The following is a 53,652-nucleotide window of genomic DNA, read 5'->3' as shown; positions in this document are numbered from 1 at the left end:
GTCGTCAAGCAAATCATCCGCAGGCTTGGCTTTCGCAGCCGCTTTCAACTCAGCAGAACTTTTAAATCGTCCACTTGCGATAATAGACTCAAGCGTGTCGGAAGATGGTACTCGTATTAACAAGTCAGACTCATCAACAATCCGCTGAATATTTTTTTCTGCCCGATCAACCAACTTCTCTCCTAATTCAGATACCATTTGGGCGCGGGTTTGAGATATTGCCTGATCCTGGACTGGACGAATATCTGTAAACTCCCCCGAAATTTCGGCTCCCTCAACTGGCAGTTTCCGGCGATTCTTTTGCTTTGCCGCCGCGATCGCCTGATCAATCCTGTCCAACTCAGCCCTCAACAGAGCCGCCACACTTCCAGGCATTCGGGCAATCATCCCCTCTAAAATTGTCCGTCTGTCGCCCCTCCCAGGAATCCGATCAAAGCCCTTATCAGGTCCAATGAGTGCCTGCCGTGTGTTGCCGCGCTCATCGGTGTAATCCACCAAATCACCCGCTTTCAGGTCACTCACCGCTAGCCCCTGGCGTTGCAGTTGCCCCTGGGTGAGGGAAATGGTGCGGCACATGCAGTTATGGACGATCGCCAACTCTGTGCAATAGGACTCGTCCTCTGGGATGGTCAAGTCATAGACCGTTCCGGTATAGTTTATTTGTTCTACACTTGCAACCTTAACTAAGACACAATGCCCCATAGCAAGATTGAGAAAACTATCTGCCGAATCGAAGAAACCGAAGGGTGTTCTGTCGAGGAAGCCCTCAAGATCCTCTACCTCGATCAAGGATTGGGAGTTGTTGAGTTGTGCCAACGGTGGAACTGCGGGAACCGCACTGTAATGAAGCTCCTGAAAAGACTTGGGATTAGCCGGAGCCGAAGTGAGGCTGTTGCTATGCAGTGGGTTCGCAATCCGCAACGCAGAGAAATTAGTAGGCGTGTAATGCAAAATCTCACTTCTGGGCAAAAGGGCATTAATCACCCTCGTTATGGCAAAACGAAGCTTTGCGATGACGGCACTAAACGAACATCCGAAAAGCTCAAAACTTCTAGCAGCTTCTTCAATCCCGCTATTCGCAAAAAAGCCCAAGAGAGTCGATTGCAAACGCTTAGGTCTGACCCCAGCAAGCATCTCAACGCTAAAGCCAAGCCTACGGCAAATGAACAGAAGCTGATCGAAACGATTGGGTCGTGGGGCTACGAGTATATCTTTAACGCCTACTTTTGCCCGTATTGGGTTGATATATTTTTGCCGGAAATCGGAGTCGGGATTGAGGCTATGGGACAGCAGCGCAGTCTTGATTGGGAGCGGCACCTCAAAATCAGTAGGCAAGGGGTATGTCTCGTTTACTTCAGCAACTACTGGATCAAGACGAGGAAGTTTTCTGATTTGCAGCAATACATCTGTAGCTTTGAGGTTGGCAGCTTTAACCCAGCCACGGACAGTCAAAAAACGGTGATTTGGGGTTACAGAAAGCTGCCGCCCTTGCTGAATGGTGATCCGAATCAGTTTTCCGTTGTAAAAACGCTGGTGACAGAAGGAAGCCGATTGGACGTGACCAGAGCCACCAATAACTAGATCCCCTGGCTTGACTGTCTCAATCCGCTGCCAGCCTGAGTCAGCCGCAATTCTTGTCCCCTCTGGAAAACAGTTGTAGCCATTGGGCGGGAAAAATGGGATAGATTCAGCCCGGAACACTTTGCCATCTAACGCCACATGAGAGGGGCGTGGACGGGCGGAATCGGAGTGAATCCACTGGAGATAGGGCTGAAGCTTCAGCACCTCTGGATCAAGCTGATAGGTGGCTCTGCCAGCGGCATAGCTTTGAGTCAGATTGGTTTGGTAAATGATATTGGCGCGCCATGCCTTATCGCCCGTGTGCGCCCATCCCTCACTGATTCGTTCAAACTCCTTTTGGAACTCCTCCGGTCGTTGCCCATTGGCAATGCCGCGCTCTACCGCACCCCGCAGGTCGCTTAGCATCGTGCCCTTTGCGCCCGCAATCATAAAGGCTGCATCATGCTCTGCATCCAACACGTCATCCCATTTATCCGTATCCAGGCTAATCTTGCCTGACAGATAGTCTGAGGCTTCGGTAAAGGGTAAATTGCGGTAGCGATCGTCTAGGGGCATGGGTTACGCAAGCTGATTCACGCTGATCCACATTTGTCCATCGGCAGCGCGAACCCGCCGTAAGGTGGGGATAACGATTTCCTCCAAATCCCGGTTGTGGGATCGCACGCAGCCATAGGTTTCAGTGAGTTGCTGCATCTGTTGCAAGGGAGGGGTTCTATCTGGGTCGCCGCCATGCCAGCAAATTCCCGCCCTGCCTACCTTTGCCTCCTGATTTTCTTGCTCTTCCATGTCAATGCACCATTTGCCGTAGCTAGCCCAGGTGTTCCATGGCTCATTCCCCTGGGTTTGGTACAAAGCACCTGCCAAGTAAAGTCCAGGTGGCGTGTCGCCTCCCCACACATCAAATCGAGGTCCATTGATGCCCTTGCAAATCGCCGGAATAATCCACTGCATCACGCCTTTGGCGCTATAGCATTTCGCCTCACCCAAAAACATTTTCTCAAAATCGTTGATGATGACATGCACGTCATTCGGCTGCATATCGGGTTTTTTCGTTGCCATTCCTGTTGTCGTCATTCGTCGTTCCCCACTTGTTGAGCCAACCCACACGCACCCGCCAACCCAGTCCCCGCCAATAAAATGGCAATCTCCTTCTTAGCTGCACTTTCTAGGCTGGGAACGATCGAAATAATCACACAGCCAAATACAGAGGTCAGGGCGATCGCCAGCGGGGTCAACGCCTGAATTTTTTGCCTATCCATCATTCGCCCTCCTGAGCTTCAAAAATTCCAGCCAACTTACTCGCAAACATCGCCTCAGCCATAATCTGCGTCAGTGCATCCCCATCCAAATCGGGATACAGCCCATCCAACTTCTCCCGAAACTCCACCAAATCAGTACTCTCAGCCAGCGCTGAGCGTAGCCGAAGCGTCATCTTTTCAAACTCCGGCTGCGCCCGTTCCCGCAACTGAGCCACAAACCGATCCACCGTCGCTAAGCGCTGCGCCTCAGCAAAACCGAGCACCCCCCGCTCACTCAAATCCACCGTCATATCCCCCTCTCCCACAGGAGAGGGGTTAGGGGTGAGGGTCTGTCCCTGAGCGTTAGCCGAAGGGTCCTCCGCAATCAACAACTGCAACTGATCCTCCGGCAACTGCGGGAAAGCCAGCCGCAAAATCGCGCTCCGCTTCTCCGGGCTGTAGCCACTGCTCTGCGCCAAAATCTTTAGTAGCGATTCCATCTGGCTACCACTCAGCACCGCCGCTTGCTCCGCATCCTCCTCAGGCGGCACAAAACCATTGCCGTAGGTTTCCTGGATATACTGCGGATTGGGCGTAAAGCCAATCTTGGTAATAATTTCATCCCGTTGTGCCTGGGGTAGCAAATCCGGCTCATCCTCAATCCTGCGCCACACTTTCGGGTATGCCACACCGGGATAATTCCAATCGCAAAGCCAGCGTACAGGTCCGTTATTGAAGGAGCCGCAAATCAAATCAGCGTCGGTCTTAATCACCTCTTGCTTCACGCCCTCATGCACCTGTGCCTGAGAGCGGCTGCTACCGTTATCCGTCGTCATGGTCTGTGAGAGGATCACTTTGGCGATCGCCGCATCCATCTTGTCGTGCAGCGTCGCATAATCCGCCGTGCCGCTCCTAGATGCCTCAATAAGCTCAATTACAATCCCTTCCGGCGTGATGATGCCCGAATCTTCCCCAATCGCCTCTAGAGCCTGCAACAGCCGTTTCTTCTCCTCATCCGTGGCACCGGGTTGATACTTGCCATGCCGCGTCGGTTGAGCGAAATTTTGCAGGAATTTCAGCCAAGATTTGATCCCATTCCGCTTGAAAAACACCAGCCAATAGAGCCAATGCCCCAAGCCCAAGCCATACGGTTCATCATCGTTATCGGCTCCGGTGCAAAAATGCCAAAATTTTGCAGGTGGCAAATCCTCACCATCCGCCTTCTCTTTCGTAATCAGCTTCGGCAATTGATCCGCACTGCCAAACTTAAACCGCCGTGCCTTTCGCACCTTAATCGCTGCCAGGTCTACCCCCTTTTCCCCCGGTTGCCACAGGCATTCAGCCACGCCGTAGCCATAGAAAACGCCAAACAGCATCTTCTCAGTCACGCTATCCCAGTTAATTCGTTCCAGAGTTGCCCGGATGAAATCCGCCGCTTCCGCCGCCTGGGGTGTATCATCACCGGGCATCACTTCCCATTCCCGCGAGATTACCGCCGTCCGCCGTTGCTGAAAGCAGCTTTGCACCTGGTCATCCCTGAGAATATCTTCGTAAACTTCGTAGTTCAGATCCTTGGATTTGAGTACCTTATCCTGCGGCTCCAACAGCAGCCCAATCGACTCCCGCGTAATATCGCGCCCCTCCCCGATCGTGGCGATTTCGGGGAAGCTCGGCTTAGCAGGAGGCGTGGAAGAAGAGAGCATAAAAAATCCCAGGCTACAGCGCTAGTCTGCAATCTGGGATTGATTTCTGATAGCTGAATCGATTCAGCGGTGCCTATCGCAAGCCAGAGCGCACCCGGTTAATCAGCAACCGCTTATCCGCTTGTGCCAAATCGGGCGAATTGCGAATCCTCACCATCACCTCTTCCGCTTTCTCCACCTGCTTTAGCACTGAGTCTAGCGGCTGCCTCACGATTGGAGTCGTCGGCATGAAACGCAGAGGTTGCTCAATCTGGGGTTGATGCTTGCCCTCCATCCAGTCCTTGATCCATTCGTTGGTTGCAATCGCAAAGCCAACATCCAGCCATCGGGCAAGCTCTAATGCCGCTTGATAATGTCCATAGGTAGCTTGCTCAAAGTTCTTGGATTTGCCCTTCCGAGACTCAATGAGAGTGATACGGCTCGGAAGCGCTTCACTGTTGATTGTGGCTGAGAGAGCTTCTAAAAATGACTGTGTTGACTTCAGTCGCACCCAATCGTTTACTTTCTTCCCATAGGTTTTGCACATCGCCGTCAGGTTAAAGTATCCATCCGATTCCCGCTGGGGAATTGCCACCCCATTAAACTCGCGCACAATCATCTCACTCATGGGTTGTTCCTCCTGTTTTGTTCAAGTCAATTTGAAAATGCTCAATCCGATCTCGCACATTCGCCAAATACTCAGCCAACAGTGCCGCCATATCCTCATCACCCCATTTGCCTTTTGGGTCTTGCATCACATCCCACGGAACTGGACTCAGGCTTTTTGTATCCAATCATTGGATATAATGTCCTTAACGAGTTTTTCGTGTAGAGAAGCGCTTTAGTTGTTCAGACCGGGCGCTTTCTTTACGCCTTGATTGTATCCCTACACTTGACATTTCGTCTAGTAGCAAGAGACAATTTACCTGTAAGTGTTTACAGTGGTTCAATAAGGGGGTTGTTCATGTCTGCAAATGTGGAAATAGAGCGGGTTACTCGAATAACCGTCCCTGGCATTGGAAAGATGATCAAGGATGCGAGATTGCGAAACCCGCGATCGGTAAATGAGATTGCCAAAGCTGCGGGAATGACCCGTGCAAACTGGTACAGAATCGAAAATGAAGAAAATGATGTTTTGCCAGAAGCGACTCTACGAAGAATCGAAGAAGTCTTGAACATTGATTTGGGGGTGCAATTCGATTGACGAGGCTGTAACACGCAGTACATTTGACCTTGTGCCAATACAAACTCTTCATTTCCCTCGCTGTAGTTTATCCAGCCTTCATGAAGTTCCGATAGATTTACTACCGCTGTACTACTCAAAATCCACACCGAAGCTTCACACTTACCCCCTTGACCTGCAAAGCAATCCGTAGAACCCCTGATATTTTGAGGCATCCATAGACCCTTTTCTATCGCAGCCGCTCCAAAAGCCTCAAAAAACTGTCACGATTACGCTGTAGTACGCCATTTCAGCCCGAAAACCCCTTGTCAATCTTGTATCTTTGATGTATGGCACGAGATGCCTAAGCCTTGCAGGTTCGCGATACCGCCAGAAATCGCCCAAAGCGGAACCCCGCCGCATGTACGGGGAACGTTCACTCGCTTCAAGGATTTTAGACAATGCAAGACCTACTGACCGCCGCCGCAACTGGCGTTGAGATTTTCACTGCTCTATATGTCGTTTTCAATTTCGTGCCCTACGCCTGGAAGCGCTCCGGTGAGAAGGCAGAGAAGCAGCCCCCCGCTACCGCCCCAACTCCCGAATCGCCCATCCTGGATTGGGAAGCCAAACTGGAGGCAGAGTTGGCTCTAGAGCCGGAGTTGGAGCCTGAACCACTCGAAATTCGTCCCCGCCGTCGTCGCACCGCTGCCCTCGCCATCACCCCTAGCGCCCTCCGGGTAGAGGAGGTGCCTGCCCTACCGGGCACCATCCGAGAGCTACGCAAGCTCTGCACCCAGCGGGGCATCAAGGGCGCAGGGCGATTCAGCAAAGCGCAGTGCCTCGCCGCCCTGGAATAATCGCCCATTGAAAAGTGTCTCCCACGGGAGACACTTTTCGATTCAAATAAATCCCTTCATGCTACTGCTGCGATCGCCCCCAAACCCCACTAGGGAAGGGCGAGGTTGCCCCAAAGTTTCAAACTCGATCGGCACCGTTTCTAGGGTGCTGGCATACCAAAACAATAACCCCGCGATCGCCCCGTCTCCGTGGCGTTGCTTGCCATCCCTGCCCTTCGTTCGTCGTTCGGCAGGGATTTTTGGTGTGCCTTGAATGAGTTCAACCAGTCCGTGATCATCCAGCAAATCGCCATCCGCAGGCAGCATAAATTTGCCATCCTGCATTCCCGCCCGATACCGGGGAAAGTTTTCGAGATAGAAGCTATCCGTTGCCATCACCGCCTCTACCCGGCTGCCATAGCGCTGCATTGCCACTTCCGCTAGATATTGCCCATTCCCCCTGGCATCCATCGCCCCTGCGGTAAATCTGGGCAGGCGATCGCAGCAATAAAACAAAATCTGCTCTTGCTGACGAAACGGCACATTCCGCAGTTCCAAAGCGAAATTCACACAGCGAGTCAGGTTGGGCTGTTGTTGCCCAAAAAACCAGGCGGATAAATCCGCAGACCGGGCAAAGTCGGAGCCATAAAAGCTGCGTAAACCCGGATCAAACACTGCCAGCACAGGCGCTACATATTCCTCTAGCCACGCCTGGGTTTTCTGCCAGCGCTGATCCTCCGATTCCAGCGCAAACGCATCCGGGCACGAGTAGCGAATCACAGGTAAATCCACCTTCATGCAGCTTTCCACCAGCACCCGGCTAAAGTATTTGCCCCCACCTTTTTTGGGGATACAGAGCAACTCCTCATCCGCATCCTCCCCAAATTCTTCCAAAGTCTGTCGAAGGAATTCTTGTTGAGCTTGCTGGCTCCATTGCCGTCCTTCTATCAGGCAAATTCGCTTAAAAAAGCCTTGTTCTATGGCATCCAGAAACGTAGTAAAAGAGCGGCGATAGGGCAACTTGCCCGCAATCACCTGTTGCTCCAATTCGTAGTAATCATTATCCACACCGTTGTAGGTGGTGATCAGGCGAATCCGTCCACCCCAAATCCGTAAGGCTCTCGCTGCCTTCAGCATCCCCGGCAAATCATCATGAAATGCCGCCTCATCCAACACAACATCCCCCTGGCGGCTCCGCAAATTGCGCGGCTTACTGCTCAATGCCTCAATCTTTTTGCCACTGTTGAAATGCAGCCGAAAAACCTGAATCGCCTTATCCTCATCCCCTTCCCGCCAAACTTCCTCATCCTCTTCAATCTCAGAAGCTGCCAAATCATAAAGTTTTGCCCAGTCGCTCGCATCCTGGATATAGCCCCTGGTCATTTCCTTCTCATAGCCAATGTAGAAGGTGTTTCGCCCCCGCTCCTGAGAGCCAACCAACGCCGCACCGCTGGCATCCGCCCAACTCAAACCAATCCGCCTCGATTTGGTATGCAAATCAAAAAAGCTGACTGGCTCCGGCTCCACAATATTGCTCACCCACTGCTGCTGATAGGGCAATAGCAACACAGGCACCTCAGCAGGGCTATAACCCTCTAGCGAAATACCCTCAGTCATTACCTTCTATGAATGGTTCTTTCCATTCCTCCTTCAATCCCTCAGAAGTAATTGGCTGAAGAATCCACAGTAACGCTTGAAACCATTCCAATGGCGTTAGCTCATGCCCTTCCATTGCTTCTAGCAAATCTCTAGAAGCCTTGTTTAACAAGGCTCTTCTAGCTAATTCGTGATCTGAAACAGAAATGCGATCGTGATTCATCCCGCTATCCCCAAGAATTTTGCTCTAATTTGCGCCGCTGTTTCTTCGCTGATGCCCTGAGCTTTCAGGATTTCAGCCGTTTCGCTAGCAGCAGTTTCAGCCTTAGCCCTCACCCCTTCTTGATACTTCCGCTCACCAATATTCGCCCTGGTGATATCCGCAACGGCTCTACCGATCGCGCTCAATTCCCGGCTACCAATCTGATTCTCTCCGCACTCCAACAGCAGCGTGAATAGCCGATCCTGAACTAATCGGATGGTTGCCTGAGAAATCTTCTCTTGATCCTCCGGAAACGCCTCCATCACATACACAGCCGCCTCATGGCTCTGCTTCACGCTCTCAATAATCTCTTGAAGCTTTTGACCGTGACGATGCAGCGTAGAGCGCTTAAACTCCACCTCAAAGCCCTGCTCTGCCAAATATCCATTCACCTTATCCGTAAGCTCTGAGTAATTGGCAAATCGCCCCTCTCTGAGGATTTTATCAATCCCCGCCTGAGCCTCCGGCGGAAGCCTGCTATAGCTAGATTTCAGCATATTCTTTTTCTTCTCTTATCCCCTCTCCCAGTGGGAGAGGGCTAGGGTGAGGGTCTTGAGGGCCTACCAATACTTTTTCGCGGGTCGGGCAATGCTCGGAGGGCAGTCTGCATTAAATTCCACCAAATCAATCAGCTTAGCCGTCCGAATCGCCCACAGCTTGCCCGTCAAGGGCAGCGACTCTACTTTGCAGTAGCCAAGCTCCTGCAAATAAAGAATTAAATCCCGAACTTCCACCTCGGAAAATTGCCATTTCATTCCCTGAGCAATGCTGGTCAAGGCTGCTTCCGAAGCGCCCAACTCCTTCCAGTTGTAAAGCGCAAGGCAAAACACCCAGCGCGCCTCTTCCTTAATTAAATTATTCGCTTCAGTACTCATTTCCGTTCCATCAACAACGTCATCATCTGGTCCAAGCGGCGATGCACCGCATCCATTTTTGCCTCAGTCAGCGTTTGGTGCCTGATGTAGTCCTCACGGCTCACCAACTGCTGAGAGATGCTCAGCTTAAAATCTGAAAGCGCCTGTACAGCCCCATCTTGCCGCCCTTCCAAAATCCCAAGCTGCGTATATAAATCTGCAAATCGATTCGCCAGCCGCTTCGCTTCCCGGTCAATCAGCCACTTTCCCATAGCGATCGCGCTACTGACAATAATCGTCGTTGCCCCAAAAAAAACCATCTCAAACGTTACGGTTACTTGCCCCTGTTGAGGTGGGGGTGCAGCCAAAACAATAGGAGCGCTAGTCGAGTAATTCATGGGCAGATTTTAACCTTTGCCCCAATTCTCAACCAGCGCTCCCAAAACCCTAAAGCTGAATCGATTCAGGCGTTACAGCAACTCTAGCTGTTGAGAATCGCCTGAACGCTGGCGATCGCCCCGTGCCAAAATCCGCCAAACCATCCGCTCAGTCAGTTTAAATTCTTCGGCGATTTCCCGGATTTTCGCCTGTTGCCGCCGCGCCACAATCTTCTTATCTCGCTCTGCTCTACCCAGCTTATCGCCCTTAATCAGATAGAGCGTATCGCCGCCAAAGTGAAAGGCAAACTTCACCGCCAATTCCTCTCCGAGTACCTGATACAGCAAATGGTGAGGAGGAATAGACTTCGGCACATACAGCGCATAGCCACCGCACAACCCCACCAGTGCAAACGCCGCCTGCAACCCAATCACATCCGCCACTTCCCGAAAAGTCTGCGGCATTTTATTCAGTAGCGTCTCTCCCTCCATCGGCTTCCCCCCTGTCAATCTTGCTCAATTGCGCCGCCAATGCAATCACCATCTCAGCCGGTAGCCAGTGCAGCGTCGGGTATGGCGGTGGCATGGGTGGCTTTTGCCCTGTCTCCCGATACCGAGCCAAGTATGCCCGTCCTGCCCGATCCACCCAGGCTTGCACCCGATCGCTTTCATAAGTCAGCCCCAATCGCTCTAAGTGAATGTGAATTTGGGCTAGGGCATCACTCAAATCCTGTAAGGGGCTTTCAATCAAATTTCGATTTTCCATAATCAGCAAAATGCCTGAAAATTGGGGTGCGAGGGCACTGTGTCAGCAGCCCCTCGCATGTCGTCCTGTTGTTGGCAGTAGTAGCTTTAGTTTCTTTGGGAGCTTTAGTTCTTTTGGTGGTAGCAGGGCACTAAGTAGCAAAAATCGGGATTGGATTGATGACCGTTGACTATCCCGATTTTTGCCTCACACTCAGCGGCTCTTACAGATATGGGCGCAGGTTGGCATCATTGCCGCCCAGACTTAACTACCCATGGGGGAGAGGTGAACCCTGGCACATCAATCCCTCTGCCTCCGAGCCTTCCAATCGCGGTCTTTCCCGCTCCGTCAGCCTTCTTAGGGCATCCTCATAATCCACCTCCCATTCATAAATCCGATTAGAAAAGGGGGCACTACACGCTTCTATCCCGGTAGCAGCCTTCCCCCAAGCTCCACCCCTCCTGTCCCCTCTCCATTTGGGAGAGGGCTAGGGTGAGGGTCTTTCCTCGCAATCATCGCTTTCAAAGCCTCAATCACCTGGCTAGCCTGCTTCGGCTTCAGCCACTCCACCCGCTTCACCTTCGTTTGTGCCATCACAAATGCTTGAAGACCTTGCTCCCAGCGATTCTGCACCGCCCCACATTGGTAAGCCTCAATCCACAGCGCCCGAATCTTCATTGCCTGATCCTTATCCGGCTGATTCCTCGTCTGGGGGCTAAGCTTGCCCCCCTTGCTTTCCAGCCGAAAGCCCAATCGCTTAAATTCCTCCAGCACCAATAGCAACTCGCCATCATCACAATCTGCCGCGCTCCGATGCTTGGTTTCCCGCTCAATCAAATCCCGATAGCTCTCATCCCCAAATCCCAACTGCTTCTTCGCAATGTGGATCAGCGCCAAAAGCCTTACCCGTTCCTCTTTAGGCAGAGTTTTCATTTCAAGTTTTCCTCCCAAGGTATTGACAAGCAGGGCACAAATCGCGGGAATCAGAAAAACTCTTCCGCCCCTTGCCCCTGATGCAGACTCTTATAGAAGCGACTTGCTTGGCACAATTGCGGCAAACCGAGCGATCGCACGTTTTTGTTCCAATCCAGCCATCGCATAAAAGCGTCGCTTGCTTGCCGCAAAACTCGCATGGGGTAGCCGTCATACCTCCCCCACCAGCACCCAATCAAAGATCCGTGCCTCCAAAAATCCCGCCACCCCCTTCACCTGTTCCTCACTCGCAAAATCGCTAAAGGAAGCCCGAATCACGTAATAGGTTTCCAGCACAAACTCCACCTCATACGGGTTAGCTTGCACCTTCACCACTTGCTCCTGAGCCTCCAGCTTCAGCCAGACCCCCTCGGGCAAAATCGGAGTGCCCATCAACTGCCCACTCTGCAAGCGATTCAAATACACATGCAGGTTCACCGCAGAATCCTTCTTCAGAGACATCTGAGCCACACACCCATCCGTATCCACACACGCCACATCCAGCCACATCTGAGATAGGCGTTTCCAGCGCTCCCCGCTTTTCCAGCGCCAATCAAACACCTGCACATAAATCTCGCTGCCCTTCTCCTCACTGCCCAAAGAGAATTTGCCCGTGCTGCCATCAAAGCTATAGCTACGCGGTGCCCCATCCCAAAATGGATAAGACAGCGCCTGTCCCTTAGCCCACTCCGGTACAGTAATTTGCATTTGCTCAGTCATTGGTCTGTCTCCTTAAGAAATTAGTTGCGAAATGAACCCTAAACTTTCAAAGTGATGGCAGAAGCCATCCTCGTTTTCCCCGAAATACAGCAGCACACTCGGAAACCGCGCCGCGTCCGTGCTGGGCGGAAACGTCAGCCGTCCCCGAATCGAGCAAATTAGCGGCAAATAAGGCATCATCAGTCCCCACCATTTCGTATCTGTGTAGGCAGGCACCAGGGCGATCGCCTCCGTCGTCTCCCCACACTCAAAATTCGTCACCAAATGATTCGCCCATGCCAGCAATTGACCACTGTTGTAAGGCGGATTCATGAATACCTTCCCGCGCCACACAAATTGCAGCCCGTCATCCTCCTTCGTAAAATGCTCCCTGGCTGGGATGTTCGGCACCAACTTGCTATTGCTGCATGGGTCAAGGTCAATCTCACCCAGGCAACTCACCACCCGCTTCACAATCTCAGGCGGCGTGTAATGCTCATCATGGGAATTCGGGTTATCCAGCCGCCCACACTTTTCAGGCGATTCCTGAATCTTGCGAAGATACTGCACCTCCACATCCACAGGCATCCGAGGGCTAGAATCCAAGCGCACTAAAGCCTCACCCCGATCAGGAAAAATTTGCTCAATCGTGCCAACCCTCCCCCGTGAACTGGGATCAGGGTAGTACTCGCCAATCTCAACCCGTTCCCCCACCGCGTACTGAAAATCCGCCCGAAACGAAGCCTCCACCTCAGCAGAAGCCGCTTCCACCCGGTCTTTCCAGTCCCCCTCTCCTGCGGGAGAGGGGCTAGGGGTGAGGGGAAAAGTGTCTCCCATGGGAGACAAAATCACTTCCGCAATAGCCTCCCCCACAACCGCCCCCGTAATCCGCTGTTCCGGCTCCAACCCCTCTAGAACCTTCTGCCACACCTGCTTTTGCAGATCCGGCTCCAGTCCCGTTAGCGATCGAATCGCCCGTTCCGAATTCGGCAACTTGTCACCCATTGGCAAGCAAACCGTATCAATCACCTCCACCGAATTAATCAGCCTCGCAGCATGGGCACGCCCCATCCCCCACCAATCCTGGCAATAGTCCTCAAAACGGCTGTAATCCTCGCGATAAAGCCGCTCCTCTCGCATGATTCGCAGTGCCTTCCCCACCCGATAAAAGGTTTCCAGCCCCCGCTCAATCTCCACCTCACATTCCTTTCGCCGCATTCGCTCCGTAGTCGTCAGCGGCTCAACCACCTCAGTCGCTTGCACCTCAATAATTTCAGCCATTAGTAATGCTCCTCATCCGCCCAAAAATTCACATCAGATTCACGCTCCGCAGGGTTTCCGGCAAGCTGATCTGCCACCCAACAGCGAAGCTCTTCTACCGCCCTCTCAGGGCTTTCCTTCACCCCCAATTCCACGGATACTTCAATCCGTTCCTTAGTGCTTCCCCGGCTAGCCGAGTAGGTCAAAGTCTTTACCCGCATATCACGTCCTCCTATCACTCAACAAACTCAACAACTTCCGACACGCCCTCAGCAGCGGTGCTTTTACCTGTGACTGCCGCTCAAACTTCCACGCATCCAGCAAACAGGCAAAATAATCCGCCCCCTTAGCCGTGCCCTCACACACCTCCCACAAAACCTCAATCCACTCCCGCGCCTGGGCGTTAGGGCGCATTTCATCCAATTGCCGCGCCAAGATTTGCATATACTGCCGATCCAGCACTCGCTTTACTTCCGGCGTATCCAGCACCCTCATGCCGCTGCCCTCACCATCCACTCACTTTCCACTGCCATCACCGTGAATCGCTCCGCACCCAACAGCAGCACAGGCGCTTCTTCCTCCCCCACCATCCGCAACGGCTGAATCTCATAGGTCCAGCCGTTCTCCTCAAATTCCCAATCAAAGCTCATCCCCATCACCACCCCATACCCAGCAGGGTAGCTATCCCCCCGCAAAAACCACACCAACGTTCCCGGTTTCGCCACCTGTTCCGGCAGCCGCCCCAAATCCCGCCAAATCTCCTCAGCCCATTCCTTCTGCGCCTTCGTGATCACCGGTGCCTTCGTCATTAATTGCTTCAGCATGGTCAACTCCTTAAATTTCCAACTGTGTTTACTTCCTGTCCCCTCTCCTGTGGGAGAGGGCTAGGGAGAGGGTCTTATTTAAAATTCGGCTTGTCTTCCCGCAACGGCGAATAGCCCGGTCGTCTATCCGGCAAACTCTCACCCCGCTGCAATCGCCATCTGTCACACCATCCCAAACCCGACTCCCGCACTGCCTTTTGCAGCATCCCGTGATCCCGCCGCACCAACAAAAATTGCAGCTTTGCCTCCATTGCAAGGCAGGTCGGGTTAAATCGTGGATCTTTCAAATCCTTCGCAAATTGCCGCAATTCCGCCAATTCCTCAGCACTCAGGCTGTAATCTCGCTCAATCTTTTCAATTGCTTCAAGCCCCATGAGAATCACCCCCACAATCCAAATTGCGAGTCGCTTGCGAGTGCATCATCTGGCGTTGCCGCGTGTGCAACAGCGCAATTTGCCGCTCCATTTCTTGGATTTCACCCCGCAAATGGGCAATCAGCGCATTCCCCACCAACACATCCTGAAAATTTAGCAATGCCTGATCCATCGCTATCTCAGGCGACATCCTCAAATAATCCGCATAGACCTTAAAAACCATCTGAAACTGCAATGGCAATACACTCACATCCAGTTTTCTTTGCTCTGGCTTTGGTTCCGGCATATATCCAGTCGTCATATTCAATCTCCTTCTCGTGTTTACTTCCTGTCTTCCTCTCCTGTGGGAGAGGGCTAGGGTGAGGGTCTATTCCGCTCCTGCACCGCCCCATTCCGCCTCACCACTGGGCACAAATCGCCCGAATTCCTCACCAGCCAATACCGCTTGTAATCCGCCCTGCCATTGCCACACTCCACCCCCAAATACCCCGCCCCTGCCAGCGAATTCAAGAAGCGTCGCGCTCCCTCAATCGTGATGCCAGCCTGCTCACTCAGGCTCTTAGCCGTATGGCTTCCCCCCGCCCTCAGCAAATCCCAGCTTTTCTGTCTGCCAGAATCAGGAGCCGCGATCTCCTGGGCTAAATGCGTTTCGCCAGTATTCGGGTCATAGGTTCCGCTGCCGTTTTTCGCAGGGATGGGAGGTAGCGCCCCACTGTTGCGAATTAGCCGATATTGATTCAATCGCCCTGGCTCCCCATTCGCCCTCTGGCATAGCCGCAAATAGCCAGCCTTAAGCAATTGAGAGCAATATTTGTAGCTATTTGCAAAGCTTTGTTCCGTCGCATCCATCAAGTCCTCCGTAGTAAATACCGTCAAAAATCGCATTGCCAACCACAGCGCCTCCCGTCCGGCTGGCTGTTCTGCCCTACTCTGGGTTGTCGCTCCAATGGGTCTTGCCATCACTCAGCTCGCCTGAAAAAATAATTCGTCATCGCCATACTGGGCACTCGATATACTCTGTGTCCGCAGCAGTTTCGCCTTTCTGCCAATCTTCACCATTGCTCTGCGAATCAGCCGAAAATTCCCCCGGCTTTGGAGCAACAGCTTTTCTAGCAAGTCGTCCTCCACCTCCACATCGCAGCAGGTCTGGGCGATCGCCCGAATATCCTGCCAATCCGCAGGCAAAAATTCACACCACTGCGTAATCCGGCTGCTGATTTGCGGATAGCGCTTAATCCGCCGATCTATGCCCTGTGCCCCTGGCAGCGTCGTCATCCCCACCAAAATCACAGGCACCCCCGCGCTGTCGTGTACAGCCCGTAAAGTTTCCAGGCATCGGGAATCGTTGAACAGAAAATCCGCCTCGTCTACAAAGATGGGGCGCTGATTCTCCCCCACTAGGCGAATTACTTCTTCCAATCCCTCCGCGTTCGTACCGCGAAAGTCTTGCCCCAACTCATTCAGCAGCTTTCGCACTACGGCTTTTTGAGTCCATCCCGGCATTGCTCTGAGAAAAATGCCGTTTGCCCGAATCAAAACGTTGCAGCTACAGAGGGTTTTACCCAATCCCGGTGCCCCATACACCAGGCAAAAGCTATCATCCTGCTCTCGCTTATCCGAGAGTTTGGAATAAGCATCATTCAGCTTCGAGTAGTTTTTTGTTTGTGCTATCTTGGTCACAGTTGCAATCCTCAAATCGTTTAATACCGTGGCATTGCGCCTAAACCGCCGCTTCCTTCGGCGGTGGATATGAAGCCCTGTGATCATCCAGGGCTTTTTGCTTGTCTGCGTCCTCCGCATCGGAGACCAGCAATTCCATCAAAGGAGTCAGCACAAAGTTGTCTGCTTGCCACTGGCGTAATTCCTTGGCAATCTCCCAAATCGCCTTGTTATTCCGCTCCCAGCGCTGGGCAAACTCCTCATTTAGCATCCAAATCTCATCCGTATAGCGTTGGGCATTGGGCAGCGAGTACATATCCGCCCAAAAGCCCTGCCACGGGCGATCAATCGCATAGGCGCGGCGTTCTACCTGCTTCGGCTTCTTCTTCCACGCCCCTGCCTCGTCTACAATCCGCTGCCCTTCCTCCGAAAGCTCATACTTCCTAAATTGGGTGACGTTCGGCTGATCCAAAGCCCGAATCGCCTGCCCCATCTCAGAATGCATCTCATCCACGGCAATCTCGATCGCCGTCACATCCGCATTCCCGCTGCTGTCGAAAAATTTCTCAGGATTCTTGGCGATCGCCTGATCTTTCCTCTTCGCCGCCCTCCGAGCAATGCTAGGCAGTTCATTCACCGCCTTCTGAATCACCTTGCTCTTAGCCGCAATCTCCGCAATCTGCTCAGAAGTCAGGCTCGTATCCCACTGCGCCTCACAAATCAGCCGCGTAGCGCTCTCATCCAGCACCAACACCCGCTCCGGCTTCGTCGCATCGTGCAGCACCGTCACCCGTTCCCCAATCACATCCGCTAAATTCGCCTCTATATATAGTCGGTTGTTCAATTTGATGCCCTGGCGCGAAACCGTGCAGGTCTTACGCGGCAACGCCAAAATCTCTAGTTCCCGCTGGCTCTCAGCCAACCGCACCTGTTTCCAATCCACATGCCGATAGCTGGCAAGCTTCTCAATCGGCGAAAAGCCCAAACTGCTGTGCTGGCGGTTCTCATATTCCTTAATCCAGCAATCCGCCCACCGCTGGAAGTCCTCAGCACTCATCGCCAGTTCTAAAATTTTGTCCTCGCCCTTCAGTTCCCGCAAAGACGATCGCTCCGCCACACTGCTACCCACATACCCCGGCAGCACAGGCAGCAAGTCATGATTAAACGTGCCAAAAAAGCGCTCCACATGGGGCTTTTCCCACGGGCAAAACGGCGTACAGTGTTCAATCTCAATGCCTAAAGATGTGCAAAAGTCTTTCACCCTACGGCTGGCATAGTCCTTCCCGTTATCCAGCTTCAACCCATCCGGCTTACCCCACTCTTTCAGGCACCGAATCAACAGCAATAGGATTGCTTCACTCTTAGAAGTCGGAGCCACCAACACCCGCGCCCGTCGTGTCGCCACATCCACACACGCCACAATCGCATGTCTCTTTGCTCCCTGTCCCGTTCCCTGAGCGATAGCCGACGTTCCCTGAGCGATAGCCGACGTTCCCTGAGCGATAGCCGAAGGGAACAGCGCAACATCTGTAGCCGAGCTATCCAACTCCCACAACTGATTCGGCACCAAATCTAAGCTCTTCCGCCCAAAGGCTACCCGCGTCCGGTTCTTCGCCGCCTTCGGGTCAGTCAGTTCATACCACTTCGCAGGCTTACTCTCCTTCATCCAGTCCATATACCGTCTAAGCTGATCCACCGTCAAAGCCTGGATTAATGGCTCATCCGAATAGCTCTTCAGCACCCTCAGCACCCGCTTAGGGCTAGCCACACTCCCCTGGTGAGCGATCGCCCCATCCACCTCAGCCATCACCCCAGCATTGCTCTTAATAAAGTTGGTCTTCCCACCCCGATAATTTCCCGCCAACGCCTGCGTATCGCCCGTCTTCAGCGCCTTGCACCAGTTCTGAAGCGTCGAATAGCTCACACTCCTCACCACTTCCCTCACCCACCCCGGAATCGCCAATTCACCCGCGTTATAGCGCCGCGCAAACTCGCTATAGCACCCCAAAATATTTGTCTTCCCCCCAGGCTCAATGTCTCCCATGGGAGACATTTTTCTAGGACATTCCCTGTCCAACATCCGCTTAATCTCCAGCTTTGCCGAAAGCCGCTGTTCAGATTTGTTCCGAAACGTCGGATTCTCATCGTCATAATGCGGAATCACGGGCACTGGCGTTACTTGCGGCAATGGCTCCGGTTGGGGGAAGCGATCGGGGTAGCCCTCCCTCAGTGCTTCAGTAATCTCCGTAGGTAGAAGCGTGATCGGATACTCAAGTCCCTTACCTTTTGAGCGTTTGCGCCCACCTTCCCATTTTTCAGATTTAATCCGAACAACACGGTCAGAAATTCCAAGCGCAGTAGCTATTTCAGCGATTGAAAAATAAGGATTCATGGATTAATGCCCTCTTCCGATTCGATCCGATTCTGAGATCCGATTCCTTCCGATTCCCTTAAAACGCCGCACAAGATCCGATTCTTAAACCTTTTTTTGTAGCCACTAATAAGATCCGATTCTCTTAATTGCTTCTGAGTCAAAGCGTCCATTCCTTCAACAGGAAATAGCTTTTTGCTTGTCCCAGCCAAAAACCTTTGCCCCTGCCATGTCTTACGCCGATTCTGCATATTTCTTACAGAGATTCCCACCACATCGGCAACCTCTGAAACCGTTAGCCACAAATCTTCCGACTGATAATCACCGCCTGCATCGTCCAACCTTTTGTAGTCTGGTGATTGACTCAAAAGCGCTGCGATTTCACGCAATTTCCGGGCAACAGATCGAGCAGGCATATCCTCTATCTGCACAAACAGCGTTATCTTCCCTTCGGAGTCCTTAGAAATTTCAATTTTTTCAGCCATGACGCTAACCTCATCCGACTTTCTAGACTGTTGTCTATTAAGACAATATAACTAAGACTAAACTAACTTGTCTTAGATGACAACTCTTTTTTTAATTGCACTCCTTGCATCAACTCTGGTAGCGGCATACCTAAATTTTTAGCTGCACGCGCCAAAGTTCGCTCCGTAGGCGAAATTCGTCCTCGGAAATATTTGCACCAGCGAAAGCGGTCTATACCGGAAGCTTGGGCAATTTGCCCCAAACTCTCTCCCATAAATTCTTCTAGAGTCATTGTCTAGTCCGACAACAAAGGCTAAAATTGATAGTAACCCACTTTGGAAATGTTGCAATATGCAATTGCTTAAAGAGACAACACTTTCTACTCTAGATCCTGTGGAACCCTTCACAGGACTCGAAATGGACCCTCGCGACGCACTCGACGAAACGCTTAAACTGTTCGGCATCAAAGCCACAACCCTTGCTGAGGCGAGTGGAATCAACCCCCAGATGATTTCTAAATATCGAAATAAGCATCAAGATATGCAGTCGATTAATTTGCTCAGCATCGTTGCATCCCTGCCTAGAACTGCTCGATTCCACTTCTATTCACTGATAGAGCCAGAAATTGAAGAAAGCACCTCCATAACCCCAGTAGCAAAAGAACGCGCTGGGGAATATAAGCATCAGCCATCAGCCGTACCTCCTTCTCCCTACACCTCTTATCTCTGGCAATGGCTTTCTCTCAATCAAATCAGCCCCAGCGAATTGCAAACCCGTCTCGCATCACACGGAATCAATCCCAATGCAGTACAGGAAGTCTTAGCTGGCAGAAGTCCCACCGCCGAAGAGCGCTTGCAATTCAATCAGGTTCTATCAGAAGCGGGTCAAGCCGATGAATGATTCTTTGCTGTCAAAATTAGATTTTCAATTGCAGCAATGTGGAAATTTCATAATTGAGTGTTTCAATTTCGATATTGCCGTTGAGTTATGGGGCAGAAGGGAAGAGCTAGAAGCCTATCTACGCCATTTTCCGCAAGTTAAACTCGTTACAATTCAAGTCTGCGGCAAAACCGAATATCCAGTACTAAAAATCAAAAAAAGGGTTCCTACAATGCAGCCATTCCAAGAAATTATCGATACCATCACCCCCGTAGCCATTGGGCTTAAAGCCTCAATCTTCGTCATCCACTACGATGGCACCTACCTCGAATACCTAGATGCAGGGCACCCCGGCAAAACCGTCGTTCCCTACGATCAAATGATTGGCAATAAAGCAATGGAGCTACTCCCAGAGCCAATGCGCTCAATCGTCATCGCCAATCATGACCAGGCAGTAGCAACCGGAAAACCCCAAAGCTACCTCTACAACAGCCCCACAAGAGGCATCCCCTTCCGCTCGATCGCCATCCCCTACCCCGAAAAGCAATTCGTAGCCCTTCTCGTCTTCCCCGAACAAACCCTAGTTCCCGCCTAATCCTTCCTGAATATGCAATTCCGCCTAGTATGCGTTAGAGGGTGCCTCAATCGGGGCACCCTTAACCTATTGAATTCAATCACCTTTATGAACCCCAAAAATCCGCCCAAAGCCAGCCCCATAGTCACCTTTGGGATCTTTTTCGCCCTTGCTTTTCTGGTACTCGTCATTTACACATCCATCTTCCCTTCCAAGCCTCAGCCCGACTCCAGCGGGGCTAGCTCATCACCTCCTACCGCTCCTACTGGCTCTACGGCTCCCACTGGCACTGTCACCACCAAAGACGGCTACATTGCCGCCGCCACAGAAGCCGATTTAGATAAAGCCATAGGCTTCAGCGCAGCAGGCGATAAAGCCGCCTGGAATCAGTTCCTCGCAGAAGGCAAAATCATTCTTCTCAAACCCGGTATCCCCGTCACAGTCGAGCAATGCCTCGGTTTCGCCTGCTCCAAAGTAAAGCTCCGAGCCGTAGGCAAAACAACCGAGTTCTACACCATCAGCGAAGCCCTCGAAAAATAAACTACCTCACATCTGAGGTAGTTTCACCCCTCAAAGCAAAGCCCCCTCGGTCATCCCAGGGGGCTTTGCTTTAGCTTTATAGTATATTTGTGCTAGTCGCGGCTCCACCAAGCCCACTAGCTCTGTGTCCAAAATCGTTAAACCAAGGAGACCCAGCATGTCTATTATCATCCATCAAGTCAACAGCGCCAGCATTCAGCAACGTCCCCAAGATGGCTATATCAACCTCAATCAAATGGCTAAAGCCGCTGGCAAACGGGTCGATAATTGGCTCAAAACAAAAGAAACCAAGGATTTGATTGCAGAGTTTGAAGCTCAGCAATCTAAACTACCTCTAATTGGAGGTAGTTTAGATTCAGCTTTACTCACAGTCGAAGGAAAAGGTGGTGGCACCTGGGCGCATCCCTTCATCTCAATCCAGTTTGCCCAATGGTGCAGCCCTGCCTTTGCGCTGCAAGTGAGCCGCTGGGTGTTCGATTGGGCAAACGCCAGCAAACAGCCAGTCACCCCCGATCCTCAAACCACAACCAAAGTTGAAGCCATGATCTGGCAAGAAGATGTCTATCGCAGCTTGAGGCATCTAGAAGACGCTCACGGCTTGCTAAAAGCCCTTGATTTGTTCTCAGGAAACGACCAAGAAACGCGCTACAGAAGCACTTACAACGCAATCAGCCTCAACCTGCAATTCATCAAACACCATCTCACCAAGCTCGGCAACGAATATGAACACATCATCACCGACCACACGCGGCATTAGGTTTTAGATCTTAAACCTAATGCCGATCTAAAACCTAATGCCACACCAACTTTCCTTCGCCCACTTTTTCACCAATTTGATCGCAAACCTAACGCCGCGCCCATTTTTCCTACTTCCCCGTCCCCATCCCCCGTATTCCCCACCCCACCCGTCATCCCGCCTCAGCCCTCTTCATCCCATCTCAGCCCGTCGATCTAGATCCTATTGCCTAGTTACAAAGATAGGGTGCAGTGTATATTCAGATGTTCCCAAACATACTACAGCGATCTTTTGATCTTTGATCGCTGGATATAAAATGGTAGGATCACAAACGGAGAGGTGGCAGAGTGGTCGAATGCGCTTGACTCGAAATCAAGTTTGGGGTAACTCAACGGGGGTTCGAATCCCCCCCTCTCCGTTCTAAAACTGCTGCATTAAGTAATTGGCGATCCGCTGGGCAGCACCTGGAGCGCCCATACGACGGCGACCATTTTCAGCGATCTGCTCTAGCTGTTCTGGGTTTTGTAAGACGGACTGTAGCGCATCAGCCACTTGGGTAGGATTTCGTACCAGAATAATCGATCGCCCCAGTAGGCGAGTTTGAGCTTCTGCAAATTTTGGCGTGAATTGAGGTCCTTTCCCTGGCAAAGTGACAACTGGCTTGCCTAAACCCACAAATTGTTCCGTTGCGGTGCCTGCCATGGCGATCGCGCAATCGGCTCGGTGTAAACAGCCTGCAAACGCCTGTTGAGACACCACAAGTGTTGCTTTTCCTTGCTGATACCACTGGGCGGCAGAATCGGGAAAGCGGCGACTGGCAGAAATACCAACCGCAGAAACGAGCGACCATCCCTGGGCTTCTAGATCATCATGCAGCGGCTCTAAACGAACCGTAGGCGCGATCGCTGCCAAAAATAGTAGTGGCTTAGCCGTGAAACTTTCGATCACCCCTGCCACTGCCTGCAAAATATATTGCCAATTATCGTAGGCTTCGGGCACCCGCGAACCTGGCAACAGCAACACATTTACCGATTGCTGAGACGGTGCCATAGAGACACTATCCCAACTAGAGCGGCGCAAACTTGCAACCGATTCGCTATAAACGAGCGATCGCGTTTCAGTTGGCTCCAACCCATCCATCATCGGGTTGCCTAGATCCAGCGCTGGCACCGCTAATTTTTGCAAAATTTGAGTCGTAAGCGTGTCGCGTGGAAAGACTCCCCGACAGCGATCGCGGCTCATCAGCCACCGCTCCCAAGGGTAATACACCGATCCCGACCAAGCATCCAACCGCTCCGCAGCAAAGAGTTTACCATTATCATCCCGCAGATAATATTCTGATTTAGCCGTGCCAATGAAGGTATAGGGCACTCCACTCAGCAACGCTAAAGTGAGTGGAAAAATATCGCCCACCGCTAAAATCATGCCACCCTGCTGTGCCCAACGCCGAATTTCCTGCAACTGCGACCAAGTAAGCTGCACCAATCCGCCCTGAAGATCTCGCGCTAATTGGCGACCATCCATCCAAAAAAAACCACCCGATGGCATTGCTTTCACCGCACCCACTAGGGGAATCTCTGCTTGGTGATAAGCCCGTCCTTCGCCCACTAGCGGTAACGCCGCAATCTGAAGAGGGTCTGCTTGTTTTTGCAGCGCTTGAAGCACCCGCACTGCGATGATGTCTTCCCCATGTCCGTTACTCAGGCACAGTAGTCTTTTAGAAGGAAAATAACGGGGCAAGTGTGATGGTAGCAATGGCAGCAATCCCTTTAAATCAGGCATTTATAAAAACGTTTACAAGACCAAACTTTTACAAAACTAAAGAGGTTGGTGAAACTAAATACAAACCCGTTACCTTCAACCCTTCTCCAGAGAAGAGAAGGTAATATTCAAAGTCCCTCCCTTGAAAGACAAGGAATTTAGGGTGAAGGCACCAGAGTCTAAGTTCTTTATGCTGACAGCCAGATATAAAGACATATAAAGATTAAGGAAGTCATTATCATACCGTATGGATATAGTACTCAATTGTCCTTCAATCGGTTGATTCTGCGCCACCTAGGGTATCCTAAATGGACGCGATCGCCTGTACTCCCACGGACGATCTTCTTCTCCCCAAAGTTTCACATTAGGTCAGGGCTTAGGAATCTAAAGATCGCCCCCACCCCTGATCACTTCCAGTTCGCCATTCGCCATTCGTACCTCGCCACTCGTCATTCGCCATTCGTAACTCGCCAATGTCTACTCAGTCCGCGATCGCGACCCAATTTTCTTCCCTAGAACATGCCCTCAAGCACTATTTTGGCTATGATAGCTTTCGACCGGGGCAGCGTCAGATTATTGAAAAGTCGCTGCAAAACCAAGACGTACTGGTGATCATGCCTACGGGTGGCGGAAAATCCCTATGCTACCAACTGCCAGCGCTGTTAAAGCCTGGATTGAGCATTATCGTGTCGCCCTTGATCGCTCTGATGCAAGATCAGGTGCAAGCACTGCAAGATAACGGCATTGCTGCCACCTTTCTTAACAGTAGCCTCAGCGGTGCCGAACTGCGGGAACGAGAACGCGCCGTGGTAGATGGCACGGTAAAGCTGCTGTATATTGCCCCAGAACGACTGTTGGGCGATGGGCGAATCAGTGAGTGGTTGTCGCAGGTGTATGTGTCGAGTATTGCGATTGATGAAGCCCACTGCGTCTCAGAATGGGGGCATGACTTTCGCCCAGATTACCGCCAACTGCAGCAATTACGCCAAAGCTATCCCCAAGTTCCAGTGATGGCGCTGACTGCCACTGCCACGGAACGAGTGCGGCACGACATTGTGGATCAACTTAACCTCAAAGATCCCGTCGTTCACTTGGCAACCTTCAACCGCCCCAATCTTTACTATGAGGTGCGCCCTAAACAGCGCCAAACCTATGATGAACTGCTTCAAATCGTTCGTAAAACCCCAGGATCAGGGATTGTTTACTGCCTCAGCCGCAAGCGAGTGGATGAACTGGCGCTAAAACTGCAAAACGATGGGATTCAAGCCCTGCCTTATCACGCGGGATTGACGACCGAAACCCGCACTGACAACCAAAATCGCTTCATTCGAGACGACGTGCAGGTGATGGTTGCCACTGTTGCGTTTGGCATGGGCATCAATAAGCCAGATGTGCGCTTTGTGGTGCATTACGATCTGCCGCGCAACATTGAAGGCTACTACCAGGAATCGGGACGGGCAGGGCGAGATGACGAACCCGCTAACTGCATCTTGTTTTATGGAGCAGGTGATATTAAAACGGTGGAGTTTTTGATTAGCCAAAAGGTTGATCCCTCCACGGGTCAGCCCTTGGAAGACGAGCAGCGGATTGCTAGCCAACAACTACGCCGGGTGGTCAACTATGCCGAAGCAACGGAATGCCGCCGGATTATTCAGTTGGGTTACTTTGGCGAAGCGTTTCTGGGCAACTGCGGCAATTGCGATAATTGCTGCAATCCTAAACCTGTAGAAGACTGGACGATTGAAGCCCAAAAGTTTCTCTCTTGCGTGGCGCGAGTGCGGGAACGGTTCGGCATGGGCTATGTAGTAGACGTGTTGCGCGGTTCCAAAAGCCAACGGGTGTTGCAAAACGGGCATGAAAAGTTGTCTACTTATGCGATCGGCAAAGATCGCAGCGCTGAGGAGTGGCGCATGTTGGGGCGATCGCTGGTGCATCAAGGCTTAGTCGATGAAAGCAGCGATGGTTATTCGGTGCTGAAGCTAAACGAATTAAGTTGGGAAGTGTTGCGAAAACAGCGATCGGTCAATGTTGCCGTGGCACCGGGTCGTTCCCAAACCGCACAAACTAGCGGCGAAACGGATGAAAACATCGAAGCTCTCTTCCAGCGGCTACAAGCACTGCGGAAGCGTCTTGCCGATCAGCAATCCGTGCCGCCCTACGTGGTATTTGCTAACACCAGCCTGCGTTTAATGGCACAACAACAGCCGCTAAACCGCGCTCAGTTTTCCCAAATTTCCGGCGTGGGCAGCCGTAAGCTTGACCAATATGGGGATGTTTTTCTATCTAAGATTCGCGAGTTCCGCATCGAAAAAGGGCTTTCTTTAAACCCTTCTGCTGCTTCTGCTTCCTCTAGTGCCCCACCCTTTCCCCGCTCTCCCTCAGATACCCATCAGCTGACCTTGCAGCTTTTTCAACAGGGATTCAAACCATTTGAAATTGCCGAGCAGCGCAACTTGCGAATGAGTACGGTGATGACCCATTTAGCAGAATTGATTGAGATGGACTATGACATTCCCCTCAATCGCCTAGTTTCGCTGGATCGCCAAGAGAAAATTTTGCACGCGATCGCGACTGTCGGTGGGGACTCACGCCGTCAAATTCGCGATTATTTGGGAGAAGTATACGGTTATGACGAGATTCACCTCGTGCAGGCATACTGGCGACGAGAAAATCTGGAGCAGTCCTAACGGCTTGCCAGGGGCAAATTAACCGCATTTTGTTACATTCTTAAATTAATGTTGCAATTTTGTAACAATATCTGTTATATTAATTTACATAAAGTTACAAAAGCAAATTTAGGAGACTCTCATGAAAAGCGGCGTTGTGATTGAAGAAGGCGGCAGACAAAATATTTATGCGGTTGAGCCAAGAATGTACGTCACTGACCAGCCTCAGTTCGGCTTTACTAAATATGCGGAACTCTTCAACGGACGCATGGCAATGATTGGCTTTGTCTCTTTGCTAGCTTTAGAAGTTTTTACAGGTCATGGCGTGATTGGTTTTCTGACCAACCTGTCTAACCTTTAGTCTGCTGTGGTTGTGGCTCTGGTAAAGCCGCAAGTGTTTAGTCGTGAAGTGAACGAAGTTTCTTACATCAGCCCTAGCTCTCCCTAGGGCTTTTTGCATGAATTTAAACTGTGAATTAGAAACACCCTCACACTCATTAAGATGAATCTGTATGGTGTGGCAGAAATTATGTGTAAAGCTCAAATCGGATGCTTCATTTTAATGGGAATTAGTGTAAGTCTGGTTGCCTGTAGATCGCCCACCTCGTCCTTATTCTCAAGCGCACCGTCCAAAGCTCCAACCGTAATCGCGGCTTCCCCCTCTACCGCGCAACCCATTGAATACAAAACTTACACACTGGCGCGGAGCGTAGTCCACACCATATCAATACCGCCCCAGAGTCAGGTTTTGGTAACGCCTGCGGTATCGGGCACCGTTGAACCTGTTGGAAAACTGGCTCAGCGATATGGGGCGATCGCTGCAATTAATGGAGGCTACTTTGATCCTGAAAATCAACAGTCGATTTCGCCAGTAACATTGCAAGGGAACGCGATCGCTAAACCAGAAGACAATCAGCGGTTGATGTCTAATCCTAATCTATTGCCCTACCTCGATAAAATTCTCAATCGCTCTGAATTTCGCCGTTACCAATGTGGAAAAGTCGTTCAGTATGACATTACCCGTCGTCAAACGATTCCTCGCGCCGACTGTCAGCTTCAAGATTCCCTCGGTGCCGGTCCTCAACTGTTGCCAAATGCAACCTTAGCAGAAGAGGGCTTTTTAGAAATTCGCGACCAAAAAGTGATTCGTGATCCGCTAGGAGTCAATCAGCCCAATGCTCGGAGCGCAATCGGCATTACCCGCAACAATACAATTATTTGGGTGATGGTGGCACAAAAGCCAGAAGATCCGAACAACAGTGGTATGACAATCCCAGAGCTAACGAATTTTATGAAAACCTTGGGAATCGAGAAGGCGATGAATCTAGATGGCGGCAGTTCTGCGTCACTGCACTATCAGGGCAAGACCCTTTACGGCAAGTTAAATGAGTCTGGCAAACCGATTGGGCGATCGATTAAATCAGCCTTACTCATTCAACCCATCAAAAAGCCAGAGAACTAGCTCCCTGGCTTTTAATCCATTCGATGAATATAGACGTTTATCTAGAACTATTCATCGCGACCCGCTACGACACTCGCAACAACCCGCTCTGGATCAGATACTGCAACGACACCCTCTGGCATCACGAGTTCATTCACATGAATTGCACTGCCTACTTCTAGCTCAGAAACATCCACTTCGATCCCTTCGGGAATCACAGAAGCAGCACATCGCACGGCTAAAGATCCCATCGAAGTTTCCAAAGATCCCCCGCCTAACTTCACTCCCGTTGCAGTCCCCACAAAATGGAGAGGAACATCCACTTCCAAGTCACCATGATCAGCAACGGCATAGAAGCTAACGTGGTAAGGGGTGCCTCGCCAAGGATGGGTTTGCACTTCTCGCAGCAAGGCTTTACCTGCCCACGGCACTTCAGGAATCGTAATATCGATCAAGGTATTATTGACCGAGGCTTGTCTCATGAGCCGTTCAGCCTCTTTTGCACTCAGGACTAGAGAAATAGATTCTGTTCCCTTATGTCCATATAAGACAGCAGGCAATTTGCCAGACTGGCGAAGAGCATTGGGTTTACTTCCAGTCGGACGAGGTTGGCATTCAATCGTAAGTTTCATAACAAAAAATCAAGGATTAAGGAGTTGAAGCAAATTTTAGCCATCGGTTGAAGCCACTAGACTTCAATGGTTTGACTGGGAATTTCGGCAGCAGTGGTGCCGTTGGAATAGAGCAAAGCGCGTTTCGGTCCATGGATTGGATCTTCAACGATGATGGTTTGATCGCGGCTTGCTCCTAGGGAGACGATCGCGATCGGCACTTCCATCAACTCTGCCAATAGTTTGAGGTAATCTAGCGCTTGCTGCGGCAAGTCCTCTAAAGCGCGACAATCAGCGGTGGATTGCTTCCAACCGGGAACAGTTTTATAAATCGGTTGGCAATGAGCAAAGGTACGCGAATTGCTAGGAAAGTCGTGACGACGCTCATTTTTCACTTCATAAGCAACACAAACTTTGATCTCATCCAGTTCGTCTAAGACATCAAGTTTAGTAATTGCCAGACAATCTAGCCCGTTTATCCGAACTGCATAGCGACCAATGACAGCATCAAACCAGCCACACCGCCGCCGCCGTCCCGTTGTAGTCCCAAATTCAGCGCCGCGATCGCACAGCATCTCACCCACTTCCCCATGCAGTTCTGTTGGAAAAGGACCTTCTCCAACACGGGTCGTATAAGCCTTTGCCACGCCAATCACGCGATCGATCATCGTGGGTCCCACTCCCGTGCCCACACACGCCCCGCCTGCAACCGGGTTAGAGGAAGTTACATAAGGATAAGTCCCATGATCGAGATCGAGCAGAGTTCCCTGTGCCCCTTCAAACAAAATATTGCGTTTGCGTTGAATGGCATCGTAGATTCGCAGCGAAGAATCAATTACATGAGGACGCAAGCGTTCTGCGTAAGCCAAATATTCTTCGATCACAGCCTGCGGATCAAGCGGGGGGAGATTATAAAGCTTTTCTAAAATGACATTTTTATAGTCAACCGTCCAACGAAGCCGCTTACGCAACGAGTCGGCATCCATTAGGTCAATCATCCGAATGCCAGTTCGTTCCGACTTGTCAGCATAGGTCGGACCAATTCCGCGCCCAGTGGTGCCAATTTTGTGTTCCCCCCGACGCTCTTCCGATGCCTGATCAATTAAGCGGTGATAAGGCATTGTTACATGGGCAGTTTCTGAAATGAGCAGGTTCGCCGTTGAAATCCCTAACTCCCGAAGCTGATCCAGTTCACCTAACAACACCTTTGGATCAATAACAGTGCCACATCCGATAATGCATTCTGTATCAGGATAAAGAATACCTGACGGGATGAGGTGCAGCTTAAAAGTCTGATCCTTAACAACAACGGTATGCCCAGCATTGACCCCGCCTTGATAACGAACGACCATATCCGCTGAGTTGCTCAGCAGATCTGTTATTTTTCCTTTTCCTTCATCGCCCCATTGGGCACCAACCACAATGACGTTAGCCAAGACTTTTTATAGCGTTAGAGTTTGCACAAACTCTTATTATCAAGACCGTGTGACCTTTATGTCAACCCAGTATTAAAACTCATGCAAAAATGCGTTTGAGTTTATTGATAACTCGACGTTTGAACGATGTTTGTCGAAGATTTTGCCTGAGTGTTGCCAAAGCCGCTTGAGTTTCGTGATCCAGTGGAGCAAGTTGAAAGGCTTGGAGAGCATCTTGGTAATCTGAGATCGCTTTGCCCCCCAAGACCACCGTATGAGTGGTATCGAAATCCAACACATAGCGTAACGCAAGGGCAGTCATCGAAAAGCCAGCCGGAACCAAAGATTGGTAAACCGCATACTGTTCCGTTTTTGCGTCGTTCATCCAAGACGAGCGAATATCCTCCTTAGTCAACTGCGGTTTATGTTGAAAGTATTTACCAGTCAGCAGTCCCGCTTCAAACACTCCCCGTATCATGCTGCCCAAAGAATGACTCTGCACTAAGTCGAGCATTTTTTCAGGGTAGGTGAGCAACGATTGGGAAAACATCACCACTTCTACCGCATTCTTGCGGCTCAGTTGTTCCACTAAATCTGCATTATCGGTAGAAATGCCATAGAACCGAATCTTTCCCTCTTGTTTCAAAGCGTCTAGGATTTGCTTCCCTTCCTCTATTGACTTAACATTCGGAGGACTGTGATACAGATAAAGATCGACATAATCAGTCTGTAGTCGCTCCAAACTCCCTTCTAAGCTTTTCCGAATGGTCTGCGGGTGACAATCGATGACCCGTTTTCCAGTGTCACCCCGCCGTAAGCCAAATTTTGTGCTCACAATCCAGCGATCGCGTCTATCGCGCAGGGCTTCCCCAACTCGTCGCTCTCCTTCGCCGGCTCCATAGATTTCTGCGGAGTCAATGGTATTGATCCCAAAGTCCTCGCAGGCGTGAATCAAGTTGATCACCTGATCCCGCCCAACGTCCGTGAACCCATCAGCTTTGCCATCTAGGGTGATAGGTCCACTGAGTTGCCAAGTTCCGATCGCGATCGCAGACGTTTTGAGAGTCGTGCGCCCTAGAATGCGGTACTCCATATCAACCATATCAACGGCTTCCCGATGGTGAACCAAAAGTTTGCTTTACCTTTCTAATCAAACTAGGCACTAACTTATCAGGATTCCAATTAATCAACTGATACTTCAATCGATTCATCATGTTCTCTTTACCCCGATAGGTCTCTACAAACTCTGGGCTAGATTTGCCATCTCGCGCCACAACAAAGTAGGGCGGCTCAACATACGGATCATAATGATCAAGAGACATGTATTCAACAACATAAGCCCAACGGGTTTCTTGAGTGATATTGGGCGTAGTACTGTGCAGTGTAAACGAAGAGAAAATAACCACATCTCCCGGCTCAGCCGTAATCAATATGGGACTTTCCGGTACGCCGTCATACACAACCTCATGTCCAAGCCTGCGATAGGGCAAACTTTGCTTATGAGAACCAGGTTGCAACCATAGCCCACCGTTGTTTTCATTGGATTCGGTTAAAGCAACCCAAAATTGATAATGTGTATCCTGAAGACGGCTGTAGTTATTATCCTGATGCCAGGGAAAAGTATCGGCTCCAGGACCTTTGGCAACTGCTTGATCCCAACGTACCCAAATATCTGGACCCGCTAAGTCCTTCAGTAAATCTATAATTTTCTGCTTAGAAATAAATTGTTGAAGCTTTAAACTTTTGAAAAAGATGCTAATTCTGAAAATCATTGAACCCCGCGTCAACGTATCATTGTCGTCGCGTAATTGAGCTTCCTTAATGTCTTCCAAAAGAGTTTTCATTTCCTCTTTTGTGAAAACTTCTTTACAGACAATAAACCCATCTCTTTCAAAAGATACTTGGCGTTCTGTCTTCATGGTTTAGTGCCCCTAATTGAAACTACTGACGATTCCTTTGCTTTGTGACTGAAGAGACGTTTTAAAAGTCCTACTGAAAAGACGTTTTAAAAGTTCTACTGCTTGTAGCAATACATAGAGATTCCGCAAGATCTTTAAAAAGGGAAATTTTGCCCACTTCTGGGCTAGTTCCCTCCTTTTTGAAAGAGGTTTAAGGAGAATTCTAAGTACTTCACACGACAGCCAATGCTGTTAAACAACCGTCTGAAGGTTGAGTTTTTGAAAGCCTAATCTCTTCCGTAAGGTAGTAGACTTTTGCTTATCAAAGCTATTGTATTTCTCTATACATTATGGAATATTCAAGCTCTTTTCTATAAAGAAACGATAAACCTTGAAGAGAAATTGTAAAAGTTCTGTAAGTTCTTCTATAGCAGGCAAAGTGAAAACAATAATTATTCTCAAGACGTGGTAGAGAGTGTTCAAAAAACCTTCAAAAAAGGGTAGCTCAATCTACCTGAAGTCCTAGGGTGCTTGAGTCAGCAAAACTCTCATAACTCTCTTTGAATACGTTTTCCTGGCAACGATCGTTTGCAACTAATTTTTTAATAACTAAATGATTCAGTTGAACGCTAGTTAGATGCTGAACTGATAAATATTTTCTATGATCTATAAAGGCTCTGAAACTTTAGGAATCTGAAACATTTTTGTAGTCAGTTCACTTATGGTGATTAGTCTGACCAGTCGTACTATTTCAAGAGGTTTTTGTGGCTTTATATGCTGACCTGCATCGTCATTTGGGAGGCTCGGTTGTTCCCAGAGTTTTATGGCGCTATCTTCAACGTAACGATTCGCAATTAGTTGATCAATTTCCTGGCTATGCAGAGTTTGAAGATTTTTATACTCGTCCTCGTAATACTTTAGATGAGTACTTGGAACTTCATACGTTAGTAGAAGGGGTGCAGACTGTTGAAGCGTTGCCCTATTTTATTTATCGGTTGATGCGGGGAGCGTATATTTTTGAGAATTTGGCTTATCTAGAGCTACGCTATACGCCTTATCTGCGGACACCTGCTCATTTGAGTCAGTCTGAGCGGATTGATTTGATGACGGAAATTGTGCAAGTGGTGGGGCAGGCTAGCCAACTGAATGAGTATCCGATTGTGACGAGCCAGATCTTGTGTATGCATGTCAGGTTGCCGTATGAGGTGAACCGCGCCATTGTTGATTTGGCGGCACACAATCGAGATTATGTGTGCGGAATCGATATAGCGGGGGGCGATAATCACTATGGAGAACGGATGGAAGAGTTTGTGCGGCTCTATGCCTATGCGCGATCGCTGGGGTTGAATACCACTGGGCACCTCTACGAGACTCGCGATGGCTGTCATGCTGAACTGCTGCCTTATTTAATGCGAATTGGTCATGGAATCCAAATTCCGCTACAGCAGCCTCAGTTGCTTAAACAAATCGCTGAACAGAAGCAGTGCTTGGAAATATGTCCAACAACGTATTTAAAAACAGGAACGTTAGATGACATTTCACAACTCAAACACGTCTTCGATCGCTGTTTTGAAGCAGGCGTGGATATGGCGATTTGCACGGACAATGCTGGGTTGCATAACGTTCGGCTACCTTTTGAGTATGAAAATCTTCTAACCCATGACGTGATTGGATTTGAGCAACTACAGGCTTGTCAAGATGCTGCCTTTAAACATGCGTTTGCTTGGCCCTATGGTCAACGTCCGGCATCGTTACTTAATGGTCTGCTACACCCTGAAATATCCAAGAGCGTGTTTGAAAAACACCCGGCATCAGCTAAGTAGATCTTTCGGAGCTTGTGGCTGTATGTCACTATTGCACGGCTAAGCTGTATGTCACTATTGCACGGCTAAATAATAGTGATTTTAATAGGGGATTGAGTGGTTAATATTTGCGCTCTTGGGGTTGAAATTGGGTGATGATGACGGGCATATATTGAATATCGATACCTGCGGCAGAGTAGTAGGTGAGGGTATGTTTGAGGAAATTGGTATCATCGCGATCGGGATAATCTTCTCGCGCATGGGAACCCCGACTTTCTTTACGGTTCAGGGCGGAGGTGAGAATCATTTCACCCACAATCATTAGGCTACGAAGTTCCAACGCTTCGATCAGTTCTGTGTTCCAGTCTTTGCCTTTATCATCTAACCGGACTTGGCGATAAAGCTGCTGAATCTCTTTAAGTTTGGCAATTCCTTCCTGCATGACGGATTCTGACCGAAATACACCGCAATATTGGGTCATGCAATCTTGATATTGCTGCCGAATTTGGGCAATGCGATAGGTGCCGGGTTGATCGATCAACGCTTGAATTTGGTCAGCAGCTTCGGTGAGATAATGGGTTTCGTCTAGGTCAGGAAGCTTGCGGTTTTGGATATAGTGGGCGATCGCGGCTCCTGTTCGGCGACCATACACCACGCATTCCAGTAAAGAATTGCTGCCCAATCGGTTTGCCCCATGCACCGACACACAGGCTGCTTCCCCTGCCGCAAAAAAGCCTTCCACCAACTCAGTCGCACTGCCGCGCACCCGACCCTCGGTGTTGACCGGAATGCCGCCCATGGAATAATGCACAGTTGGGCGAACGGGCATCGGTTCATTCACTGCATCAATTCCCAGCAACCGATGGGCTTCTTCCCAGCAAAAGGGCACTCGGCTCATAATCTTTTCCTTGCCCATGTGTCGCAGGTCTAGATAGATGAAAGAACCTCCAGCGCTGCCATCGGGATTTATCCCCCGCCCCGCCCGAATTTCTCGCGTAATTGCCCGTGAGGTAATGTCACGCGGAGCCAGTTCCATCCGGCTGGGGGCATAGTCTTCCATAAACCTGCGCCCTTCATGGTTAATTAGATAGGCACCTTCACCTCGCACGGCTTCCGAAATCAACACGCCCACCGGATATAGCCCCGTAGGGTGAAACTGGACGAACTCGATATCTTCTAGCGGCAATCCAGCTAGTGCCGTCATTGCTAGCCCGTCGCCGGTGGAGGCGTAATCATTGGAGGTAGTGTTGTAGACGCGCCCATAGCCACCGGTGGCAACCATGATCGCTTTGGCACGGGCGATCGCCAACTGTCCATCCAGCAAGTGATACATGACCACCCCTTTTGCCTGCCCGTCTTCCAAGATCAGCCGCGTCACATACCATTCGTCGTAAATAGTGACCCCATACTGCATCAGGTTACAGATGAGTTCATGCAAAATGGCGTGTCCGGTTTTGTCGGCAGCGTAGCAGGTGCGATTGTGAGAATGTCCGCCAAAGGCACGTTGGGCAATGCGTCCATCGGCAGCACGAGAAAATAACACGCCCATGTGTTCCAAATCAATCACCACGTCGGGCGCTTCACGGGTGAGAATTTCAACCGCATCTTGATCAGCCAGATAGTCGGAGCCTTTCACTGTGTCGAAGGCGTGAGCTTCCCAGCTATCGGTTGGATCGGCGTTTTGCAGAGATGCCGCCATGCCGCCTTGGGCTGCTACTGAATGAGAGCGAATGGGGTGGGTTTTGGCGATTAACCCCACGCTTAATGTTGGATTGGTGCGAACGATTTCTAGGGCGGCACGAGATCCGGCTAAGCCGCCACCGATGATGATTACGTCGTGTTCAAGCATGAGGGAGGAAGTTATACAGTTTTGAGTTTTGAGTTTTGAGTTGTAAGGCAAAGAAGCACTGCCGTTTTTAGAAAATCATCTGTTGCATCTCAATTTCAAACTGAATAGTGGGGCTAGGAGTTTGGAATTGGGCAGAGTTAGGGTGAAAATAACAAAGTTCCCTGCAAATAATGAAGGGAACTTTGGATAGTTTCTGCGATCTCGTTCTGTCTCTGAATATTATCCAGTGACTTGAGCCGCTCGTTGGCTGGGGGTGGCGATCGGGGTTGTGGTGGTGTTTTTTTCCGCAGCTAGATCAACCGCAGTTAACTCAATATGATTTAACAAAGTTGTGACGAAGGCAAAGAGGAGAAAGGGAACCGTCAGCACCAAGATTAGCCCAACAATTGCGATCGCAAAAATGGGTTTACTCGCTCCCATTAATGCCATGGCAGCAGATAAGCTCAAGAAAATGACCATCAGCCAAACAATAATCTGACCATAAATATCACCAAAAGAGAGAGTGCAGTTCATCCGGTACTTTGATAGGTTATTCATAACTGCCTTTAAATTTTTGATAGTATAACGGGCTGAAAATCTATTAACCCTACGTTAAGACGGTAATGGCAGAAGCGGCAATTTTTAAATCATTTTGAAATGTTCGCAACATAGCTTTACGTCTTGCGTCCATTTTTAGATTTAAGAACCTCACCGAAAGTAGAGACACTGCATTCTGCTTCGTTCAATTTATCAAACTCATGCACGTTGATTCATTAGGTCTATGTCTCTTTTACCATCTTTTGTAATTGTGTTTGATACGACTGCTCTGCTAGCAGGTAAGACTCGCGAGTGGCAGCAGTTTTCTCAATTGGGAGAGTGTTTAGTGAGCGAGGGAGTGCTTGAGGCAATGAATGCACTGTGCGATCGCGCTCCAGAACCTGCCATTGAAGCGACCGCCCGTGAGTTTACCCGATTTTATCCCACAAGCGGCTGGAAAACGAGTTTGGCGATCGCAGAACATCCGTTACTCAAGCCTGCCGATGGGCATACCCTCAGTCAACGGGCACGATTATCTTTAGAGGTGTTGAAGTGCGCCTATGGAGTAGCACGACGCAGACGCGATAGTTTAGTGATTGTGGTTGCCAATGATCAGTTGATGCTACAAAAAATTCAAGGATTAAACACAAAAAACTTGTGTGGAATACCGTTAGCTGCATTAATGCAGTGGAGTCGGACTCAGCGCCGTCCTGCGGCTGTTGCCCATTATCTGCAACTAACGCGATCGCCTGAAGGTGCCGCTAACATTGCAACCAGCCGCCAAACTGTTAGCTCCAAACCCTATATTTCTCAACCTATAGGTCGCGTGGCTACGGCTCCCACACCCGTACTTTCCCGTTCTATCCGTAAGGCTTCCGCTCGTCGCCCTGTACACTGGTCACGACTGGTCGCAAATAGTGTGAACTTACTCATCATCGTCACGTTGAGCGCGATCTCTTGGTGGTTCATTAACCCGATTAGTTTTAACCAAATCTGGCAGCAGATCCCAATCGTAGGGAAATAGGAGTCAGGCGATAATGCAGTGTGAGAAAGGAAGGGAAAAGGAATGAAGATGAAACGTTCGACGCTGGTGTTTCAGGGCATTTTGATTCTGCTGCTTTTGGGCGGTGTAGCGTTAGGGTTGCGAGGAAGGATGAGCGCGATCGCGGATAGTGTGCCGTCTGCGAGTGTGCCACCTGTTATACCATCCGCTAGCCCAACTCCTATCAAAGCACCTGTAAAACCCATCCCAGAAGCGATCGCAAAACTGCCATCAACTATAGCCGATACAATACGGCAAGATTTAAGTCAGAAAACAGGCATTCCAGCAGATAAACTGCAACTGGTGCAATCGACTCCAAAAACCTGGTCAGATGGCTGCTTGGGTTTGGCTAAAGCGGATGAAATGTGTTCTCAAGCGATGGTTCCGGGTTGGCAAGTCGTATTTTCCAACGGCACCCAGCGCTGGGTCTATCGCACCAATGCAACAGGTAAAGTTTATCGGATGGAACCTACGACATGATTTTTCGGCATTGCTGAATCTGGGGATGAAATTTCTAGGGGCAATCCCTTGTGGTTGCCCTCGATCTCCGGCAGGGTAGCCACAAGACCTATCCCTACAGTCAAAAATCATACTTGCTTTCAGCAACACCGATTTTCCGTTTAGAAATTGTGGCGATTTTTAGCAGCAGATACCCATGCCACCCAAATATTTTCAAATTTATCAAGCCTTTGAGCAGGAAGTAGTTGGGTTGAATCGAGCGATCGCTAAAAATATTAGTGCTGCCAGCCTGAAAACCGATATAGCAGCTTTGCAAGCTTTTTTTCAAGCACACATCTGGGCGCTGGATGTAGATGAATTAGATCCAGCCGTGGCGCATCAAGTGCAGTCGTTTAATGTGGAAATTGATAAACAACTGCGCTTATTGAGCATGGATGGAATGTTTTTGCTGGCAGCAAAGCAATCAAAAACCAAGGAACAACGCTTTAACCAGATGCGCGATCGCCTTGCCCTTTTACTGAGATATTGCAATGGCTTGTTAGATCATGACTAATAACTGTAGGCGATCGCTAAACTCATCTTCTTTCAGCTTAAGCGCAGACGACGGCGCAGACGGGTCAAGCCTGTCACTGCTAACACGACTCCTGCGATCGTAGTTGGCTCAGGCACTGCTGCTTGAATAGGAGCATCCACTTTGCCGCTGTCTGTGTCTGCTAGAAAACTCAGTTGTCCAGTAAATCCGCTATTCCAAGATAAGGAAAGGGTTCCTTTCAGGTCATTCCCTGCACCCGAAATGTCTGTGGAATAGGCGTAAGCATCGGGACTTTGCCCAGAAAGTACAGTAAAAGGAATGCCATTTCCTGACCCTACTGTTTTCTCAGGTGCTAGAACAATGTCAAAAAAAGTATTTCCAGGAATAGCATTGATAATTAGCGAGGTGATTTTTTGAGCAAACCCAGTATTAGTAGAAAGAGTCCAGGGAAATTCATAGGTATCGCCTACTTGGGTTAGAGACCAGCCTGCTCCAAATGCGCCTCCGGCTTGCGCTCCAGTTGGGTTCCAAGTGGCAGTTTGAGAGCCACCGTCTAGATAGTTTGCGGTCACTTTAATGCCGCCCATTTGAGCGCCAGAGGTTGCAAAGCCGGAGATTGAAAAGGCGTATGCTGGAGCCGAAGGTGTCAGTCCAGTTAGTAGTGTTGCGCTTGCCAGAATACTGTTGAACAGGTGAAGGTGCCTCATGGGGTTCATTCCTTAGTTAAAGGGCTAGCGTAGGCTTGAACTTTTTCTACTATTGCATAAATAACTTGAGCAAGATGTCCAAGTGGCTAAGTAGAAACACTTGATAGAAGCTCTAACAGAGCAAATCGCTTCAGTTATGCAGAAAAAAATTTTATATTTCTTTGCGCGATCGCCCTTTTACAGTCTCAGGAAATCGACCCCAACACCATTTCATAAAAACGTAAGCCAAAACGGCTGTAACTCTTAAACTACCCCGCACCCCGCACCCCGCACCCCGCACCCCGCACCCCGCACCCCGCACCCCGCACTGTTATTTGCTACCCACCACTTCCGCTTCGTCTTCAAAAGAGTCTCCACCAAAAACAGGCTTTTTCTCCTTGCCAAACTCTGCCAAAGTAATCAGGAACCGTAGCGCTTTAACCACGTAGGCTGCGCAGTCGTAAGGAGTACTTTCGTAGAAGTGTCGCCACGCTGCCGCCTTATGTTCGTCATAGCGCTGACCATGTTCGGGATAGTGATCGAGCCATGCCAAGCGCACCGCGTGACCAATCAGCACATCCAAGGCGATGGTTTCTTCAATGTACAAGTCGGGGTTGCGATCGCCAAAGGCAGCCAACTCCATCAGCGTCTCAATATTCACCTGGCGATATTCAGGAGCCTGAATCTTATTCAACAAATGCTCCACCCGTAGGGCAAAGTTCTTTTCTCCCGGAGTCATCTCTGCCATTAACGGCTCACTTTCTAACCGATTGCGCCGCTCCAGCTTGTCACCGATTACCAAGCCTTTGCAGTGTTTTAACACGTTCCAAACGCTGGGATAAAAATCGGCAGGCACCCGATTGAGCGATCCTTCTCGCTGGCGTTTGTGTAGCCAATAGTCTCCTGCCGTCTGAACTTCAGCCTGGGTTCCCAATTGCTCGGACTGCACTTCCCAGTCGATCTCATCTTGTTGCTGAGAAACTCGCAGCGCCTCTTGCTGAAAAAAGGATTGGTTGATGCTGGCGTAGCCCTTGAGCACCTGATAGAGCCGTGTTTGAATTTCGTGAGGGCTGAGTTGTAGCAAGCGATCGTACGCTTCATCTTGGGTAAGCTGATGCTCTCGCGCCAGTTCTGCGGTAATCAGCAAAATCAAAAAGCCAACTCGCAGGGTGAGCAACCCATCAAATAGGGCAGGTTCCGCCTTAATCAACAGGCTGAGATAGACCAGGATTTCTTGGGTTAAAACGCGATCGCGAATATCTTCCCGACAAAACTCCCGTAGTTTTTCCATCAATTCTTGGGGTGCCATGGGGCGCGTAATCAAAGAATCTTCACTGTAGGCACGTCCCACAGCAATCTGCTTTTGCCGCACCAAAATATCCGTCACCACATCCGCAAAGTTAATGGTCATCTTGTCGTATAGACCTGCAACCCCGCGCAAAATCGCCCATAGTTTCAAGCGATCGGCTTTGAAATAAACTTCATTCAGCAAATCTTCCACGCTGACCGTCTGGTTTGGTTTCCCCAAGCCCGTATCAAACTCAAACCCATGTAGCCTCGCCAAGCTGCTCAACAGTTCATATTGTTCATATAGGTTATCAGACTGACGCAAGCTCGCTAGCAGCGGTGCCACATCGGTTTCAGACTCCAGCGTAAACTCTTGAGTAATGCTGAGGGGAAAATTTCGGTCTGAATTAAAGGACAAATAAACTTCTGCGGGGGCAGCGTCTTGTACCGGAGCCTCGGCAAAAGAAAAACAGTGTAAAAAGTCAATCCGCTCGGTGCAAGCAGTCAACATTAACTGATTCAAACGTCCCAATTTCACCTGTATCCCATTGCAAACCCCTTCTTGGAGTTCCTTAATCAGCGTTAAGATCGGCAATCCTTTGTCGCTTTCATCTTCCACCTTGAGCATGGTGTGGGTCAGCAGCAAGGTCATCATGGGGCGACCCAACTGATTCCAGTGGCGCTGAAGGTGGGCAATTTCAGAGCGAATTTGGCTGACCAGAAAGTGAGGATCGAGGGAGAGGTAAAACTGCTGTTGGTCAAGCAGCGACGGCAGAAAAACTACGGTTTCCCCGGAAACTCGAAAGATGCGAGAGGTGGTCAAACCGCGCAACCGTCGCCACGGACGACCCGTTAGCCCTAATTTATCATTGCGTCCAATTTGGGTGTAAGCATCAGCCAGTTCAGTGGCGCGTCTGACCTGAATCGGCTCGATTTGTTTGGGTGTTTGGGTATCAATTCCGTAAGCTGCAAGCCGAGACTGGAGGGCTTCGTCTTCGGCTAGGAGGGCAATTTGTATAATCGGTTTCCGCTGTTGGCGTACATGCAGATGGCGACCTAGGGGATCGATATCGCCCACAGATAGCAAGTCTTCACTGAGCAGTTGCCCCAAAAGATATAAGCTCTGCGCCCAGACGAGGGGAATGTTTTCATTGGGTAGACGGGGCTGGCTTTGGGGAGTTTGGCGCTCGGCTTCTACTTGTTCTTTGGGCACAAAATAGAGTTCTGGCAGCAATCCTACACCATCGCGCTCTACTAATACGGTTTGCAGTTTGGCTTGATACTCGCTGATTTGCAAGCGATCGCCCCGAAAAACACTATCCAACAGCAAATAGGTAAAGAACAATGGCCATTCGCACTCAATATGTTCAAATTGCTTCAGTTCCCAGGGTTCATAATGCAGCCGAGTCGTATCTTCTAAAACAGTTTGGTGACCATCGCGCAAAAAACGTTTGCAGCCGTAGCGCCCTTGCAGTTTGTGGATGATTTTGGTGCGGGTGCGATCGCACAACTCTAAATCGTCTACTGCAAACGCCGGAAACCCAATAATGCTCAAAGAGGCTGCATCCACTTCCTTAGAACTGGATTCTCTCGGCAGCAGCGACTCTAGGGTAATGCGGGCACGGGCGATTTCATCGGGCAACACATGAATTACCGAGGATTGTCCGCCTTTCACGCCATACAAATTTAGCCCGTTCATTGCCTCCAGTGCTGCCTTTGCCATGCCCACGGAGCTAGCATTTAATTCTGGGTTGCCGTGGTTGATTTTGTTACCGCGCTCCCAAATTCCATAATCTGGAGTGCGATAGGCTCTACCAATGTAATAAACCAGATTTTGGATAAAATTGACTTCATCATTGTTGAAAATAATGTACAGTCCCGATGCGGTCATCTGCGCCAGCATCAGCAGAAATACTGAGGTGGCATCCAACTGCAAATGTCCCCAGGCATCATCGCCCACCACCACATCGCCCGTTTGCGTATCATATTTGGCATGCAGCGCATCCAGCAAGGATTGAGTTTCCTTGAAGGCTTCCACTTTGTGGGCTTGCCGCATCATGGCAAACAGCAGCCCCCGCATTAGTTTAATCACGCTGTGTTCTAGCTCAAAGGTGCGTCCGCGATCGTCATCCACCTTCCGATATGCCAATGCCAAACCCCATACCGCGAGAATGCTATACACGTTGTCTCGCACCCAAGCATCGGTATAGTCGCCATGGGCGTTGACTGCGGTACTGGCGGGAAGCAGTCCAGTAATTGGGTTTTGGCGCGTCAAAATGATTGTTTTGATCTGCTCGTAGTAATGATTGAGCCGAAGCTGAAGATCAGAAGTTCTCATTCACAGTCCTAATTATGATCGCGATCGCTTGATTATTGCTGAACTTAAAAAGCTTAACTGTAGGCAGTTTGACCACCCAGCGATTTTATATTCTTGCCAATATCTTTAATTGAATAAGCTCAAAATTCACCGTATTTTCACAGGGAACACTTTATGCTGTTATACGTAGCATTAGAGATAGATGAATTCATTTCAGGCTTCTCCTCGCTTGGTCAATTGACAAAAGCGAAAGCAAATTCCACGGTAGTTGTGTAAACCCTGATTGACTAGTTGAGTGTACCCTGTTCTTAATCCTCAGTAACCTTTCGGGGGCATTGAGGATTTTTGATTGGAGGGAAATACTGCGGCTCCATAAGCCCTCAATTTAGAAAGGTCATTATTTTGTGCCGGAATCTTGCCTCATTCCCAAACTGTAACAGTTTGCAACGTATAATAAGGGTCATGTCAACCTAGAGAGACTGTGAAGGGACTACATGCGTGTTGCGATCGCTGGAGGCGGACTAGCAGGGTTAACCTGTGCAAAATATTTGATAGATGCAGGTCATACGCCGATTGTGTTAGAGAGCCGTGACGTTTTGGGCGGCTTAGTGGCAGCGTGGAAAGACGAGGATGGAGACTGGTATGAAACTGGGCTACATGCTTTTTTTGGGGCTTACCCCAACATGCTGCAACTGCTGGATGAGTTGGGCATTGCCGATCGCTTGCAGTGGAAAAAACACCAGCTTATTTTCAACCAGCCCGAAAAACCAGGTGTGTTGTCCTATTTTAATGTTCCCGATATTCCTGCACCTTTTAACGTTATTGTTTCCATTCTTCGCAATAACGACTTATTGACCTGGAACCAAAAAATTCGGTTTGCGATCGGGCTAATTCCAGCGGTAGTGCGGGGTCAACAGTATGTGGAAAACATGGATAAATACACCATGTCTGAGTGGCTGAAACTCCAAGGAATTGATGAAGGAGTCAATACCGACATTTTTATAGCTGCTAGTAAGGCACTAACCTTTATCAACCCTGATGAAGTGTCGTCAACCATCTTGCTAACTGCCCTCAATCGCTTTTTGCAAGAGCGCTACGGCTCCAAAATTGCCTTTTTGGACGGTTCGCCCACCGAGCGACTCTGCCAGCCCATGGTAGATTACATTACTCAAGGCGGCGGTGAAGTTCGCTTGAATGCACCCCTCAAAGAAATTGCTTTGAATGCTGATGGTAATGTTAATCACTTTGTAATTCGAGGGCTAAATGGTGCCCCCGACGAAAATTTGACAGCGGATGCTTATCTGTCTGCGACGTCGGTGGATGTGATGAAAGCATTGATGCCAAAACCTTGGGCGGAGATGCCCTTTTTCCAGAAGCTTAATGGGCTAGAAGGCGTTCCAGTGATTAACTTGCATCTTTGGTTCGATCGCAAACTGACCGATGTCGATCAATTATTATTTTCCCGTTCTGACTTGCTCAGCGTCTACGCCGATATGAGCAATACCTGCCGGGAATACGAAAATCCCGATCGCTCCATGCTAGAACTGGTGCTTGCCCCAGCAAAAGACTGGATTGACAAATCAGATGAAGAAATCATTACAGCAACAATGGATGAGTTAAAAAAAGTTTTTCCCAATCATCTCATCGGTGACCATCCCGCCCAGTTGTTGAAATCAAAAGTGGTTAAAACTCCTCGCTCGGTCTACACGGCAATTCCTGGGCGGCAAGCCTATCGACCGACCCAAGTCACCCCCATTGCCAATTTCTATTTAGCAGGGAGTTATACCCTCCAACGCTATCTAGGCAGTATGGAAGGTGCCGTACTTTCTGGTAAGCTGTCAGCGCAGGCGATCGCAGGCGGTTTGCAGGCAACTGATAGTTCTACCGGCAGCAATGCGGCTGAAAAGCCCCTTGTCAACGTTTAGTTTTCAAGAAATGCTCGTAGACTCAGTAAATCCTTCAGCTTTTTCAAAACGCTTGATGAAAACTTACATCAAGCGTATATAACTGGCTGATAAGGATAATCAATGCTCACTTCCATTAGGGGTAACTGTATCCTTGAACCGCCCTAACCTGCAATGTTCGTCAAGCGTTCCTAGGGACATGCTGAAACTGCCTGACTACTCTTGCGTCAAATCGCTGGCATCCGTTGAGGATTCCTATGAAATGTGTCGCCAAATTACAGCGAAGTATTCCAAAACGTTTTATTTGGGCACGATGTTGATGCCGGAAGAAAAACGTCGGGCAATTTGGGCGATTTATGTGTGGTGCCGTCGGACTGATGAATTGGTGGATGGTCCTCGTGCTAGTTTTACCACTGATGAAACCTTGGATCACTGGGAGCTAGAGCTAGAATCTATTTTTGCGGGTCATCCCATTGATGATTTAGATGTAGCACTGATTGATGCTCTGAGTCGATTTCCACTGGATATCCAGCCCTTTCGCGACATGATCGCAGGGCAGCGCATGGATCTCTATCGCTCTCGCTATGAAACCTTTGAGGAACTAAATCTTTACTGTTATCGGGTTGCAGGAACGGTTGGCTTGATGACGACTCCGGTGATGGGGGTTGATGACTCACTTCGCACGGCACCCTGGGATTTATATCAAAAAGACACGGTTGACCCTACTGAACAAGCGATCGCCCTAGGAATTGCCAATCAACTCGTCAACATTTTGCGAGATGTGGGTGAAGATGCCCGTCGTGGACGAATTTATCTACCATTAGAAGACCTTGCCCTATTCAAATACACCGAAGCCGATCTGATGAATCAGGTTGTCGATGAACGGTGGCGAGAACTGATGCGGTTTCAAATTCAGCGAGCACGGAAGGTTTATACATCAGCAGAATCAGGCATTCAATCCCTTAGCCCCGATGCCCGCTTTCCGGTGTGGGCGGCACTGATGCTCTACAGCGGCATTTTGAACATGATTGAGCAGAATGACTACGATGTGTTTCGTAAACGGGCGTATGTTCCGGCTTACAAAAAGCTGCTATACCTCCCGATCGCCCGATTAAGAGCCTCTGTTTTATAATTAAGCTTCGGTTTTAGGTTTCAGCAGGCGATCCGTCAAAATGAGGCATGGGATACTTGCTTCCTGCTTTCTATTTTCTAACGCTCTATTTTTTAAAATTTTAAATAATGGACTGGCAAGAACTTTATGGCAACTGGGTTTTGGTTCCCGATCGCCCCACTGCAATTATTCATTTTCTGGGGGGCGCATTTGTGGCAACGGCTCCCCAAATCACCTATCGACGATTATTAGAACGATTGGCAGTGGAGGGTTACGCTGTGATTGCCACTCCATTTATCAACACCTTTGATCATGCAGCGATCGCTCAAACTATCGATCGCAACTTTAACCGAGCCATGGAAGCCCTGAGTGAAACCCGTTTTCGCAGCCGCTATCTGCCGATTTATGGCATGGGTCACAGTATGGGTTGCAAGTTACACCTTCTGATCGGCAGTCTCTATAAAGTGGAACGGGCAGGAAATATTCTGATTTCCTTCAATAACTACGCCGCAAGAGATGCCGTACCCCTTGTGCAGCAAGTGACTTCAGTTCTGGCTCAATTCACCTCCGCCTTCTCAGATTTTTCGCCGAATGTTGCGCTTGAATTCACCCCGTCACCTGTGGAAACCAATCAAATTATTGCCCAGCGCTATCAAGTGCCCCGCAATTTATTGGTGAAATTTAGCAATGACACGATCGACCAAACCAGAGGTTTAACAGAGATCCTGCAACTGCGATTTCCAGAGATGGTGACGCTGCAAAAGCTTCCAGGAAACCATTTAACGCCGCTAGGTCCAGATGTAAATTGGCAAGCAGGAGATAGTTTTGCGCCATGGGACGCGATCGCCCAATGGATGCGCCAAGAAGTCTATCGAGAACTGCACCAGTTGGAGCGCACCATTCTACGCTGGCTAAATCCCTTTGAAACTCGATAGTCAGCGCGATCGCATTCAAGCCCTATGCTGTTAAATGTCGATCATTTACCTGGCTAGGTTAAATCGTTCTGTGGGATGCTTTCAAGCCATTTTTTTAGGACTCATGCTGTTTTTGCTAACCGCTGGACTATGCTGGATTTCAGCCTATCTGATACAAGTAAATCCTCTATTTGGGGTTATCTTTCTCTTTCTGGGCAGTATGGGTGTATTGCTAGCAGTGGACATCATCCAAGCGCGAATTTTTCAATAATCATTAAAGAATCTCGTGTTAGGATTGGCAAGTCCAATTTTGATATTTGCCAAACTATGGATTTTGAAGTCGGAACAAAGCAAAGTGGGCTAATGGATATTGAAGCGGTGCAAAGAGCGCTAAATCGTTCTAGAGCCTCTGTTTATCGCTATGCCAATACTGATGCAATGAATCCCAATCCGTCTTATGATGCAAAGCGCCTGAATCCAGAGTTTCGCAAGGATGAAAACGACTTGCTTCTGTTTCACCCAAATGAAGTTGCCCGATTTGCAAAAGATGTCCTGAGGATTAAACAAGTCACCATTGAAGTGCGGGAAATGCCCAAAAATCAGATCCAAGAAGTATTAGAAGCAATTTTGGTAGAGTTGCAAGCAATTCACCACTGCTTGAAAGGGCGATCGTAAAAAATATGCTTTTTAATGAAATTGAAGCACTCTAAATGAGCATTTATTTTAATATCCTGCCACTAAACCATTATCAGGTTTTTAGCTCGTATAGCAGTGCAAGGAAAGGTCAAGACAACAATTATCCGTTATTTCTTATTTCTCAAAGATATTTTTGTCTTAACCTATTCATCCGTTGCCATAAACTAAATTGATTAACGGAAAACATGAAAAAGCTACAGATACTTTCGATCTGTAGCTAAAGTTTGGAACCTGAATAAGTTAAGTCATTGATAAATTAACTATTCATTTTTCAATTATTCAATTTTTCCCTTCCGCTTTTTCTAAGCCCGTCTTGATCCGCTCTTCAATTGAAACTGCTTTGCGCGAATTATCAGGACGGCTCATTTTGTCCATATCAGCGCTGCCTTGAACTTCATTAATCCCTTTATTTGCTTCCTTTTGAACTTGTTCTAAAGAGGGAACACCGTTTTGGAGTACATCTTCCGATTTATCGATAATGTCATTCAAGGGAGCTTCACCTTTTGTAGGACTAGTAGGAGCAGTTTTGCCACCTGCTAAGGCTGGAAAAGCAGTTGAAAAGATTAAAATTGCACAGGTGAATGCAATTAATATAGTGCGAATTGATTGAGCTAGACGAGTACGGATAAAGTTCATGATAGTTCTCCAAGGATATATGTGGAAATTTTTACAAACAAATCAAGCGTGGGCAAAGGGAGTAATAAGCTAGTCAAAAAACTTTCTTATCCTCAACTTTTCTCTTAAATGGTTACTAACTTTTCTAGTAACTATAAGAAGAGCGTGATTTATTTCTTTTTTGTTTACATCCTCTTTTCTACCTGAAATAGACTATTCACTTCATCCGTCTAGAGGCTGAAAACTTCTTTGCGAACTAGGGCGATGAATCATCCTATTGGTCGATAAATCGCTATCAAAAATAGACGCAACTAGATACGAACAAAAACTATCGTTGAAAAATCAGATCATGTTCGTTGACAATTTAATTTTTAGGGGTAGCTATAGGCAAGCTAGACAGCTACGTCTACTCTCAAATCTTTGAGAATACTAATTTGGTAGTTTAGTTTGCTCTCAAGTTAACGCCCAAACTAGGAGTCGGCGGAGAAACCTGAAAAAAGCCTAGTGGATCTTCGTCCCTAGAACGCTGAGTGGGGGTACGAATTAAATCGCTAGGTAGCCCAATTCCCGTTAGCGGGGACTTCCTAGTTCTAGGTTGAATTGAATTTGCCACATCGTTCAACTTAGTAGTTTGAGTTAAAGATTTGGCTGAGTTAGTAGAACTTGGTGACTGGATGGAAATGGGTTGCGGGGTTAAAAAGTTAATGGAGCGTTCCTGAGAGAGTTTTGTTGGATAGGTTTCTTGAGCAGTAGCGGCGATCGCCATGGTGATCGCGCCTCCAAACCCAAGTAAAACAGAAAGGTACTTCATGATATTTTTGACAAACGCTTTTAACTCAACAGGATCATCTAGAAAAAATATGCGCGATCGCCCTATTTCAAATATTCTAGGGCGTGTCATCAATTAAGCCAAATAATAGCAGCAGCTAGATAAATGGCACCCAGAAAGTTTCTTATTCGCTTATCATATCGGGCAATTGCTGCCCGATATGGCTTCAGATTGGCAAATAAATTCTCGACTAAATGTTGTGCTTTGTACAAGTCCTTGTTAGACTCTCGCGCAGTCGTCCGATTTCGAGTTTGGGTAGGGGCGTAGTATTCGGTAAAAACTCCTCGCAAGTGCCCTAGAACCATCTACCGAATGCCGCACCCGTAGAATGGCTGATGCTGGCGCTAAGGTTGTTCTACAATTGGGCTGCGATCGCGATCGCCTGGGGGAAAATGCGATGTTCTTGTACTTGAATCCGAGCTTGCAAGGTTTCCACCGTATCATCGGGCAAAATCGGCACGGCAGCTTGCATCAAAATCTGTCCGCTATCTACTTCTAATCGCACTAAGTGAACCGTGCAGCCGGTAATTTTCACGCCCGCCGTAAACGCTTGTTCAATCGCATGTGCGCCTTTGAAACTGGGTAGCAAACTGGGATGAATGTTGATGACGCGATCGCGAAAGGCATCAATCAAAACATCTGTCACAATTCGCATCCAGCCTGCCATGATTACCCACTCCACATCGTGGTCGCGCAGGGTTTGGACGATCGCACTATCCAACGCTTCTCGGCTGGCAAAGTCGCGGTGATTCAGCAGCACAGCGGGAATATGCCAGCGCGCTGCCCGTGCTGCGGCTTTTGCAGCCGGATTGTTGTAAATCAAGACCTGAATGTTGGCATTGAGTTGGCGATCGGCAATGGCTTGGGCGATCGCCTCAAAATTACTGCCGCTACCCGATGCCATCATACCCAGCTTTAACGGCGCACCATTAGGATTAAAGGGGAACTCATCATTCGGCGAAATCAGGCTTGACGTATCATTCGGGGCAGGAGTCATGAACTATTCAAGGAAGATATAAGGATCACGTTGATTATGCCAGCAGTTTTGCATCGTCAACTTTTTTGGCTAATGGATTAGGTATCTCGACGGCGATCTCGTAACTCCCGCAAAATCCGGCGACTCTCCACCTGCATCCCTCGAATATCGGTTTGCATCGAGCGAATATCGTTACTATTCAAAGCAACTAACTGATAGGTTTCAACCCCCAACTGCACCAAATCTTCAACACTGGCATACAAATCCGCGATCGCCGCTGTATTGGCGCTCACCGCCTGGGTCAGTTGGTTAAGCTGCTGCTGCTGCTGATCAATCTGCTGCTGAGCCGTTCGCTGACTCTGCGCCGTTTGTAGCAATAACGATTCAATTAAATCCAAGCGATCGCTCGATTCACTCATAGCACCTGTCCTTTTCTAGCTCTAGTTCACCCAAAGCGTTCGGTAACCCGATTCAATCGTGCCGTTAACCTTGTTGCGTTTTTTCTTTCACATCTAAGTTAATTAGTCAGCAGTTCTGCATAGTCTACTTTTTCTGCGTGTCCCCAAAAGGCTTCTAAATCGTAAAATTCGCGCTCTTGAGGCATCATCACATGGACAATCACATCGCCATAATCCAGCAAGACCCAATTTGCGTCTCCCTGTCCTTCCATATGTTTGGGCAAGCGCTGCAACTCTTCTTCCACCGCATCTGAAATGGAATAGGCGATCGCCCGAACTTGCACCCTAGAAAAGCCTGTAATAATCACAAAATAGTCTGCTAATAAAGAAACTGCCGTCGTCCTCAATAAAGTAATATCTGCGCCTTTTCGCTCCTCGGCTGCATGAAGCGCGCTCAGTGCCAATTGCAAACTAGAGTCTTCCACTGGCGCAGTCGCCATACTAGAAGTTGCAATGGAGGCTGGAGAAGAGTTTGGGAGATTTTGCATTCAGTGTTTCCTTAATCAAGTTGAGTAGTAGGAGTTAAAGACAGTAAGCAAGAAGATTGAGCGAGAAAAATTTAACTTTTATCGTTAAACTACAGGACAGCAGACAAAAAGAGTAGATTAACCAAGCGCTATTCAAACCTAAGCGCTACTTAATTTAGGCTTATCGCTTTTAGTCGATTGCTGCGCCATTTGTAACGCCCAATTGCGAGTTTGTAATACGCGGGGATGAACGAGTGACCGATTCGCAAACAGCGATCGCATTGAGTCTTCGCAGGTCTGCAAAACAGCATGATATAAATTTTTGTGACTAAGCTTGCGGAGTTCATTTAATTCAATCGTATCGCCCCGACCTGGTTCAATGCTGTCTGCCAAAAAGACAACACAACTGAGCAAACTCATTCCAGCACGACCCAGCGTATGGTTGCGAATCGCTGCTAACACTTCTATATCACATACCCCAAATTCATCCCTCGCCACGATCGCCCCCACATCAGCATGAAGCAAATGAGGATTGATCTCATCCATCGGGTCAAGTTCTAGTCCATCTGCTTTTGCCAATTCCAATAACCGTTTGGGCTTAAAATACTTTGCCAGGTCATGCAGCAATCCAGCCTGAGCCGCCCGTTCCCAATCTAAATCGTAATGTTGAGCTAATTTAATGGCAGTTTCTTCAACTCGAAGAATGTGATTCAGCCGCTTTTCCGGTACATTCGCGCCTAGCCAATTTAGAACTTGCTGGCGATCCAACGGCTTGAGGATTTTTTTTTCGGCGGCTAAGGTTTGAGCAGACAAATCAGATTCGCAGATGAGTGGGAGATGCAGAGCATCATTCAAAAAACCGCAATCTACTGAATGCGAAGGATGACCCATCAACTCGAAGTGCTCCTAACTTTTACCACCATGATTGGAATTGCTCGTGTGCTATGAAAGATTTATTTTAGAACTAAAAATCGAGATATTGCCATTCTAACCTAAGCATATCTTCCAAGAGTATGAGACAGTTGACAAAAAAGTTACGCTCGTAAGGTATGGCACTGTTTAAAGCGACGAACCAGGCTTTTTCCTGGTTTAGACCGTATCTGATTGGTTTACTGTTGCTGTCTTTAGGGTTACGTTTTTGGGGCATTCATCGCTTCAATACATTGGTTTTTGATGAGGTTTATTTTGCCAAGTTTGCCTATAACTACTTGAGTTGGACTCCATTTTTTGATGGACATCCGCCTCTAAGCAAATATTTGATTGCGGCTGGCATGTGGGTTGGCAGTCGGCTCCCTTTTGGACAATCGGAGGTGAATGGCTTGGTCGGCGATTTGGTTGCCCCGTGGACTTATCGCTGGCTGAATGCGGTGACGGGTTCGTTGATTCCGCTGGTGATTGTTGGGCTTGCCTATCAGATCACTCGCTGCCGTCGCTATGCCGCGATCGCTGGTTTTTTTGCGGCACTCGATGGGTTGTTTTTGGTGGAATCGCGCTATGCCCTGAATAACGTCTATCTGGTTATTTTTGGGCTATTAGGGTTGTGGTGTTTGCTGGTGAGTGTAGAGCCTAGACATCCCTTAAAGCGGGGCGGTTGGCTGCTGCTGTCAGGGATTTGCTTTGGCGCTTCTGCCTCGGTCAAATGGAACGGACTCTGGTTTTTGCTAGCTGCCTATGGCGTGTTGCTGGTGGCTCAGGTGATCTGGCGATTCTTTCCGCGATCGCCTACTTTCACGCCGCTCACCCCTTCTACCAAACCTGATCTGCTCGAAAAATTAGCGCGATTACGTGGATGGCAACTGGTGATCTATTTCGTTGCCCTGATTGCGATTCCCGCTCTGACCTATATTTTGATTTGGATTCCCCATCTACAACTCAATGCCAAGCTGGGGTTTTGGACTGATTTGTGGAATATCCAAGGTGAAATTTTGCGGTATCACGAGCGGGTAGGCAGTGGATCGACCGTGCATCCCTACTGCTCCACTTGGTTTAGTTGGCTCGTGATGTGGCGACCCGTGGCTTACTTTTACAAAATTACGGGTAAGGGTGATCCATTGCCATCAGAAGTTGCTTTGCCGCCTAGCAATGCCGAAAAGGTGATTTATGATGTCCATGCGATGGGCAATCCTTTTCTGTGGTGGTTTTCCACAGGGGCGATCGCGATTGTGCTGGCGATCGTCGGCTGGTTGTTCGTGCAGCAGATCACGACTCAGATCAAGCATCGGTTCAATCGGCGGTCAAACCCAGTACCATCACTATTGCCGATCGCGCTGAGTTCAACCGAGCGATCGCTGCTTGTCTTCCTTGCTGTCTGTTATTTAGCGAATCTGCTGCCTTGGCTGCGGGTGACACGCTGTCTGTTTATCTATCACTACATGGGCGCGTCGGTGTTTGCTTCGATGGCGTTGGCATGGCTCGTCGATCGCTGGCTGGGCAGTCGTCAGGCTCACCTCCGCCAACTGGGGATTGCCACCCTTGCGATCGTCACTCTCTCTTTCCTATTCTGGCTGCCCGTTTATCTCGGCTTACCCTTATCCCCTAGCGGGTTCACCTTGCGGATGTGGCTGCGATCGTGGGTTTGAAAAGAATGGCGAATGGCGAATGGAGAGTGGCGAATGGCGAATAGCGAATGAAAATCAGCGATGGGAAAATAGAAAATGAACCCTGAGAAGCTAAGTAATGAAGAGAAGTCAAGTGATGAAAAATAGTGAACCGTTGGCAGTGATTGAATTGGGGAATCCAAGATTGCGTCAGATTGCAGCAGTGATTCCCGGTGCGATCGCGTCCCCGCCAAGCCCAAAGATTCAACGGTTGATTGATCAGTTGTTGGTGACCGTAGAACACTCTAATGGAGTGGGTATCGCCGCACCCCAAGTAGACGAGTCAGTGCGACTATTCATCGTGGCATCTCGACCCAATCCTCGCTATCCCAATGCTCCGGAGATGTCGCCCACAGCAATGATCAACCCTCGCATTATTGCCCATTCACCCGAAACCGAAAAGGGTTGGGAAGGATGCCTCAGCGTGCCAGGAATTCGGGGCTTGGTGCCTCGCTACACCACTGTTCAGGTGGAATATACCGGGCAAGATGACAAGCTCTATCAGCAAACCCTCACCGATTTTGTCGCCCGGATTTTTCAACACGAACTTGATCATTTGGATGGCATTATTTTCCTCGATCGCGTTGAAACAACCCAAGACCTGATGAGCGAACGAGAATATCAGACCCAAATTATGGGAGATGACTCATCTAAAAAATAGATAGCGTCCGCCAATGACAAACAAAAACACGCCATATAGCTTTTTCATCAGTTCGCTGCTGACGTAGGGCTGATTGGCAAACAATGCCCCAAATAAATTGCCGATCAATAGCCCGATCGCAATATACAACGCGTGCCACGGGTTCAAATTGCCATTGCGCTGATAGACGATCGCAGCAAATAATCCAATCGGCAAAATTTGGGCAGCCACAGAAGTACCCGTTGCAAACTTTTGATCCATGCCCAACAGCAACACCATCGCCGGCACCATAATCGCGCCGCCGCCAATCCCAAACATGCCGCCGGCAATTCCAGCAACCAGACCAATGAGCAAAAGCTGAACAATCACGTTAGACACCGATTCTCTCCCACTATTCAACCTGAGTTCGGGATAAGGAAGGGGCAAAACAGGTAGGGTGAAAGTGCCAACTTATCATCCATCTGAATTACCCCC

Annotated in this window: 63 protein-coding genes and 1 tRNA gene (1 of these 64 only partly in view); 21 read left to right on the top strand and 43 right to left on the bottom strand. The window is 49.2% G+C overall.

Going from position 1 to position 53,652, the window contains the following annotated elements:
- From AB3R30_RS18895 to AB3R30_RS18870, 6 genes are all read right to left on the bottom strand, one after another.
- A protein-coding gene (locus tag AB3R30_RS18895) for a phage minor head protein (RefSeq protein WP_458650766.1) crosses the window boundary here: on the bottom strand, positions 1-2,136 show its 5' portion. It extends 558 nt beyond the left edge of the window; only the first 2,136 of its 2,694 coding nucleotides appear in the window; its start codon is at positions 2,134-2,136; its stop codon lies beyond the left edge, outside the window.
- Between the two features lie 3 nt (positions 2,137-2,139).
- Positions 2,140-2,655, bottom strand: a complete 516-nt coding sequence (locus AB3R30_RS18890) for a hypothetical protein (RefSeq protein WP_458650765.1) — start codon at positions 2,653-2,655, stop codon at positions 2,140-2,142.
- Positions 2,652-2,843 carry a hypothetical protein gene (locus AB3R30_RS18885; RefSeq protein WP_458650764.1) on the bottom strand — a complete coding sequence of 64 codons (192 nt, stop codon included), beginning with the start codon at positions 2,841-2,843 and terminating at the stop codon, positions 2,652-2,654. The genes AB3R30_RS18890 and AB3R30_RS18885 overlap by 4 nt, the downstream gene beginning before the upstream one ends.
- Positions 2,840-4,522, bottom strand: a complete 1,683-nt coding sequence (locus AB3R30_RS18880) for a DUF935 domain-containing protein (RefSeq protein ID WP_458650763.1) — start codon at positions 4,520-4,522, stop codon at positions 2,840-2,842. Before AB3R30_RS18880 ends, AB3R30_RS18885 begins: the two co-directional genes overlap by 4 nt.
- A 73-nt stretch (positions 4,523-4,595) precedes the next feature.
- Positions 4,596-5,129: a KilA-N domain-containing protein gene (locus AB3R30_RS18875; RefSeq protein ID WP_458650762.1), complete on the bottom strand. Its 534-nt coding sequence runs from the start codon at positions 5,127-5,129 to the stop codon at positions 4,596-4,598.
- Positions 5,122-5,295, bottom strand: a complete 174-nt coding sequence (locus AB3R30_RS18870; RefSeq protein ID WP_458650761.1) for a hypothetical protein — start codon at positions 5,293-5,295, stop codon at positions 5,122-5,124. Before AB3R30_RS18870 ends, AB3R30_RS18875 begins: the two co-directional genes overlap by 8 nt.
- A gap of 170 nt (positions 5,296-5,465) precedes the next feature.
- Here AB3R30_RS18870 and AB3R30_RS18865 point away from each other — a divergent pair, with 170 nt between their 5' ends.
- Both AB3R30_RS18865 and AB3R30_RS18860 read left to right on the top strand, forming a co-directional pair.
- The gene (locus tag AB3R30_RS18865) at positions 5,466-5,705 is read left to right on the top strand and encodes a helix-turn-helix domain-containing protein (RefSeq protein ID WP_458650760.1); all 240 of its coding nucleotides are present in this window, start codon (positions 5,466-5,468) and stop codon (positions 5,703-5,705) included.
- Between the two features lie 419 nt (positions 5,706-6,124).
- Entirely contained in the window at positions 6,125-6,523 is a 399-nt protein-coding gene (locus AB3R30_RS18860) for a hypothetical protein (protein WP_458650759.1), read from the top strand.
- 42 nt (positions 6,524-6,565) lie between these two features.
- On the opposite strand, the gene AB3R30_RS18855 is transcribed toward AB3R30_RS18860, so the two are convergent.
- From AB3R30_RS18855 to AB3R30_RS18755, 21 genes are all read right to left on the bottom strand, one after another.
- Positions 6,566-8,119: a hypothetical protein gene (locus AB3R30_RS18855; RefSeq protein ID WP_458650758.1), complete on the bottom strand. Its 1,554-nt coding sequence runs from the start codon at positions 8,117-8,119 to the stop codon at positions 6,566-6,568.
- On the bottom strand, positions 8,112-8,321 hold the full coding sequence (locus AB3R30_RS18850) for a hypothetical protein (protein WP_458650757.1): 210 nt from the start codon (positions 8,319-8,321) through the stop codon (positions 8,112-8,114). The genes AB3R30_RS18855 and AB3R30_RS18850 overlap by 8 nt, the downstream gene beginning before the upstream one ends.
- Positions 8,318-8,857 carry a DUF3486 family protein gene (locus AB3R30_RS18845; RefSeq protein ID WP_458650756.1) on the bottom strand — a complete coding sequence of 180 codons (540 nt, stop codon included), beginning with the start codon at positions 8,855-8,857 and terminating at the stop codon, positions 8,318-8,320. The genes AB3R30_RS18850 and AB3R30_RS18845 overlap by 4 nt, the downstream gene beginning before the upstream one ends.
- A 63-nt stretch (positions 8,858-8,920) precedes the next feature.
- Entirely contained in the window at positions 8,921-9,235 is a 315-nt protein-coding gene (locus AB3R30_RS18840) for a hypothetical protein (RefSeq protein WP_458650755.1), read from the bottom strand.
- Complete coding sequence (locus AB3R30_RS18835) at positions 9,232-9,612, bottom strand: hypothetical protein (protein WP_458650754.1); 381 nt, start codon at positions 9,610-9,612, stop codon at positions 9,232-9,234. Before AB3R30_RS18835 ends, AB3R30_RS18840 begins: the two co-directional genes overlap by 4 nt.
- Before the next feature lie 72 nt (positions 9,613-9,684).
- A complete protein-coding gene (locus tag AB3R30_RS18830) occupies positions 9,685-10,056 on the bottom strand; it encodes a Mor transcription activator family protein (RefSeq protein ID WP_458650753.1) in 372 nt (123 codons plus the stop codon).
- Position 10,057: 1 nt separating this feature from the next.
- Positions 10,058-10,357, bottom strand: a complete 300-nt coding sequence (locus tag AB3R30_RS18825) for a hypothetical protein (RefSeq protein ID WP_458650752.1) — start codon at positions 10,355-10,357, stop codon at positions 10,058-10,060.
- Between the two features lie 402 nt (positions 10,358-10,759).
- The gene (locus AB3R30_RS18820; RefSeq protein WP_458650751.1) at positions 10,760-11,269 is read right to left on the bottom strand and encodes a gp16 family protein; all 510 of its coding nucleotides are present in this window, start codon (positions 11,267-11,269) and stop codon (positions 10,760-10,762) included.
- A gap of 50 nt (positions 11,270-11,319) precedes the next feature.
- Positions 11,320-11,469, bottom strand: coding sequence for a hypothetical protein (locus tag AB3R30_RS18815; protein WP_458650750.1), 150 nt, complete (start codon positions 11,467-11,469; stop codon positions 11,320-11,322).
- Between the two features lie 10 nt (positions 11,470-11,479).
- Entirely contained in the window at positions 11,480-12,028 is a 549-nt protein-coding gene (locus AB3R30_RS18810; RefSeq protein WP_458650749.1) for a hypothetical protein, read from the bottom strand.
- 12 nt (positions 12,029-12,040) lie between these two features.
- Complete coding sequence (locus tag AB3R30_RS18805; RefSeq protein ID WP_458650748.1) at positions 12,041-13,288, bottom strand: DNA N-6-adenine-methyltransferase; 1,248 nt, start codon at positions 13,286-13,288, stop codon at positions 12,041-12,043.
- The gene (locus AB3R30_RS18800) at positions 13,288-13,488 is read right to left on the bottom strand and encodes a hypothetical protein (RefSeq protein ID WP_458650747.1); all 201 of its coding nucleotides are present in this window, start codon (positions 13,486-13,488) and stop codon (positions 13,288-13,290) included. Before AB3R30_RS18800 ends, AB3R30_RS18805 begins: the two co-directional genes overlap by 1 nt.
- Position 13,489: 1 nt before the next feature.
- Entirely contained in the window at positions 13,490-13,783 is a 294-nt protein-coding gene (locus tag AB3R30_RS18795) for a hypothetical protein (protein ID WP_458650746.1), read from the bottom strand.
- Positions 13,759-14,091, bottom strand: coding sequence for a hypothetical protein (locus tag AB3R30_RS18790; RefSeq protein ID WP_458650745.1), 333 nt, complete (start codon positions 14,089-14,091; stop codon positions 13,759-13,761). The genes AB3R30_RS18795 and AB3R30_RS18790 overlap by 25 nt, the downstream gene beginning before the upstream one ends.
- A 74-nt stretch (positions 14,092-14,165) precedes the next feature.
- Positions 14,166-14,465 carry a hypothetical protein gene (locus AB3R30_RS18785; protein WP_458650744.1) on the bottom strand — a complete coding sequence of 100 codons (300 nt, stop codon included), beginning with the start codon at positions 14,463-14,465 and terminating at the stop codon, positions 14,166-14,168.
- On the bottom strand, positions 14,455-14,766 hold the full coding sequence (locus AB3R30_RS18780; protein WP_458650743.1) for a hypothetical protein: 312 nt from the start codon (positions 14,764-14,766) through the stop codon (positions 14,455-14,457). The genes AB3R30_RS18785 and AB3R30_RS18780 overlap by 11 nt, the downstream gene beginning before the upstream one ends.
- Positions 14,767-14,819: 53 nt before the next feature.
- Positions 14,820-15,425: a hypothetical protein gene (locus AB3R30_RS18775; RefSeq protein WP_458650742.1), complete on the bottom strand. Its 606-nt coding sequence runs from the start codon at positions 15,423-15,425 to the stop codon at positions 14,820-14,822.
- A 3-nt stretch (positions 15,426-15,428) separates the two neighbouring features.
- Positions 15,429-16,145: an AAA family ATPase gene (locus tag AB3R30_RS18770; protein ID WP_458650741.1), complete on the bottom strand. Its 717-nt coding sequence runs from the start codon at positions 16,143-16,145 to the stop codon at positions 15,429-15,431.
- A 40-nt stretch (positions 16,146-16,185) separates the two neighbouring features.
- The gene (locus tag AB3R30_RS18765; RefSeq protein ID WP_458650740.1) at positions 16,186-18,516 is read right to left on the bottom strand and encodes a transposase; all 2,331 of its coding nucleotides are present in this window, start codon (positions 18,514-18,516) and stop codon (positions 16,186-16,188) included.
- A complete protein-coding gene (locus tag AB3R30_RS18760) occupies positions 18,513-18,980 on the bottom strand; it encodes a hypothetical protein (protein WP_458650739.1) in 468 nt (155 codons plus the stop codon). The genes AB3R30_RS18765 and AB3R30_RS18760 overlap by 4 nt, the downstream gene beginning before the upstream one ends.
- Before the next feature lie 62 nt (positions 18,981-19,042).
- Positions 19,043-19,252 carry a hypothetical protein gene (locus AB3R30_RS18755; RefSeq protein ID WP_458650738.1) on the bottom strand — a complete coding sequence of 70 codons (210 nt, stop codon included), beginning with the start codon at positions 19,250-19,252 and terminating at the stop codon, positions 19,043-19,045.
- Between the two features lie 125 nt (positions 19,253-19,377).
- Here AB3R30_RS18755 and AB3R30_RS18750 point away from each other — a divergent pair, with 125 nt between their 5' ends.
- From AB3R30_RS18750 to AB3R30_RS18730, 5 genes are all read left to right on the top strand, one after another.
- The gene (locus tag AB3R30_RS18750; RefSeq protein WP_458650737.1) at positions 19,378-19,860 is read left to right on the top strand and encodes a hypothetical protein; all 483 of its coding nucleotides are present in this window, start codon (positions 19,378-19,380) and stop codon (positions 19,858-19,860) included.
- Positions 19,853-20,434 carry a hypothetical protein gene (locus tag AB3R30_RS18745; protein WP_458650736.1) on the top strand — a complete coding sequence of 194 codons (582 nt, stop codon included), beginning with the start codon at positions 19,853-19,855 and terminating at the stop codon, positions 20,432-20,434. The genes AB3R30_RS18750 and AB3R30_RS18745 overlap by 8 nt, the downstream gene beginning before the upstream one ends.
- Before the next feature lie 87 nt (positions 20,435-20,521).
- A complete protein-coding gene (locus tag AB3R30_RS18740) occupies positions 20,522-20,953 on the top strand; it encodes a hypothetical protein (RefSeq protein ID WP_458650735.1) in 432 nt (143 codons plus the stop codon).
- 157 nt (positions 20,954-21,110) lie between these two features.
- Positions 21,111-21,710, top strand: coding sequence for a KilA-N domain-containing protein (locus AB3R30_RS18735; protein ID WP_458650734.1), 600 nt, complete (start codon positions 21,111-21,113; stop codon positions 21,708-21,710).
- A 312-nt stretch (positions 21,711-22,022) separates the two neighbouring features.
- Positions 22,023-22,107 (top strand) — tRNA-Ser (locus AB3R30_RS18730).
- Between the two features lie 2 nt (positions 22,108-22,109).
- Here AB3R30_RS18730 and AB3R30_RS18725 read toward each other — a convergent pair.
- Positions 22,110-23,471, bottom strand: a complete 1,362-nt coding sequence (locus AB3R30_RS18725) for a lipid-A-disaccharide synthase-related protein (protein WP_458650733.1) — start codon at positions 23,469-23,471, stop codon at positions 22,110-22,112.
- 452 nt (positions 23,472-23,923) lie between these two features.
- Here AB3R30_RS18725 and recQ point away from each other — a divergent pair, with 452 nt between their 5' ends.
- The 3 genes from recQ to AB3R30_RS18710 all read left to right on the top strand — a co-directional run bounded on the left by recQ (position 23,924) and on the right by AB3R30_RS18710 (position 27,578).
- Positions 23,924-26,137: a DNA helicase RecQ gene (recQ, locus tag AB3R30_RS18720; RefSeq protein WP_458650732.1), complete on the top strand. Its 2,214-nt coding sequence runs from the start codon at positions 23,924-23,926 to the stop codon at positions 26,135-26,137.
- 121 nt (positions 26,138-26,258) lie between these two features.
- The gene (locus tag AB3R30_RS18715) at positions 26,259-26,477 is read left to right on the top strand and encodes a chlorophyll a/b-binding protein (RefSeq protein ID WP_458650731.1); all 219 of its coding nucleotides are present in this window, start codon (positions 26,259-26,261) and stop codon (positions 26,475-26,477) included.
- Between the two features lie 168 nt (positions 26,478-26,645).
- Complete coding sequence (locus tag AB3R30_RS18710; protein WP_458650730.1) at positions 26,646-27,578, top strand: phosphodiester glycosidase family protein; 933 nt, start codon at positions 26,646-26,648, stop codon at positions 27,576-27,578.
- Positions 27,579-27,625: 47 nt separating this feature from the next.
- Here the strand turns inward: AB3R30_RS18710 and AB3R30_RS18705 are convergent, their stop codons facing one another.
- The 4 genes from AB3R30_RS18705 to AB3R30_RS18690 form a co-directional block, all read right to left on the bottom strand.
- Positions 27,626-28,189 (bottom strand): 50S ribosomal protein L25/general stress protein Ctc, encoded by a 564-nt coding sequence (locus tag AB3R30_RS18705; protein ID WP_458650729.1) that lies wholly within the window; start codon positions 28,187-28,189, stop codon positions 27,626-27,628.
- 56 nt (positions 28,190-28,245) lie between these two features.
- Positions 28,246-29,604 carry an adenylosuccinate synthase gene (locus AB3R30_RS18700; protein WP_458650728.1) on the bottom strand — a complete coding sequence of 453 codons (1,359 nt, stop codon included), beginning with the start codon at positions 29,602-29,604 and terminating at the stop codon, positions 28,246-28,248.
- Positions 29,605-29,683: 79 nt separating this feature from the next.
- Complete coding sequence (locus AB3R30_RS18695) at positions 29,684-30,712, bottom strand: aldo/keto reductase (protein ID WP_458650727.1); 1,029 nt, start codon at positions 30,710-30,712, stop codon at positions 29,684-29,686.
- On the bottom strand, positions 30,687-31,502 hold the full coding sequence (locus AB3R30_RS18690) for a phytanoyl-CoA dioxygenase family protein (RefSeq protein ID WP_458650726.1): 816 nt from the start codon (positions 31,500-31,502) through the stop codon (positions 30,687-30,689). The genes AB3R30_RS18695 and AB3R30_RS18690 overlap by 26 nt, the downstream gene beginning before the upstream one ends.
- Positions 31,503-32,245: 743 nt before the next feature.
- On the opposite strand from AB3R30_RS18690, the gene AB3R30_RS18685 reads away from it, so the two are divergent.
- Positions 32,246-33,304 carry an adenosine deaminase gene (locus tag AB3R30_RS18685; RefSeq protein ID WP_458650725.1) on the top strand — a complete coding sequence of 353 codons (1,059 nt, stop codon included), beginning with the start codon at positions 32,246-32,248 and terminating at the stop codon, positions 33,302-33,304.
- 100 nt (positions 33,305-33,404) lie between these two features.
- On the opposite strand, the gene AB3R30_RS18680 is transcribed toward AB3R30_RS18685, so the two are convergent.
- Both AB3R30_RS18680 and AB3R30_RS18675 read right to left on the bottom strand, forming a co-directional pair.
- Positions 33,405-35,132 (bottom strand): succinate dehydrogenase/fumarate reductase flavoprotein subunit, encoded by a 1,728-nt coding sequence (locus AB3R30_RS18680; RefSeq protein ID WP_458650724.1) that lies wholly within the window; start codon positions 35,130-35,132, stop codon positions 33,405-33,407.
- 219 nt (positions 35,133-35,351) lie between these two features.
- The gene (locus AB3R30_RS18675; protein WP_458650723.1) at positions 35,352-35,669 is read right to left on the bottom strand and encodes a hypothetical protein; all 318 of its coding nucleotides are present in this window, start codon (positions 35,667-35,669) and stop codon (positions 35,352-35,354) included.
- Positions 35,670-35,892: 223 nt separating this feature from the next.
- On the opposite strand from AB3R30_RS18675, the gene AB3R30_RS18670 reads away from it, so the two are divergent.
- The 3 genes from AB3R30_RS18670 (at position 35,893) to patD (ending at position 37,702) form a co-directional block, all read left to right on the top strand.
- Positions 35,893-36,672 carry a PIN domain-containing protein gene (locus AB3R30_RS18670; protein ID WP_458650722.1) on the top strand — a complete coding sequence of 260 codons (780 nt, stop codon included), beginning with the start codon at positions 35,893-35,895 and terminating at the stop codon, positions 36,670-36,672.
- 48 nt (positions 36,673-36,720) lie between these two features.
- Positions 36,721-37,170 (top strand): hypothetical protein, encoded by a 450-nt coding sequence (locus AB3R30_RS18665; RefSeq protein WP_458650721.1) that lies wholly within the window; start codon positions 36,721-36,723, stop codon positions 37,168-37,170.
- A 175-nt stretch (positions 37,171-37,345) separates the two neighbouring features.
- Entirely contained in the window at positions 37,346-37,702 is a 357-nt protein-coding gene (gene patD, locus AB3R30_RS18660) for a heterocyst frequency control protein PatD (RefSeq protein ID WP_458650720.1), read from the top strand.
- 32 nt (positions 37,703-37,734) lie between these two features.
- Here the strand turns inward: patD and AB3R30_RS18655 are convergent, their stop codons facing one another.
- Positions 37,735-38,388 carry a PEP-CTERM sorting domain-containing protein gene (locus tag AB3R30_RS18655; RefSeq protein ID WP_458650719.1) on the bottom strand — a complete coding sequence of 218 codons (654 nt, stop codon included), beginning with the start codon at positions 38,386-38,388 and terminating at the stop codon, positions 37,735-37,737.
- A gap of 310 nt (positions 38,389-38,698) precedes the next feature.
- On the bottom strand, positions 38,699-41,992 hold the full coding sequence (locus tag AB3R30_RS18650) for a glycoside hydrolase family 15 protein (RefSeq protein ID WP_458650718.1): 3,294 nt from the start codon (positions 41,990-41,992) through the stop codon (positions 38,699-38,701).
- 473 nt (positions 41,993-42,465) lie between these two features.
- Between AB3R30_RS18650 and pds the strand changes: the two genes are divergently transcribed.
- The 5 genes from pds (at position 42,466) to AB3R30_RS18625 (ending at position 46,575) form a co-directional block, all read left to right on the top strand.
- On the top strand, positions 42,466-43,896 hold the full coding sequence (gene pds, locus AB3R30_RS18645) for a 15-cis-phytoene desaturase (RefSeq protein WP_458650717.1): 1,431 nt from the start codon (positions 42,466-42,468) through the stop codon (positions 43,894-43,896).
- A gap of 178 nt (positions 43,897-44,074) precedes the next feature.
- Entirely contained in the window at positions 44,075-45,007 is a 933-nt protein-coding gene (gene crtB, locus AB3R30_RS18640; RefSeq protein ID WP_458650716.1) for a 15-cis-phytoene synthase CrtB, read from the top strand.
- Positions 45,008-45,114: 107 nt separating this feature from the next.
- Positions 45,115-45,921 (top strand): DUF1350 family protein, encoded by an 807-nt coding sequence (locus AB3R30_RS18635; protein WP_458650715.1) that lies wholly within the window; start codon positions 45,115-45,117, stop codon positions 45,919-45,921.
- 34 nt (positions 45,922-45,955) lie between these two features.
- The gene (locus AB3R30_RS18630) at positions 45,956-46,171 is read left to right on the top strand and encodes a hypothetical protein (protein ID WP_458650714.1); all 216 of its coding nucleotides are present in this window, start codon (positions 45,956-45,958) and stop codon (positions 46,169-46,171) included.
- Between the two features lie 56 nt (positions 46,172-46,227).
- Positions 46,228-46,575, top strand: a complete 348-nt coding sequence (locus AB3R30_RS18625) for a resolvase (RefSeq protein ID WP_458650713.1) — start codon at positions 46,228-46,230, stop codon at positions 46,573-46,575.
- A gap of 300 nt (positions 46,576-46,875) precedes the next feature.
- On the opposite strand, the gene AB3R30_RS18620 is transcribed toward AB3R30_RS18625, so the two are convergent.
- From AB3R30_RS18620 to yqeK, 6 genes are all read right to left on the bottom strand, one after another.
- Positions 46,876-47,232: a hypothetical protein gene (locus tag AB3R30_RS18620; RefSeq protein WP_458650712.1), complete on the bottom strand. Its 357-nt coding sequence runs from the start codon at positions 47,230-47,232 to the stop codon at positions 46,876-46,878.
- Between the two features lie 421 nt (positions 47,233-47,653).
- Entirely contained in the window at positions 47,654-48,112 is a 459-nt protein-coding gene (locus AB3R30_RS18615; RefSeq protein WP_458650711.1) for a hypothetical protein, read from the bottom strand.
- 283 nt (positions 48,113-48,395) lie between these two features.
- Positions 48,396-49,037, bottom strand: coding sequence for a phosphoribosylglycinamide formyltransferase (gene purN / locus AB3R30_RS18610; RefSeq protein ID WP_458650710.1), 642 nt, complete (start codon positions 49,035-49,037; stop codon positions 48,396-48,398).
- Between the two features lie 77 nt (positions 49,038-49,114).
- Entirely contained in the window at positions 49,115-49,435 is a 321-nt protein-coding gene (locus tag AB3R30_RS18605) for a hypothetical protein (protein ID WP_458650709.1), read from the bottom strand.
- Positions 49,436-49,533: 98 nt separating this feature from the next.
- The gene (gene rsfS, locus AB3R30_RS18600) at positions 49,534-49,962 is read right to left on the bottom strand and encodes a ribosome silencing factor (RefSeq protein ID WP_458650708.1); all 429 of its coding nucleotides are present in this window, start codon (positions 49,960-49,962) and stop codon (positions 49,534-49,536) included.
- Positions 49,963-50,100: 138 nt separating this feature from the next.
- On the bottom strand, positions 50,101-50,832 hold the full coding sequence (gene yqeK, locus AB3R30_RS18595) for a bis(5'-nucleosyl)-tetraphosphatase (symmetrical) YqeK (RefSeq protein WP_458650707.1): 732 nt from the start codon (positions 50,830-50,832) through the stop codon (positions 50,101-50,103).
- 158 nt (positions 50,833-50,990) lie between these two features.
- Here yqeK and AB3R30_RS18590 point away from each other — a divergent pair, with 158 nt between their 5' ends.
- Together AB3R30_RS18590 and def are read left to right on the top strand one after the other, a co-directional pair.
- Entirely contained in the window at positions 50,991-52,520 is a 1,530-nt protein-coding gene (locus AB3R30_RS18590) for a dolichyl-phosphate-mannose--protein mannosyltransferase (protein WP_458650706.1), read from the top strand.
- A gap of 115 nt (positions 52,521-52,635) precedes the next feature.
- A complete protein-coding gene (gene def, locus AB3R30_RS18585) occupies positions 52,636-53,199 on the top strand; it encodes a peptide deformylase (RefSeq protein ID WP_458650705.1) in 564 nt (187 codons plus the stop codon).
- On the opposite strand, the gene AB3R30_RS18580 is transcribed toward def, so the two are convergent.
- Positions 53,185-53,556 carry a TSUP family transporter gene (locus AB3R30_RS18580; RefSeq protein ID WP_458650704.1) on the bottom strand — a complete coding sequence of 124 codons (372 nt, stop codon included), beginning with the start codon at positions 53,554-53,556 and terminating at the stop codon, positions 53,185-53,187. The two genes, def and AB3R30_RS18580, sit on opposite strands and share 15 nt — an antisense overlap.
- Positions 53,557-53,652: the final 96 nt, after the last annotated feature.

It is taken from the genome of Sivoneniella epilithica UHCC 1019 (genome assembly GCF_040830845.1).
GTDB lineage: Bacteria > Cyanobacteriota > Cyanobacteriia > Leptolyngbyales > Leptolyngbyaceae > ULC077BIN1.
Note: the sequence above shows the minus strand (reverse complement) of the source record. Positions and strands in the feature narration are given on the sequence as shown.

What these genes read in the sequence shown, in the direction of transcription:
- AB3R30_RS18820 (WP_458650751.1), bottom strand. Translation starts at nt 11,269, where the DNA reads ATGAAAACTCTGCCTAAAGAGGAACGGGTAAGGCTTTTGGCGCTGATC.
- AB3R30_RS18790 (WP_458650745.1), bottom strand. Translation starts at nt 14,091, where the DNA reads ATGCTGAAGCAATTAATGACGAAGGCACCGGTGATCACGAAGGCGCAG.
- AB3R30_RS18775 (WP_458650742.1), bottom strand. Translation starts at nt 15,425, where the DNA reads ATGGCAAGACCCATTGGAGCGACAACCCAGAGTAGGGCAGAACAGCCA.
- AB3R30_RS18670 (WP_458650722.1), top strand. Translation starts at nt 35,893, where the DNA reads ATGTCTCTTTTACCATCTTTTGTAATTGTGTTTGATACGACTGCTCTG.
- AB3R30_RS18760 (WP_458650739.1), bottom strand. Translation starts at nt 18,980, where the DNA reads ATGGCTGAAAAAATTGAAATTTCTAAGGACTCCGAAGGGAAGATAACG.
- AB3R30_RS18890 (WP_458650765.1), bottom strand. Translation starts at nt 2,655, where the DNA reads ATGACGACAACAGGAATGGCAACGAAAAAACCCGATATGCAGCCGAAT.
- def (WP_458650705.1), top strand. Translation starts at nt 52,636, where the DNA reads ATGAAAAATAGTGAACCGTTGGCAGTGATTGAATTGGGGAATCCAAGA.
- AB3R30_RS18835 (WP_458650754.1), bottom strand. Translation starts at nt 9,612, where the DNA reads ATGAATTACTCGACTAGCGCTCCTATTGTTTTGGCTGCACCCCCACCT.
- AB3R30_RS18845 (WP_458650756.1), bottom strand. Translation starts at nt 8,857, where the DNA reads ATGCTGAAATCTAGCTATAGCAGGCTTCCGCCGGAGGCTCAGGCGGGG.
- crtB (WP_458650716.1), top strand. Translation starts at nt 44,075, where the DNA reads ATGCTGAAACTGCCTGACTACTCTTGCGTCAAATCGCTGGCATCCGTT.
- AB3R30_RS18785 (WP_458650744.1), bottom strand. Translation starts at nt 14,465, where the DNA reads ATGGGGCTTGAAGCAATTGAAAAGATTGAGCGAGATTACAGCCTGAGT.
- AB3R30_RS18750 (WP_458650737.1), top strand. Translation starts at nt 19,378, where the DNA reads ATGGACCCTCGCGACGCACTCGACGAAACGCTTAAACTGTTCGGCATC.
- AB3R30_RS18710 (WP_458650730.1), top strand. Translation starts at nt 26,646, where the DNA reads ATGTGTAAAGCTCAAATCGGATGCTTCATTTTAATGGGAATTAGTGTA.
- AB3R30_RS18780 (WP_458650743.1), bottom strand. Translation starts at nt 14,766, where the DNA reads ATGACGACTGGATATATGCCGGAACCAAAGCCAGAGCAAAGAAAACTG.
- AB3R30_RS18850 (WP_458650757.1), bottom strand. Translation starts at nt 8,321, where the DNA reads ATGAATCACGATCGCATTTCTGTTTCAGATCACGAATTAGCTAGAAGA.
- yqeK (WP_458650707.1), bottom strand. Translation starts at nt 50,832, where the DNA reads ATGGGTCATCCTTCGCATTCAGTAGATTGCGGTTTTTTGAATGATGCT.
- AB3R30_RS18865 (WP_458650760.1), top strand. Translation starts at nt 5,466, where the DNA reads ATGTCTGCAAATGTGGAAATAGAGCGGGTTACTCGAATAACCGTCCCT.
- AB3R30_RS18690 (WP_458650726.1), bottom strand. Translation starts at nt 31,502, where the DNA reads ATGAAGACAGAACGCCAAGTATCTTTTGAAAGAGATGGGTTTATTGTC.
- AB3R30_RS18800 (WP_458650747.1), bottom strand. Translation starts at nt 13,488, where the DNA reads ATGCGGGTAAAGACTTTGACCTACTCGGCTAGCCGGGGAAGCACTAAG.
- AB3R30_RS18765 (WP_458650740.1), bottom strand. Translation starts at nt 18,516, where the DNA reads ATGAATCCTTATTTTTCAATCGCTGAAATAGCTACTGCGCTTGGAATT.
- AB3R30_RS18825 (WP_458650752.1), bottom strand. Translation starts at nt 10,357, where the DNA reads ATGGAAAATCGAAATTTGATTGAAAGCCCCTTACAGGATTTGAGTGAT.
- AB3R30_RS18755 (WP_458650738.1), bottom strand. Translation starts at nt 19,252, where the DNA reads ATGACTCTAGAAGAATTTATGGGAGAGAGTTTGGGGCAAATTGCCCAA.
- AB3R30_RS18875 (WP_458650762.1), bottom strand. Translation starts at nt 5,129, where the DNA reads ATGAGTGAGATGATTGTGCGCGAGTTTAATGGGGTGGCAATTCCCCAG.
- purN (WP_458650710.1), bottom strand. Translation starts at nt 49,037, where the DNA reads ATGACTCCTGCCCCGAATGATACGTCAAGCCTGATTTCGCCGAATGAT.
- AB3R30_RS18630 (WP_458650714.1), top strand. Translation starts at nt 45,956, where the DNA reads ATGTCGATCATTTACCTGGCTAGGTTAAATCGTTCTGTGGGATGCTTT.
- AB3R30_RS18680 (WP_458650724.1), bottom strand. Translation starts at nt 35,132, where the DNA reads ATGCTTGAACACGACGTAATCATCATCGGTGGCGGCTTAGCCGGATCT.
- AB3R30_RS18735 (WP_458650734.1), top strand. Translation starts at nt 21,111, where the DNA reads ATGTCTATTATCATCCATCAAGTCAACAGCGCCAGCATTCAGCAACGT.
- recQ (WP_458650732.1), top strand. Translation starts at nt 23,924, where the DNA reads ATGTCTACTCAGTCCGCGATCGCGACCCAATTTTCTTCCCTAGAACAT.
- AB3R30_RS18805 (WP_458650748.1), bottom strand. Translation starts at nt 13,288, where the DNA reads ATGGCTGAAATTATTGAGGTGCAAGCGACTGAGGTGGTTGAGCCGCTG.
- AB3R30_RS18620 (WP_458650712.1), bottom strand. Translation starts at nt 47,232, where the DNA reads ATGAACTTTATCCGTACTCGTCTAGCTCAATCAATTCGCACTATATTA.
- AB3R30_RS18810 (WP_458650749.1), bottom strand. Translation starts at nt 12,028, where the DNA reads ATGACTGAGCAAATGCAAATTACTGTACCGGAGTGGGCTAAGGGACAG.
- AB3R30_RS18885 (WP_458650764.1), bottom strand. Translation starts at nt 2,843, where the DNA reads ATGATGGATAGGCAAAAAATTCAGGCGTTGACCCCGCTGGCGATCGCC.
- pds (WP_458650717.1), top strand. Translation starts at nt 42,466, where the DNA reads ATGCGTGTTGCGATCGCTGGAGGCGGACTAGCAGGGTTAACCTGTGCA.
- AB3R30_RS18880 (WP_458650763.1), bottom strand. Translation starts at nt 4,522, where the DNA reads ATGCTCTCTTCTTCCACGCCTCCTGCTAAGCCGAGCTTCCCCGAAATC.
- AB3R30_RS18625 (WP_458650713.1), top strand. Translation starts at nt 46,228, where the DNA reads ATGGATTTTGAAGTCGGAACAAAGCAAAGTGGGCTAATGGATATTGAA.
- AB3R30_RS18635 (WP_458650715.1), top strand. Translation starts at nt 45,115, where the DNA reads ATGGACTGGCAAGAACTTTATGGCAACTGGGTTTTGGTTCCCGATCGC.
- AB3R30_RS18715 (WP_458650731.1), top strand. Translation starts at nt 26,259, where the DNA reads ATGAAAAGCGGCGTTGTGATTGAAGAAGGCGGCAGACAAAATATTTAT.
- AB3R30_RS18605 (WP_458650709.1), bottom strand. Translation starts at nt 49,435, where the DNA reads ATGAGTGAATCGAGCGATCGCTTGGATTTAATTGAATCGTTATTGCTA.
- AB3R30_RS18675 (WP_458650723.1), bottom strand. Translation starts at nt 35,669, where the DNA reads ATGAATAACCTATCAAAGTACCGGATGAACTGCACTCTCTCTTTTGGT.
- AB3R30_RS18740 (WP_458650735.1), top strand. Translation starts at nt 20,522, where the DNA reads ATGAACCCCAAAAATCCGCCCAAAGCCAGCCCCATAGTCACCTTTGGG.
- AB3R30_RS18590 (WP_458650706.1), top strand. Translation starts at nt 50,991, where the DNA reads ATGGCACTGTTTAAAGCGACGAACCAGGCTTTTTCCTGGTTTAGACCG.
- rsfS (WP_458650708.1), bottom strand. Translation starts at nt 49,962, where the DNA reads ATGCAAAATCTCCCAAACTCTTCTCCAGCCTCCATTGCAACTTCTAGT.
- AB3R30_RS18830 (WP_458650753.1), bottom strand. Translation starts at nt 10,056, where the DNA reads ATGCCGCAGACTTTTCGGGAAGTGGCGGATGTGATTGGGTTGCAGGCG.
- AB3R30_RS18655 (WP_458650719.1), bottom strand. Translation starts at nt 38,388, where the DNA reads ATGAGGCACCTTCACCTGTTCAACAGTATTCTGGCAAGCGCAACACTA.
- AB3R30_RS18725 (WP_458650733.1), bottom strand. Translation starts at nt 23,471, where the DNA reads ATGCCTGATTTAAAGGGATTGCTGCCATTGCTACCATCACACTTGCCC.
- AB3R30_RS18815 (WP_458650750.1), bottom strand. Translation starts at nt 11,469, where the DNA reads ATGCGAGTTTTGCGGCAAGCAAGCGACGCTTTTATGCGATGGCTGGAT.
- AB3R30_RS18855 (WP_458650758.1), bottom strand. Translation starts at nt 8,119, where the DNA reads ATGACTGAGGGTATTTCGCTAGAGGGTTATAGCCCTGCTGAGGTGCCT.
- AB3R30_RS18860 (WP_458650759.1), top strand. Translation starts at nt 6,125, where the DNA reads ATGCAAGACCTACTGACCGCCGCCGCAACTGGCGTTGAGATTTTCACT.
- AB3R30_RS18650 (WP_458650718.1), bottom strand. Translation starts at nt 41,992, where the DNA reads ATGAGAACTTCTGATCTTCAGCTTCGGCTCAATCATTACTACGAGCAG.
- AB3R30_RS18665 (WP_458650721.1), top strand. Translation starts at nt 36,721, where the DNA reads ATGAAACGTTCGACGCTGGTGTTTCAGGGCATTTTGATTCTGCTGCTT.
- AB3R30_RS18705 (WP_458650729.1), bottom strand. Translation starts at nt 28,189, where the DNA reads ATGAAACTTACGATTGAATGCCAACCTCGTCCGACTGGAAGTAAACCC.
- AB3R30_RS18615 (WP_458650711.1), bottom strand. Translation starts at nt 48,112, where the DNA reads ATGACACGCCCTAGAATATTTGAAATAGGGCGATCGCGCATATTTTTT.
- patD (WP_458650720.1), top strand. Translation starts at nt 37,346, where the DNA reads ATGCCACCCAAATATTTTCAAATTTATCAAGCCTTTGAGCAGGAAGTA.
- AB3R30_RS18745 (WP_458650736.1), top strand. Translation starts at nt 19,853, where the DNA reads ATGAATGATTCTTTGCTGTCAAAATTAGATTTTCAATTGCAGCAATGT.
- AB3R30_RS18840 (WP_458650755.1), bottom strand. Translation starts at nt 9,235, where the DNA reads ATGAGTACTGAAGCGAATAATTTAATTAAGGAAGAGGCGCGCTGGGTG.